General features: G+C 63.0%; 58 protein-coding genes and 2 pseudogenes (2 of these 60 only partly in view). 23 read left to right on the top strand and 37 right to left on the bottom strand.

All coding sequences use genetic code 11. From position 1 onward, the window contains the following. Positions 1 to 1,471: the 3' portion of an EAL domain-containing protein gene (locus tag NKI41_RS02260; RefSeq protein ID WP_352470648.1), read on the top strand. The gene continues 1,418 nt to the left of window position 1, outside the view; only the last 1,471 of its 2,889 coding nucleotides appear in the window; the start codon falls outside the window, past its left edge; it ends in the stop codon at positions 1,469 to 1,471. 23 nt (positions 1,472 to 1,494) lie between these two features. Here NKI41_RS02260 and NKI41_RS02255 read toward each other — a convergent pair whose 3' ends face one another. Continuing rightward, positions 1,495 to 2,103 carry a YqgE/AlgH family protein gene (locus NKI41_RS02255; protein WP_031211061.1) on the bottom strand — a complete coding sequence of 203 codons (609 nt, stop codon included), beginning with the start codon at positions 2,101 to 2,103 and terminating at the stop codon, positions 1,495 to 1,497. Between the two features lie 147 nt (positions 2,104 to 2,250). Between NKI41_RS02255 and NKI41_RS02250 the strand changes: the two genes are divergently transcribed. The 3 genes from NKI41_RS02250 (at position 2,251) to NKI41_RS02240 (ending at position 4,268) form a co-directional block, all read left to right on the top strand. Next, on the top strand, positions 2,251 to 3,057 hold the full coding sequence (locus NKI41_RS02250) for a protein-disulfide reductase DsbD domain-containing protein (protein ID WP_352456894.1): 807 nt from the start codon (positions 2,251 to 2,253) through the stop codon (positions 3,055 to 3,057). An 82-nt stretch (positions 3,058 to 3,139) separates the two neighbouring features. Beyond that, positions 3,140 to 3,640, top strand: a complete 501-nt coding sequence (locus tag NKI41_RS02245) for a peroxiredoxin (RefSeq protein ID WP_352470649.1) — start codon at positions 3,140 to 3,142, stop codon at positions 3,638 to 3,640. 148 nt (positions 3,641 to 3,788) lie between these two features. Further along, positions 3,789 to 4,268 (top strand): DUF2938 domain-containing protein, encoded by a 480-nt coding sequence (locus NKI41_RS02240; protein ID WP_352470650.1) that lies wholly within the window; start codon positions 3,789 to 3,791, stop codon positions 4,266 to 4,268. Between the two features lie 18 nt (positions 4,269 to 4,286). Here the strand turns inward: NKI41_RS02240 and rnhA are convergent, their stop codons facing one another. From rnhA to coxB, 11 genes are all read right to left on the bottom strand, one after another. Beyond that, positions 4,287 to 4,826 (bottom strand): ribonuclease HI, encoded by a 540-nt coding sequence (rnhA, locus tag NKI41_RS02235; protein WP_352470651.1) that lies wholly within the window; start codon positions 4,824 to 4,826, stop codon positions 4,287 to 4,289. Continuing rightward, on the bottom strand, positions 4,823 to 5,785 hold the full coding sequence (locus tag NKI41_RS02230; RefSeq protein ID WP_352456890.1) for a homoserine kinase: 963 nt from the start codon (positions 5,783 to 5,785) through the stop codon (positions 4,823 to 4,825). Before NKI41_RS02230 ends, rnhA begins: the two co-directional genes overlap by 4 nt. A gap of 5 nt (positions 5,786 to 5,790) precedes the next feature. Then, the gene (ispH, locus tag NKI41_RS02225; protein ID WP_254818458.1) at positions 5,791 to 6,795 is read right to left on the bottom strand and encodes a 4-hydroxy-3-methylbut-2-enyl diphosphate reductase; all 1,005 of its coding nucleotides are present in this window, start codon (positions 6,793 to 6,795) and stop codon (positions 5,791 to 5,793) included. A 107-nt stretch (positions 6,796 to 6,902) separates the two neighbouring features. Then, positions 6,903 to 7,658: an SURF1 family protein gene (locus NKI41_RS02220; protein WP_352540099.1), complete on the bottom strand. Its 756-nt coding sequence runs from the start codon at positions 7,656 to 7,658 to the stop codon at positions 6,903 to 6,905. Beyond that, on the bottom strand, positions 7,655 to 8,041 hold the full coding sequence (locus NKI41_RS02215) for a DUF983 domain-containing protein (protein ID WP_352470653.1): 387 nt from the start codon (positions 8,039 to 8,041) through the stop codon (positions 7,655 to 7,657). Before NKI41_RS02215 ends, NKI41_RS02220 begins: the two co-directional genes overlap by 4 nt. A gap of 82 nt (positions 8,042 to 8,123) precedes the next feature. Next, entirely contained in the window at positions 8,124 to 9,005 is an 882-nt protein-coding gene (locus NKI41_RS02210; RefSeq protein ID WP_352449883.1) for a cytochrome c oxidase subunit 3, read from the bottom strand. Between the two features lies 1 nt (position 9,006). Next, positions 9,007 to 9,639: a cytochrome c oxidase assembly protein gene (locus tag NKI41_RS02205; RefSeq protein ID WP_352449884.1), complete on the bottom strand. Its 633-nt coding sequence runs from the start codon at positions 9,637 to 9,639 to the stop codon at positions 9,007 to 9,009. Positions 9,640 to 9,646: 7 nt separating this feature from the next. Continuing rightward, positions 9,647 to 9,814, bottom strand: a complete 168-nt coding sequence (locus NKI41_RS02200; protein WP_023674135.1) for a cytochrome c oxidase system small membrane protein — start codon at positions 9,812 to 9,814, stop codon at positions 9,647 to 9,649. Then, positions 9,811 to 10,755 carry a heme o synthase gene (locus NKI41_RS02195; RefSeq protein ID WP_352681163.1) on the bottom strand — a complete coding sequence of 315 codons (945 nt, stop codon included), beginning with the start codon at positions 10,753 to 10,755 and terminating at the stop codon, positions 9,811 to 9,813. Before NKI41_RS02195 ends, NKI41_RS02200 begins: the two co-directional genes overlap by 4 nt. Before the next feature lie 76 nt (positions 10,756 to 10,831). Continuing rightward, the gene (ctaD, locus tag NKI41_RS02190) at positions 10,832 to 12,484 is read right to left on the bottom strand and encodes a cytochrome c oxidase subunit I (protein ID WP_352470655.1); all 1,653 of its coding nucleotides are present in this window, start codon (positions 12,482 to 12,484) and stop codon (positions 10,832 to 10,834) included. 38 nt (positions 12,485 to 12,522) lie between these two features. Next, positions 12,523 to 13,401, bottom strand: coding sequence for a cytochrome c oxidase subunit II (coxB, locus tag NKI41_RS02185; RefSeq protein WP_352470656.1), 879 nt, complete (start codon positions 13,399 to 13,401; stop codon positions 12,523 to 12,525). A 372-nt stretch (positions 13,402 to 13,773) separates the two neighbouring features. Between coxB and NKI41_RS02180 the strand changes: the two genes are divergently transcribed. From NKI41_RS02180 to NKI41_RS02165, 4 genes are all read left to right on the top strand, one after another. Further along, positions 13,774 to 14,298: an invasion associated locus B family protein gene (locus tag NKI41_RS02180; RefSeq protein ID WP_352449887.1), complete on the top strand. Its 525-nt coding sequence runs from the start codon at positions 13,774 to 13,776 to the stop codon at positions 14,296 to 14,298. Positions 14,299 to 14,426: 128 nt separating this feature from the next. Next, entirely contained in the window at positions 14,427 to 15,839 is a 1,413-nt protein-coding gene (gene tldD / locus NKI41_RS02175) for a metalloprotease TldD (RefSeq protein WP_352501957.1), read from the top strand. Positions 15,840 to 15,990: 151 nt separating this feature from the next. Continuing rightward, positions 15,991 to 16,266, top strand: coding sequence for an AbrB/MazE/SpoVT family DNA-binding domain-containing protein (locus NKI41_RS02170; protein WP_352449889.1), 276 nt, complete (start codon positions 15,991 to 15,993; stop codon positions 16,264 to 16,266). Next, entirely contained in the window at positions 16,253 to 16,642 is a 390-nt protein-coding gene (locus NKI41_RS02165; RefSeq protein ID WP_023674128.1) for a type II toxin-antitoxin system VapC family toxin, read from the top strand. Before NKI41_RS02170 ends, NKI41_RS02165 begins: the two co-directional genes overlap by 14 nt. 54 nt (positions 16,643 to 16,696) lie before the next feature. Here the strand turns inward: NKI41_RS02165 and NKI41_RS02160 are convergent, their stop codons facing one another. The 3 genes from NKI41_RS02160 to NKI41_RS02150 all read right to left on the bottom strand — a co-directional run bounded on the left by NKI41_RS02160 (position 16,697) and on the right by NKI41_RS02150 (position 19,161). Then, complete coding sequence (locus tag NKI41_RS02160; RefSeq protein WP_502898868.1) at positions 16,697 to 17,047, bottom strand: antitoxin Xre/MbcA/ParS toxin-binding domain-containing protein; 351 nt, start codon at positions 17,045 to 17,047, stop codon at positions 16,697 to 16,699. A gap of 96 nt (positions 17,048 to 17,143) precedes the next feature. Further along, positions 17,144 to 18,385, bottom strand: coding sequence for a class I SAM-dependent RNA methyltransferase (locus tag NKI41_RS02155; RefSeq protein ID WP_352681161.1), 1,242 nt, complete (start codon positions 18,383 to 18,385; stop codon positions 17,144 to 17,146). After that, positions 18,382 to 19,161, bottom strand: a complete 780-nt coding sequence (locus NKI41_RS02150) for a TlyA family RNA methyltransferase (protein WP_352470660.1) — start codon at positions 19,159 to 19,161, stop codon at positions 18,382 to 18,384. Before NKI41_RS02150 ends, NKI41_RS02155 begins: the two co-directional genes overlap by 4 nt. A 175-nt stretch (positions 19,162 to 19,336) precedes the next feature. Here NKI41_RS02150 and NKI41_RS02145 point away from each other — a divergent pair, with 175 nt between their 5' ends. Next, a complete protein-coding gene (locus NKI41_RS02145; RefSeq protein ID WP_352449893.1) occupies positions 19,337 to 19,738 on the top strand; it encodes a GFA family protein in 402 nt (133 codons plus the stop codon). 27 nt (positions 19,739 to 19,765) lie between these two features. On the opposite strand, the gene NKI41_RS02140 is transcribed toward NKI41_RS02145, so the two are convergent. The 7 genes from NKI41_RS02140 to NKI41_RS02110 form a co-directional block, all read right to left on the bottom strand. Then, on the bottom strand, positions 19,766 to 20,059 hold the full coding sequence (locus NKI41_RS02140; protein ID WP_352681159.1) for a hypothetical protein: 294 nt from the start codon (positions 20,057 to 20,059) through the stop codon (positions 19,766 to 19,768). 211 nt (positions 20,060 to 20,270) lie between these two features. Next, the gene (gene dxs, locus NKI41_RS02135) at positions 20,271 to 22,184 is read right to left on the bottom strand and encodes a 1-deoxy-D-xylulose-5-phosphate synthase (RefSeq protein ID WP_352470661.1); all 1,914 of its coding nucleotides are present in this window, start codon (positions 22,182 to 22,184) and stop codon (positions 20,271 to 20,273) included. Positions 22,185 to 22,265: 81 nt separating this feature from the next. Beyond that, complete coding sequence (locus tag NKI41_RS02130) at positions 22,266 to 23,186, bottom strand: pirin family protein (RefSeq protein ID WP_352540104.1); 921 nt, start codon at positions 23,184 to 23,186, stop codon at positions 22,266 to 22,268. 9 nt (positions 23,187 to 23,195) lie between these two features. After that, positions 23,196 to 23,462: a DUF2277 domain-containing protein gene (locus NKI41_RS02125; RefSeq protein WP_352681157.1), complete on the bottom strand. Its 267-nt coding sequence runs from the start codon at positions 23,460 to 23,462 to the stop codon at positions 23,196 to 23,198. Positions 23,463 to 23,571: 109 nt separating this feature from the next. After that, complete coding sequence (locus NKI41_RS02120; RefSeq protein ID WP_352681154.1) at positions 23,572 to 23,823, bottom strand: exodeoxyribonuclease VII small subunit; 252 nt, start codon at positions 23,821 to 23,823, stop codon at positions 23,572 to 23,574. A 3-nt stretch (positions 23,824 to 23,826) separates the two neighbouring features. Then, positions 23,827 to 24,753, bottom strand: a complete 927-nt coding sequence (locus tag NKI41_RS02115; protein ID WP_352470663.1) for a histone deacetylase family protein — start codon at positions 24,751 to 24,753, stop codon at positions 23,827 to 23,829. 133 nt (positions 24,754 to 24,886) lie between these two features. Continuing rightward, a complete protein-coding gene (locus tag NKI41_RS02110) occupies positions 24,887 to 25,540 on the bottom strand; it encodes a TetR/AcrR family transcriptional regulator (RefSeq protein WP_352470664.1) in 654 nt (217 codons plus the stop codon). 118 nt (positions 25,541 to 25,658) lie between these two features. Between NKI41_RS02110 and NKI41_RS02105 the strand changes: the two genes are divergently transcribed. Continuing rightward, entirely contained in the window at positions 25,659 to 26,882 is a 1,224-nt protein-coding gene (locus NKI41_RS02105; protein ID WP_352470665.1) for an MFS transporter, read from the top strand. 58 nt (positions 26,883 to 26,940) lie between these two features. Here NKI41_RS02105 and ribB read toward each other — a convergent pair whose 3' ends face one another. After that, entirely contained in the window at positions 26,941 to 28,041 is a 1,101-nt protein-coding gene (gene ribB / locus NKI41_RS02100) for a 3,4-dihydroxy-2-butanone-4-phosphate synthase (RefSeq protein ID WP_352449900.1), read from the bottom strand. A gap of 120 nt (positions 28,042 to 28,161) precedes the next feature. Next, positions 28,162 to 29,262, bottom strand: a complete 1,101-nt coding sequence (gene aroC, locus NKI41_RS02095) for a chorismate synthase (RefSeq protein ID WP_352470666.1) — start codon at positions 29,260 to 29,262, stop codon at positions 28,162 to 28,164. Between the two features lie 276 nt (positions 29,263 to 29,538). Here aroC and NKI41_RS02090 point away from each other — a divergent pair, with 276 nt between their 5' ends. Further along, on the top strand, positions 29,539 to 29,802 hold the full coding sequence (locus NKI41_RS02090) for a DUF1344 domain-containing protein (RefSeq protein WP_023716902.1): 264 nt from the start codon (positions 29,539 to 29,541) through the stop codon (positions 29,800 to 29,802). Between the two features lie 63 nt (positions 29,803 to 29,865). On the opposite strand, the gene NKI41_RS02085 is transcribed toward NKI41_RS02090, so the two are convergent. Beyond that, positions 29,866 to 30,453, bottom strand: coding sequence for a histidine phosphatase family protein (locus NKI41_RS02085; protein WP_352501966.1), 588 nt, complete (start codon positions 30,451 to 30,453; stop codon positions 29,866 to 29,868). A 31-nt stretch (positions 30,454 to 30,484) separates the two neighbouring features. Then, complete coding sequence (gene fabI, locus NKI41_RS02080) at positions 30,485 to 31,306, bottom strand: enoyl-ACP reductase FabI (protein WP_352449903.1); 822 nt, start codon at positions 31,304 to 31,306, stop codon at positions 30,485 to 30,487. Between the two features lie 571 nt (positions 31,307 to 31,877). On the opposite strand from fabI, the gene NKI41_RS02075 reads away from it, so the two are divergent. The 4 genes from NKI41_RS02075 to NKI41_RS02060 all read left to right on the top strand — a co-directional run bounded on the left by NKI41_RS02075 (position 31,878) and on the right by NKI41_RS02060 (position 36,991). Then, positions 31,878 to 33,458 (top strand): hypothetical protein, encoded by a 1,581-nt coding sequence (locus NKI41_RS02075; protein ID WP_352681151.1) that lies wholly within the window; start codon positions 31,878 to 31,880, stop codon positions 33,456 to 33,458. 84 nt (positions 33,459 to 33,542) lie between these two features. Beyond that, on the top strand, positions 33,543 to 34,565 hold the full coding sequence (locus NKI41_RS02070; RefSeq protein WP_352681149.1) for a phosphatase PAP2 family protein: 1,023 nt from the start codon (positions 33,543 to 33,545) through the stop codon (positions 34,563 to 34,565). A 9-nt stretch (positions 34,566 to 34,574) separates the two neighbouring features. Next, positions 34,575 to 36,122: a S8 family serine peptidase gene (locus NKI41_RS02065; RefSeq protein ID WP_352612392.1), complete on the top strand. Its 1,548-nt coding sequence runs from the start codon at positions 34,575 to 34,577 to the stop codon at positions 36,120 to 36,122. A 167-nt stretch (positions 36,123 to 36,289) separates the two neighbouring features. Beyond that, positions 36,290 to 36,991 (top strand): adenylate/guanylate cyclase domain-containing protein, encoded by a 702-nt coding sequence (locus tag NKI41_RS02060; protein ID WP_352501968.1) that lies wholly within the window; start codon positions 36,290 to 36,292, stop codon positions 36,989 to 36,991. A 135-nt stretch (positions 36,992 to 37,126) separates the two neighbouring features. Here the strand turns inward: NKI41_RS02060 and NKI41_RS02055 are convergent, their stop codons facing one another. Further along, positions 37,127 to 38,053, bottom strand: a complete 927-nt coding sequence (locus tag NKI41_RS02055; RefSeq protein ID WP_352501969.1) for a DnaJ C-terminal domain-containing protein — start codon at positions 38,051 to 38,053, stop codon at positions 37,127 to 37,129. 100 nt (positions 38,054 to 38,153) lie between these two features. After that, on the bottom strand, positions 38,154 to 38,615 hold the full coding sequence (locus NKI41_RS02050; RefSeq protein ID WP_352470671.1) for an RT0821/Lpp0805 family surface protein: 462 nt from the start codon (positions 38,613 to 38,615) through the stop codon (positions 38,154 to 38,156). 39 nt (positions 38,616 to 38,654) lie between these two features. On the opposite strand from NKI41_RS02050, the gene pdxH reads away from it, so the two are divergent. After that, positions 38,655 to 39,272, top strand: coding sequence for a pyridoxamine 5'-phosphate oxidase (gene pdxH / locus NKI41_RS02045; RefSeq protein ID WP_352470672.1), 618 nt, complete (start codon positions 38,655 to 38,657; stop codon positions 39,270 to 39,272). A gap of 182 nt (positions 39,273 to 39,454) precedes the next feature. Next, positions 39,455 to 39,814: a hypothetical protein gene (locus NKI41_RS02040; RefSeq protein WP_352681146.1), complete on the top strand. Its 360-nt coding sequence runs from the start codon at positions 39,455 to 39,457 to the stop codon at positions 39,812 to 39,814. 72 nt (positions 39,815 to 39,886) lie between these two features. On the opposite strand, the gene NKI41_RS02035 is transcribed toward NKI41_RS02040, so the two are convergent. Then, positions 39,887 to 40,639 carry a crotonase/enoyl-CoA hydratase family protein gene (locus NKI41_RS02035; protein ID WP_352681144.1) on the bottom strand — a complete coding sequence of 251 codons (753 nt, stop codon included), beginning with the start codon at positions 40,637 to 40,639 and terminating at the stop codon, positions 39,887 to 39,889. 53 nt (positions 40,640 to 40,692) lie between these two features. Continuing rightward, positions 40,693 to 42,456, bottom strand: coding sequence for an acyl-CoA dehydrogenase family protein (locus NKI41_RS02030; protein WP_352501974.1), 1,764 nt, complete (start codon positions 42,454 to 42,456; stop codon positions 40,693 to 40,695). A 122-nt stretch (positions 42,457 to 42,578) separates the two neighbouring features. Between NKI41_RS02030 and NKI41_RS02025 the strand changes: the two genes are divergently transcribed. From NKI41_RS02025 to NKI41_RS02015, 3 genes are all read left to right on the top strand, one after another. Then, complete coding sequence (locus NKI41_RS02025) at positions 42,579 to 42,959, top strand: type II toxin-antitoxin system TacA family antitoxin (RefSeq protein ID WP_352501975.1); 381 nt, start codon at positions 42,579 to 42,581, stop codon at positions 42,957 to 42,959. Then, a complete protein-coding gene (locus tag NKI41_RS02020; RefSeq protein WP_352501976.1) occupies positions 42,956 to 43,459 on the top strand; it encodes a GNAT family N-acetyltransferase in 504 nt (167 codons plus the stop codon). Before NKI41_RS02025 ends, NKI41_RS02020 begins: the two co-directional genes overlap by 4 nt. A gap of 195 nt (positions 43,460 to 43,654) precedes the next feature. Further along, positions 43,655 to 44,755, top strand: a complete 1,101-nt coding sequence (locus tag NKI41_RS02015) for a glycoside hydrolase family 25 protein (RefSeq protein WP_352681141.1) — start codon at positions 43,655 to 43,657, stop codon at positions 44,753 to 44,755. 21 nt (positions 44,756 to 44,776) lie between these two features. Here NKI41_RS02015 and purD read toward each other — a convergent pair whose 3' ends face one another. Then, the gene (gene purD, locus NKI41_RS02010) at positions 44,777 to 46,054 is read right to left on the bottom strand and encodes a phosphoribosylamine--glycine ligase (protein WP_352681139.1); all 1,278 of its coding nucleotides are present in this window, start codon (positions 46,052 to 46,054) and stop codon (positions 44,777 to 44,779) included. Between the two features lie 156 nt (positions 46,055 to 46,210). Between purD and ubiA the strand changes: the two genes are divergently transcribed. Next, positions 46,211 to 47,194, top strand: coding sequence for a 4-hydroxybenzoate octaprenyltransferase (gene ubiA / locus NKI41_RS02005; RefSeq protein ID WP_352681219.1), 984 nt, complete (start codon positions 46,211 to 46,213; stop codon positions 47,192 to 47,194). Here the strand turns inward: ubiA and NKI41_RS02000 are convergent, their stop codons facing one another. The 3 genes from NKI41_RS02000 to NKI41_RS01990 form a co-directional block, all read right to left on the bottom strand. Further along, positions 47,195 to 47,761 carry a DUF6101 family protein gene (locus NKI41_RS02000; RefSeq protein ID WP_023674094.1) on the bottom strand — a complete coding sequence of 189 codons (567 nt, stop codon included), beginning with the start codon at positions 47,759 to 47,761 and terminating at the stop codon, positions 47,195 to 47,197. It abuts the gene before it with no gap. A gap of 186 nt (positions 47,762 to 47,947) precedes the next feature. Next, positions 47,948 to 49,378 carry an FAD-binding oxidoreductase gene (locus tag NKI41_RS01995; protein ID WP_352681138.1) on the bottom strand — a complete coding sequence of 477 codons (1,431 nt, stop codon included), beginning with the start codon at positions 49,376 to 49,378 and terminating at the stop codon, positions 47,948 to 47,950. Positions 49,379 to 49,396: 18 nt separating this feature from the next. Then, complete coding sequence (locus NKI41_RS01990; RefSeq protein ID WP_352681136.1) at positions 49,397 to 50,359, bottom strand: L-threonylcarbamoyladenylate synthase; 963 nt, start codon at positions 50,357 to 50,359, stop codon at positions 49,397 to 49,399. A gap of 159 nt (positions 50,360 to 50,518) precedes the next feature. Here NKI41_RS01990 and NKI41_RS01985 point away from each other — a divergent pair, with 159 nt between their 5' ends. Next, the gene (locus tag NKI41_RS01985; protein ID WP_352681134.1) at positions 50,519 to 50,950 is read left to right on the top strand and encodes a hypothetical protein; all 432 of its coding nucleotides are present in this window, start codon (positions 50,519 to 50,521) and stop codon (positions 50,948 to 50,950) included. 28 nt (positions 50,951 to 50,978) lie between these two features. Here NKI41_RS01985 and NKI41_RS01980 read toward each other — a convergent pair whose 3' ends face one another. Continuing rightward, positions 50,979 to 53,732: a glycine--tRNA ligase subunit beta gene (locus NKI41_RS01980; protein WP_352681133.1), complete on the bottom strand. Its 2,754-nt coding sequence runs from the start codon at positions 53,730 to 53,732 to the stop codon at positions 50,979 to 50,981. 261 nt (positions 53,733 to 53,993) lie between these two features. On the opposite strand from NKI41_RS01980, the gene NKI41_RS01975 reads away from it, so the two are divergent. Beyond that, on the top strand, positions 53,994 to 54,167 hold the full coding sequence (locus tag NKI41_RS01975; protein ID WP_352681131.1) for a hypothetical protein: 174 nt from the start codon (positions 53,994 to 53,996) through the stop codon (positions 54,165 to 54,167). On the opposite strand, the pseudogene NKI41_RS01970 reads toward NKI41_RS01975, so the two are convergent. Then, a pseudogene (locus NKI41_RS01970) lies at positions 54,164 to 54,346 on the bottom strand (glycine--tRNA ligase subunit alpha); the annotation flags it as partial. The gene NKI41_RS01975 and the pseudogene NKI41_RS01970 sit on opposite strands and share 4 nt — an antisense overlap. Positions 54,347 to 54,487: 141 nt before the next feature. Next, a pseudogene (locus NKI41_RS01965) lies at positions 54,488 to 54,934 on the bottom strand (glycine--tRNA ligase subunit alpha) (its annotated part continues 267 nt past the right edge of the window); the annotation flags it as partial.

The raw sequence follows: 54,934 nt of genomic DNA, 5'->3' as shown, positions 1-54,934 counted from the left end.
GCGCGGCCGGGTGTCGCAAAACTTCCGCCTGCGCGGCGCCGACGGGCACTATCACTGGTTTTCGCTGCGCGCCCGGCCGGTGATCGGCTCGGACGGCGAGGTCATCCGCTGCGTCGGCACCATGGTCGACGTGACGGAGCAGAAGAAGTCCGAGGAACGGCTGCTGCATGACGCCGTACATGACAATCTCACCGGCCTGCCCAACCGCGAGTTGTTCATGAACCGGCTGGAGGCGATCATTTCGATCGCCCGCACCGAAGAGAAGGTGCGCCCGACCGTCTTCGTCATCGACATCGACCGCTTCAAGCAGGTCAATGACGGGCTCGGCATCTCGGCCGGCGATACCATCCTTTTGACCATCGCGCGGCGGCTGCACCGGCTGCTCAAGCCGAAGGATTCGCTGTCGCGCTTTGCCGGCGACCAGTTCGCGCTGATGCTTTTGTCGGAGCAGGATCCGGCTCGCATCGCGGGCATTGCCGATGCCATCAAGCACGCCATCAACAACCCGATCACCTTCGCCAAGCGCGAGATCGTGCTGACCGCCTCGATCGGGCTGATCACCTGGACCGCCACGCAGACCTCAGCCGAGGACATGGTCAAGGATGCCGAGCTTGCCATGCATCAGGCCAAGCGCTTCGGCGGCGACCGGATCGAGCCATTCCGTCCCGCCTTCCGCACCGTCGGCACCGACCGGCTGCAGTTCGAGTCCGATCTGCGCCGCGCCATCGAACGACGCGAATTCACGCTTGCCTACCAGCCGATCGTGCGGCTGGAGGACGGCAGCGTCGCAGGCTTCGAAGCGCTGCTGCGCTGGGACCATCCGCGTCGCGGCATGATCCCGCCGGCTGATTTCATTCCGGTCGCCGAAAACTGCGGCCTGATCGTGCAGCTTGGGCTGTTCGCCATGCAACAGGCTGCCGAAGACCTGGCGGGATGGCAAAAGCAGATCGGCGATGCGCCGCTGTCGGTCTCGGTCAATCTGTCCAGCCGTCAGCTCATCCGCCGCGACCTGGTCAGCGACGTCCGCTCGGTGATCGCGCGAGCCAACCTGAAACCGCGCTGCTTCCGGCTCGAACTCACCGAATCGCTGGTGATGGACAATCCCGAGCAGACCGCCCATGTGCTGACCAAGCTGAAGCAGCTTGGCATCGGCCTGTCGCTGGATGATTTCGGCACCGGCTATTCATCGCTGGCCTATCTGACGCGCTTTCCATTCGACACCATCAAGATCGACAAGAGCTTCGTCGACGACGCGACGCCGAAACGTGCGGTGCTGCTCAAATCCATGGTCAATATGGCGCATGAACTCGGCCTGTCGGTTGTCGCCGAAGGCATTTCGGACGAGAGCGATGCGCTGGAGTTGCGGCAGATGGGCTGCGAGTACGTGCAGAGCTTCATGTTCGGCGCGCCGATGCCGGGCGACCAGGTGCTGAAGACGCTGAAGGAACAGTATCCGTTGACCCAAGCGTGACAAGTTTCAGGACGTAATGAGGTTCAGGCGTGACCGGCAGCCAGGCTGAGATGCGCGAGATCAATGCCGATCGAGGCGAGGATCCGGTCATATTTGCGATCGATGTCGGCGTCGAACAGAAGCTCGGCACTTGCCGGGCAAGTCAGCCAGCCATTCTCGACGATCTCGTTTTCAAGCTGGCCCGCACCCCAGCCGGCATAGCCAAGCGCCATCAGAGCCCGCCGGGGTCCGCGGCCGGAGGAGATGGCGCGCAATATGTCGACGGTCGCGGTCAGACAGACATCGTCGGACACGGCGAGCGAGGATTCCACCCGGTAGTCGCCCGAATGCAGAACGAAGCCGCGGCTACGATCCACCGGTCCGCCATTGCGCACGACGAAGTCGCGCGCCGGTGGCGGCAGGCGAATTGCCTCCAGCTCGTTCATGATGCCGAGTTGCACGAGCAGGTCCGGAAACAGCATCTGCTGCGTCTGGTTGATGATCAGCCCCATCGCGCCTTCGTCGCTGTGCGCGCAAATGTAGATGACAGAGCGCGTGAAGCGGTCATCCTTCATGCCGGGCATGGCAATCAGGAACTGATCGTCGAGAAAGCCGGGTCCTGCGGCCGTCCTTTTATGGCGCAACAAATCCATGGCCACAGCGTAACGCGTTTCCGGGGCGTCGAAAAGATGGGCGGCGCCCGATTTGATCAGGCTCGTAAATCGAAGGTCACGCAAATATGATGCCGGCGGCGTCATGAAATCATTGTGCGGCCATCAACAGACGATCAAATCATTGCCATGCAAAGCTTGAAAATCCTGCTGCTTGGCGTAGCCATTGGATCGGCGACCGGCCTCCCCGCCTCAGCCTCCTCATCGGCCTGGTACAACAGCGAAGGCGGCAGGGTGCGGCTGGTGACGAGCGGCAAGGCCGATGAGGCCGGGCGTCTCCAGGGCGTCCTCGACATTGCGCTGAAGCCCGGCTGGAAGACCTATTGGCGCGATCCGGGCGATGCGGGCGTGCCGCCACAGATCGACGTCTCGGCCAGCACCAACATTGCCGACGCGACGCTTTCGTTTCCGCCGCCGCAGCGCCACGACGACGGCTACGGCAAATGGGCCGGCTACGACCACCCCGTTTCGTTGCCGGTGACGTTCACGCTTGCCGCGCCCGGCCAGCCGGCCGTCATCGATGCGGACATTTTCCTCGGCATCTGCGAAACCATCTGCATCCCGGTGCAGACAAGGCTGACCGTCGATCCCGGCGCCGATCCGGACAACGCCGAGGACGCGGCACTGGTCAAGGCAGGCCTTGCCACCCTGCCCGCCACGGCAACGCCCGATTTCGGCATAAACGTACTGCCGGGCGACCACGAAACGCTGATTGTCGAAGCGAGCTTTCCGGGCAGCCCCGAGGGCGCCGACTTCTTCGTTGCCGGCGAACGCGACTACATGTTCGGTGCCCCGGCACGCAGCGAAAAGGATGGCAAGCTGATCTTTACTGTGCCGATCCTCGACAGGCCGTCGACAACGCCAACCGATGGCGGCCTGCACTACACACTGACAAGTGCCGCAGGCGCGGTCGAAGGCCTGTTGCCATTCCCGTGATGCCAACGTCTGGACGGTTGCCGGGCGCGCCTTAATTCGCTATCGCAAGGACACTCCCTTCCATTTCCAAGCGAGGACCATCATGACGATCTCCGTTGGCGACAAACTGCCCGATGCGACCTTCAAGACAATGACCGCCGACGGTGCAAAGCCGATAACGACGGGCGAGCTATTCTCAGGAAAGAAGGTCGTGCTGTTTGGCGTTCCAGGCGCCTTCACGCCGACCTGCAGCAACAATCATCTGCCCGGCTACCTGGACAATTACGACGCCATCCTGGCGCGCGGCGTCGACACTATCGCCGTTGTCTCGGTCAACGATGTTCACGTTATGGGGGCCTGGGCCCGCTTCAGCGGCGGTGAAGGCAAAATCCTTTATCTTGCCGATGGCAATGGCGATTTCGCCAAATCCGTCGGCCTCGACGCCGACCTCTCCAGCGGCGGCATGGGGCTACGCTCGAAGCGTTTTTCGATGATCGTCGATGACGGCAAGGTCACCGCACTCAATGTCGAGACAAAGCCCGGCGTCGACGAATCCGGTGCGGCTCACATTCTCGGACAGCTTTCCGTCCTGGCGACAGCCTAGGCCAGGCACGGCAAAGGGCGCCTTCGAGCGCTCAACGTCCAAAGGACGCTGACTTTTGCATCGGCGCATGATCCTTCCGAAAGCCGACCCGGTTTTTCGGGACCATGCGTCGGCCCTTCGGGACTGCTTGCTTCTGGGGACCTCGATTATGTCTGACATCGTCTGGCGCAGCGTCGCGATCGGCATCGGCGCAACCGCGCTTATGGATGTCTGGGCGATTTTCCTGAACAAGGCGTTTGCTCAGCCGCGGCCGAACTGGGGGCTGGTCGGCCGCTGGGTCTGGCATCTCAGGGAAGGCAAGGTCTTCCATGACGACATTGGCGAGGCCTCGCCCTACCCGCATGAATCAGTACTTGGCTGGGCCTTTCATTATGCTGTCGGCATCGTCTACGGCGTCATACTGGTCGTGCTGGCCGGAACGGCCTGGCTCACCGCGCCGACCTTCCTGCCGGCTTTTATGCTCGGCATCGTCACCGTCGGCGCCGGGTGGTTTCTGCTGGCGCCCGGCATGGGCGCCGGCTGGGCCGCTTCGAAGCGGCCCAATCCGATGCAGGTCCGCGCCCTCAATCTTGTGTCGCATACGGTGTTTGCCATCGGACTGTTCGGCACCGCCCTTCTGATCCGCTGACACGCCAGTTCAACCGGATCAATAACTCTGGGTCGAGCGCCGAACCTTCTTGGCCGCCGATTGCCTGGAGTGGGTGCCTTCCTCCGGCGGCACGGACGCGAGCACGGGTTTCGCCGACTTCGTCTTGAATGGCGCCATGCCGAGCCGCGCCAATTCGTCGGCGCGCTCGTTCTCGGGATGGCCGGCGTGGCCCTTGACCCAATGCCAGGTGACCTGGTGGCGGTTGCGCGCAGCGTCGAGCTGCTGCCACAGCTCGGCATTCTTCACCGGCTGCCTGGCGGCCGTCTTCCAGCCGTTGCGCTTCCAGCCGTCGATCCAGCCGAAAATGCCGTCCTTGACGTAGTTGCTGTCGGTATAAAGATCGACGACGCAAGGCTCCTTGAGCGCATTGAGCGCCGAGATGGCCGCCAACAACTCCATGCGGTTGTTGGTGGTCAGAGCCTCGCCACCATGGAGCTCCTTGATTGCGCCGTTGAAGCGCAGGATTGCGCCCCAGCCGCCAGGCCCGGGATTGCCCGAACAGGCACCATCGGTGAAGATTTCAACGCGCTTGGTCATGTCAGTCCATATTCGGAAGGAGAGTTGATCGCCCGGTGGAAGCGCATCCGGCGGATATACTCGGTCGGGTCGCGTTTCATCACCAGGCCGCCGTCCGGGACCGTCAGCCAGTCGTAGAGCCGGGTCAGCATGAAGCGCAGCGCCGAACCGCGCGCCAGCATCGGCAGCGCAGCTTTCTCGTCACTGCTCAACGGCCGCACGCTTTGGTAGCCGGCAAGCAGCGCCGTGCCCTTGGTCAGATTGAAGGAAAAATCCTTCTCGAAGCACCAGGCGTTCAGGCACGTGGCAACGTCATAGGCATAGAGGTCGTTGCAGGCGAAATAGAAGTCGATCAGCCCGGACAGTTTCTCGCCGAGGAAAAACACATTGTCCGGGAAAAGATCAGCATGGATGATGCCTTGCGGCAGACCGTTCGGCCAGTTCCGCTCGAAATCGGCGAAATCGGCATCGACCTCGGCCGCCAGTCCCGGCTCGACCTCGTCGGCGCGGGCGCGGGCGGCATTCCACAGCTTGCGCCAGCCATCGATGGCAAGGGCGTTGGGGCGGGTCATCGGAAAATCCGCGCCGGCGAGATGCAGTGCCGCCAGCGCCTTGCCGACCTCGCCGCAATGTGCAGCCGTCGGCCGCCGCAGCGACAGGCCTTCGAGAAAGGTGATGATGACCGCCGGCCGGCCGGCAAGTGTTCCGATCACGCCGCCATCATGTGCGGTGACCGGGAGCGGACACGAGATGCCCTTTCTGGCGAGGTGGGCCATGAGGCCGAGAAAGAACGGCAGGTCAGCCTTGTCGACGCGCTTCTCGTAAAGCGTCAGGATGTAGGAGCCGCTGCTGGTGTGCAGCAGAAAATTCGAGTTTTCGGTGCCTTCGGCGATGCCCTTGTAGGACAAGAGGTCGCCGACCGGATAGTTCCTGAGGAATGCGCCGAGCTCGCCCTCGTTGACGTCGGTGTAAACCGCCATCGTTGCTACGCGGCCCCGTTGACGAAGGCCATGTCGGCAGCCGTCAGTTCGACATCGCGCAACACCCGCATCACCGGAAAGTCCTCCGTCTCCGTCGCCGTCACGGCCAGCTCGATGGTCACGTCGAAGCGCTGCCTGAACGCATCGACGATCTCGTCGACGATGATCTCCGGCGCCGAGGCGCCCGCCGACAGGCCGAGCGTCGAAATGCCGGCAATCTCATTCCACGGAATTTCGGAGGCGCGCTGCACGAGAAGCGACATCGAGGCGCCGGCGCGCTCGGCCACTTCGACCAGGCGCCGCGAGTTGGACGAGTTAGGTGCGCCGACAACCAGGAAGAGATCGGCGCCGGCCGCTGTTTCCTTGACCGCTTCCTGGCGATTGGTGGTGGCATAACAGATCGATTCCGCCGCCGGCGCGTGCAGCTCGGGAAAACGCTGCTGCAGGGCGCGGATGATACCGGCGGTATCCTCGACCGACAGCGTCGTCTGGGTGACGAAGCCGAGCGCTTGTGGGTCTGCGGGCACGAAGCTTGCGGCGTCGGCCTCGGTCTCGATCAGAGTTACCGCGCCGTCCGGCAACTGGCCCATTGTGCCGATCACCTCCGGATGCCCGGCATGGCCGATCAAGAGCACGTGGCGGCCAAGCCGCTGATGGCGCATCGCCTGCTTGTGGACTTTCGAGACCAGCGGGCAAGTCGCATCGAGATAGAACAGGTTGCGGGACTGGGCGTCGGCCGGCACCGATTTCGGCACGCCATGCGCCGAAAAGACGACCGGGCTCTGGCGATGCTCGGGCGGGATCTCGGAGAGCTCCTCGATGAACACCGCGCCGAGGCTTTGCAGCCCTTCGACGACGTAGCGGTTGTGCACGATCTCGTGGCGGACATAGACCGGCGCGCCGTATTTCTTCAGCGCCAGCACGACGATCTGGATGGCACGGTCAACGCCCGCACAGAAACCGCGGGGCTGGCAGAGCCGGATGGTCAGCGGCGGCTTTGTGTGAAGCATGATTGCATCTTACGCTGATTGTGGGCCGGTTGATCGGACTATGACTTCTGAGCTCAAGGCGCGAAATGAGGTGCGCGGCCCTGCCCTGTCAAGGGTAGTGGCGGCGATCATTGGTCTTTCGCCGGGCGGCGGAGCCAGGAGATCAGGACGCCGGCAAGGGCGGCGGCAAGGCCGTACCAGGTTATCGCATATTGCAGATGGCTGTTCGGCAGGTCGATGACGGTGACACCGCCAACCGGCAGCCCGCCGGGGTTGGGCGTGGCGTTCGCATCGATGAAGATCGGCACCAGCGCCGCACCTGTCGGCAGGCCGGCGCTCGAGGCCATCGCGTCACGGTCCTTCCAGTAGAAGATGTTCTTCTGCGGGTCATTGTCGGGAAGCATCATCGAGGGCTTGGCCGGCAGCGGGTTGCGGGCGAGCCCCGTCACCGTCACTTTGCCCGTTACCTGCCCCTGCGGCCGCTTGGCTGGATCCTTGAAATCGTAGGGCACGAAGCCGCGGTTGATCAGCACGAAACGGCCATCGTCGAGCTGCAGCGGCGTGAAAACGTCGAAACCGGACTGGCCTTCCCAGGTGGCGAGGAAATGCCGCTCGTCTTGATGCAGGAAAGTGCCGGTCACCATCACCGGCGTGTAGTCCACGTCGCCGGTGGCAGCAAACCGCTTTTCGACCTCGGCCAATGGTACAGGCGCCGAATGCGTACGCTGGTCGATCGTCTGGAGAAGGCCCTCTTTCCAGTGCAGGCGCTGAACCTGCCAGGTGCCGAGCGCCAGCAGGATCAAAAACACGACGATACCCAGGCCGAGCGCCAATGCGCGCTTGGGCCGCGACCGGCCGGCCACCGAACCTGATGCCTCGCTCATTCGCCGCGGTCCAGCCGGCCCTCGGCCGCCTTGTTGCGGTATTGCAGCGTCAGCAGCACGCCCTTGATCAGCCGGAGCGCCGCCAGGCAAAGCACCAGCGTCAGCGGAATCCACAGCAGCAGATGCAGCCAAAGCGGTGGATTGAGCGTCACCTCCATCCACAACGCCAGGCCGACGACGATGAAGCCGATGATCAGGATAACGAACACCGCCGGCCCGTCACCAGCATCGGCGAAAGAATAATCGAGGCCGCAATTGGTGCAGCGATTGCCGACCGTGAGGAACCCGGAGAACAGCTTGCCCTCGCCACAGCGGGGGCAGCGGCCATGCAAGCCGGCCGAGATCGGATCGATTGGTGGCCAGATCGCCTTGTCGTCGCTCATGGGATCATCCTAGGAGCATTTGCCGCAAAAGATAAGGCGGCCACGTCGCCGCAGCCGCCTTGTCGATTTCCTCAGTTCGATCTCAGTGCGGTTCGATCATCGCGCCGTTCGATGCCCAGACGTAGATCGAGGCAAACAGGAACAGCCACACCACGTCCACGAAGTGCCAGTACCAGGCGGCGGCCTCGAAGCCGAAATGCTGCTTGGGCGTGAAGTCGCCCTTTATGGCGCGGATCAGGCAGACCAACAGGAAGATCGTGCCGATGATGACGTGGAAACCATGGAAGCCGGTCGCCATGAAGAAGGTGGCGCCGTAGATCGAATCCCTGAAGCCGAACGGCGCGTGCATGTACTCGTAGGCCTGCACCATGGTGAACAGCATGCCGAGGCCGACGGTCAGCACCAACCCATTGATCAGGCCCTTGCGGTCGCCGTGGATGAGCGAGTGGTGCGCCCAGGTCACCGTGGTACCCGACAGAAGCAGGATGACGGTGTTGTAGAGCGGCAGATGGAAGGGGTCGAGAACTTCGAGGCCCTTGGGCGGCCAGACGCCGCCGGTGAAGGCGGTACGGGCGTATTGATGGACCTCGCCCGGAAACAGGCTGGCGTCGAAGAAGGCCCAGAACCAGGCGACGAAGAACATCACCTCGGAGGCGATGAACATGATCATGCCGTAGCGCAGATGCAGCGACACGACACGGGTGTGGTGTCCCTCATGCGCCTCCTTGATCGTATCCGACCACCAGGCGAACATCGTGTAGATGACGATCAGCAGGCCGATGAAGAACAGCCATGGATTGGCGACATTGAAACCGAAGATCGGGAAATCGCCGCCCTTGAGGTATTGCATGTAACAGACGCCGCCGAACGCGGTCACCAGCGCCCCGACGGAGCCCAGGAACGGCCACGGGCTCGGGTCGACGAGGTGGTAGTCATGTTGTGGTTTTGCGTGTGCGTCTGCCATATCAACCCCCGAGGCTTGCTTCGGTATCTGAAATCTTGTTGCGGCGGCCGTCGGCCGGCACCGATGATGCGACCGGCTTGGTCTTGTCGACCGGGAACATCGTGTAGGACAGGGTAATCGTCGTCAGATCCTTCAATTCCGGCGCGTTGACGATGTCGGGATCGACATAGAAGACGACCGGCATGTCCAGTGTCTCGCCCGGCTTCAGCGTCGTGTCGGTGAAGCAGAAACACTCGACCTTGTTGAAGTAAGGTCCGGCCAGTTCCGGCTGCACGTTGAAGGTGGCGCGTCCAGTGATGGGACGGTTGAATTTGTTGGTCGCGCTGAAATGCGCCTCGGCGGTTTCGCCGATCTTGATGGTGATCGAGCGGGCGACCGGCTGGAATTGCCAGGGAACGCCGGCGGTGTTGGCGTCGAAGCGGATGGTGATGTCGCGATCGAGCACCCGATCGGCATATTGCTGGGTCGCCCGTTTGACGGTGCCGCCGTAGCCTGTCGCCTGGCAGAACATCGCGTAGAGCGGCACCGCGGCGTAGGCCATGCCGATCATGCCGCCGAAGAACGCGATGCAGACGCCGGCGACGACACGGTTCGTATTCTTCTTCTTAGGATCGGTGACTGTTTGCCTGGTCATTGTGAGCTCACATCGAGCCGGGGAAACTGTGACCAAATTTCACGATGGTCGCGACGTAGAATATGACGACCAGCGCCGCCAGCGCGAAACCGATTGCGGCCGAGCGATTGCGGCGGGCCTTCTGCTGACGTTCGGTCAACGTGACCAGTTCAAGCTTCTTTTCGGCCATGCTCATGCTCCACCAATGGTCAGCGCGCGCGCGACGACACAATCGCCAAGGTAGGCGGCGAAGATGGCGAAGAGATAGAGCAGCGAATAGCCGAACAAGGCCTTGGCCGGCTTCATCGCCCGGTCGTCATCGGCCATTTGCAGCACCCTCCACGCATACCAGACGAAGCCGGCGCCGAGCAGCAATGCAACGATGCCATAGACCGGCGTGGTGAACCCGAGAACCCAGGGCAGCACGCCAACCGGCGCGAGGACCAGCGCATAGGCAAAGATCTGGCGTCTGGTCGAGGCCTGGCCGGCGACATTCGGCATCATCGGAATGCCTGCCTTGGCGTAGTCCTCCGACTTGAACAGCGCGAGCGCCCAGAAATGTGGCGGCGTCCACAGGAAGATGACCAGGAACAGCACCAAGCTTTCGAGGCTGACCGATCCGGTTACCGCCGCCCAGCCTATGACCGGCGGAATGGCACCGGCAGCCCCGCCGATGACGATGTTCTGCGGCGTCCAGCGCTTCAGCCACATCGTATAGATGACGGCATAGAAAAAGATGGTGAAGGCCAGAAGCGATGCTGCCAACCAGTTGACCAGCACGCCGAGCGTCATCACCGACAGAACCGACAGCACCAGCCCGAAACTCAATGCCTCGCCTGGCCGGATACGGCCGGCCGGCACGGGACGGCCGGCGGTGCGCGTCATCACCGCATCGATGTCTGCGTCATACCACATGTTGAGCGCACCGGAGGCGCCGGCGCCGATGGCAATAGCTAGGATCGCGATCACCGCCAGCAGCGGATTGATGGTCACCGGAGCGGCGACCATGCCGACAAACGCAGTGAACACCACCAGCGACATGACGCGCGGCTTCAGCAGGGCGAAGAAATCGCCCGCCGTCGCTTCCGACATGCGGAAGGCCGGCTCGTCAATCAGTCTGTCTTCGGCAAGGGCCATGCGTACTTAAAGTCCATCATTCCGTTGGCCAAAACCGCCGGTCGGCCGGCGGCTCCGTATTAAAGGAGGCAACCGCCTACTTGATCTTCGGCAACTGTTCCCACTGGTGGAACGGCGGCGGCGAAGGCAGTTGCCATTCCAGCGTGGTCGCACCCTCGCCCCAAGGATTGGCGCCGGCGACCCGCTTCTTCTGGAACGCCTCGAAGACGCCGAACAGGAAGATGACGACGCCGATAGCCGAGATGTACGAGCCGTAGGACGACACCATGTTCCAGCCGGCGAAGGCATCCGGATAGTCGATATAGCGACGCGGCATACCGGAAAGGCCGAGGAAGTGCTGCGGGAAAAAGACCAGGTTGACGCCGACAAAAGTGACCCAGAAGTGGGTGTTCGCGATCACCGGCGAATACATGTAGCCGGTCATTTTCGGGAACCAGTAGTACCAGCCGGCGAAGATCGCGAAGACCGCGCCCAGCGACAGCACGTAGTGGAAGTGCGCGACCACGAAATAGGTGTCGTGCAGCGGGCGGTCGAGGCCGGCATTGGCCAGCTGCACGCCGGTGACGCCGCCAACAGTGAACAGGAAGATGAAGCCGATCGCCCACAGCATCGGGGTCTTGAGCGAAATCGACCCGCCCCACATAGTGGCGATCCACGAGAAGATCTTCACACCCGTCGGCACCGCGATGACCATGGTGGCGAAGACGAAATAGCGCTGGGTGTCGAGCGATAGGCCCGTCGTGTACATGTGGTGGGCCCAGACGATGAAGCCCACCGCGCCGATGGCTACCATCGCATAGGCCATGCCGAGATAGCCGAACACCGGCTTCCTCGAAAAGGTCGAGATGATATGGCTGATGATACCGAAACCCGGCAGGATCAGAATGTAGACCTCCGGATGGCCGAAGAACCAGAACAGGTGCTGGAACAGGATCGGATCGCCGCCACCGTCCGGGGCGAAGAAGGTGGTGCCGAAATTGCGGTCGGTCAACAGCATGGTGATGCCGCCGGCCAGCACCGGAAGCGACAGAAGCAGCAGGAAGGCGGTAATCAGCACAGACCAGGCGAAAAGCGGCATCTTGTGCATGGTCATGCCGGGCGCGCGCATGTTGAAGATGGTGGTGATGAAGTTGATGGCGCCAAGAATCGAGGAGGCGCCGGCGATGTGGATTGACAGGATCGCCAGGTCCATGGCCGGTCCGGGCTGGCCCGATGTCGATAATGGCGGATAAAGCGTCCAGCCGCCGCCGACGCCGTAGGCGCCGGGCGCACTCGGGACGAAGGCCGAGAAAATCAGCAGGATGAAAGCCGGCGGCAGCAGCCAGAACGAGACGTTGTTCATGCGCGGGAAGGCCATATCCGGCGCGCCGATCATGATCGGCACCATCCAGTTGGCAAAGCCGCCGATCAGCGCCGGCATCACCATGAAGAAGATCATGATCAGCGCATGCGCGGTGGTGAAAGCATTGTACATGCTCTTGCCCCCGTCGATGGCGGCGTCGCCATTCATGCCGTAGACCATCTGCGCCAGGCCAGTGAATATCTGGATGCCCGGCTCCTGCAATTCCATGCGCATGACGACCGACAAGGCGCCACCGATGCAGCCCGCCATGATCGCGAAGATCAGATAAAGCGTACCGATGTCCTTGTGGTTGGTCGAATACACCCACCGGACCCAGCCATGATACGGCTTGTGGTCGTGGTCGTCGTGAGCTGCAGCGTGCGCCATGGTCGGCTCCGTTCCCTGAATCTTTTCTGGTCGCGGCATCAATTGCCGGCGGCCGCTACCTTGTTCGTGCCATCGACCTCGGCCATCAGCGCCTTGTTGGCGCCGGGAAGGTCGGTTTTGGCTGCCGCCAGCCAGGTCTTGTATTGTGCATCGGAGACGACGCGAATGGCGATCGGCATGAAGGCGTGGTCCTTGCCGCAGAGTTCCGAGCACTGGCCGTAATAGAGGCCTTCCTTGTCGGCCTTGAACCAGACCTCGTTGATGCGGCCCGGCACCGCGTCGGTCTTGATGCCGAAGGACGGCATGGCAAAGGCGTGAATGACGTCGGTCGCCGTCACCAGCACGCGGGTCATGGTGCTGACCGGCACCACCATCTCATTGTCGACGGCGAGCAGGCGCGGATACGCGGCGCGATCTTCCTTGCCGGCAGCAGCCCTGTCAGCATCCTGAAGGATCGCGGAATTAAAGGAAAGCGTGTTGTCGACCTGGTATTCGTAGTCCCAGTTCCACTGATTGCCGGTCGCCTTGACGGTCAGCTTGGCTTCTTCCGGCGGCGTGTATTGCGCGGTCAGCAGCTGGAACGAGGGAATGGCGAGACAGAGCAGGATGACGACGGGACCGACAGTCCAGATGACCTCGATCAGCGTGTTGTGGCTGGTGCGCGACGGCGTCGGGTTGACGCTCGCCCGGAACCGCAAAATGCAGTAGGCAATCAGGAAAAGCACCAAGGCGGTGATCACAATGATGAACGCGAACGAGTAGTTCCCGAACCACTCGATCTGCCGCATAATGTCGGTCGCCGGAGGCTGAAAACTGGTTTCCCAAGGTTGGGGCTGGGCTGCATGAGCGGATGCAGCGGCAAACAACGCGGCGGCGGCACTAGCTACGATTTTGGCGGTTGCCAGGAATTTTTTCATCGCCCTCGTCATCTCCCAGTTCCTCGCGATCGGACCGCAAGAATGTCGAACAATGGCCGGGACGGGAATCCCGGACAATTCAAGGCTGGTTCAAACCATACTCTATTTGCCTCCGCAAGAAAGGAGCGCCGGAACCCGTGCGGCATTTTTGCGCGCAAGCGCGGCGCTGGCTTCGTGCGGTGACGGCTCGCCGCGAATCACCAGAGCGGCATCCGGGTAGAATGAGCCGCGCGGCGTGCGGAGCCGTCGCAATTAGGGCGAAATTGGCACTGAAAAGCGCATTGTCGCCTGTGTCGGGGCAGATCGCCGGGGTCTCGTCCTTTACTTGGGTTTAGTGCGGCTTAAAGTGCCGTGATTCGCAATGGAGCCGTCATGAACCCTTGGCTTTCGAGAACCTTGGCGAAGGTCATCTTTGTTGCCGCCGCAATAGGCTTGTCCGGTGCCGGCCTGGCCAATGCCGCGCAGCCAAGCGGCACGGTGAAGTCAACGCATGGGGCGTGGTCGATCATCTGCGATACGCCCGCCGGTGCTACATCCGAACAATGCGTGATGATGCAGAACGTCGTCGCCGAGGACCGTCCGGAAATGGGTCTTTCCGTCGTCGTGCTGCGCACAGCGGACAACAAGGCCGAAATCCTGCGTGTGCTGGCGCCGCTCGGCGTGCTGTTGCCCAACGGCCTCGGCCTCAATGTCGACGGCAAGGATATCGGCCGCGCCTATTTCGTGCGCTGTTTCCAGGACGGCTGCTATGCCGAGGTCATCCTGGAAAAGCCGCTGCTCGACACGCTGAAGACTGGTACGTCCGCCACCTTCATCGTCTTCCAGACGCCGGAAGAGGGCATCGGCATTCCCGTCGACCTCAAGGGTTTCGCCGACGGCTTCGCCGCCCTGCCTTGAGCCTGGGTCTTGTAGCACGATCCAGTGATGTTGACCGGCCGAGGTCACGGCAAATCTCATTTCAGATTGTCTGTGCGGGCCTTCGCGCCTACATCGTGGGAAACAATCCTCCTGCGAATGGACCTGCCATGAACAGCCTGATCGGCCAATTTGACATTTCCGACGATCGCATCAAGCAAATCGTTGCCGAGACTATTAACGGCGCCGACGACGGCGAACTGTTTCTCGAATATAGCGAAAGCGAATCGCTGATGTTCGACAATGGCAAGCTGAAGACCGCGAATTTCAACACCGACCAGGGTTTCGGCCTGCGCGCCGTCGCCGGCGAAGCCAGCGGCTACGCCCATTCCAGCGATCTCTCCGAAGCCTCGCTGCTGCGCGCCGCCGATGCCGTTTCGACGGTGAAGAGCGGCTATTCCGGCACGCTTGCCGCAGCGCCTGCCCGCACCAACCGCCACCTCTACGGCGACGGAAACCCTATCCCCTCGCCTTCCTTCGAGGCCAAGGCCAAGCTGCTTCAGGAAATCGATGCATGGCTGCGGGCCGAGGATCCGCGCGTCAGGCAGGTGACGGCGTCGCTCGCCGCCTCCTGGCAGCATGTCGAGATCATGCGCGCCGACGGCCAGATGGTGCGCGACATCCGTCCGCTGGTCAGGATCAACGTGTCGGTGGTGGTCGGCGACGGCGACCGCCAGGAGAGCGGCTCCTACGGCATGGGAGGCCGCAAGGATTTCGGTGAATTCCTGATCGAGGACAGCTGGCGGCACGCGGCCAAGGAGGCATTGCGGCAAGCGCTGGTCAATCTCGAAGCGGTTCCAGCACCTGCCGGCACTTTCGACATCGTGCTGTCGAGCGGCTGGCCGGGCGTCATGTTGCACGAGGCCGTCGGCCACGGGCTGGAGGGCGATTTCAACCGCAAGAAGACGTCGGCCTTTGCCGGCCTGCTTGGCCAGCAGGTGGCGGCGAAAGGCGTCACCGTCGTTGACGACGGCACCCTGCCCGAGCGGCGTGGCTCGCTTACCGTCGACGATGAGGGCACGCCATCGGCCCATAACGTGCTGATCGACGATGGCAAGCTGGTCGGCTACATGCAGGACCGCCAGAACGCCCGGCTGATGGGCATGAAAGCCACCGGCAACGGGCGACGCCAAGGTTACGCGCACGAGCCTATGCCGCGCATGACCAACACCTACATGACAGCGGGCGACATGGAGCCGGACGAGATCATCGCCTCGGTCAAGAACGGCATCTATGCCGTGTCGTTCGGTGGCGGCCAGGTTGACATCACTTCGGGCAAGTTCGTGTTCGGCTGCACCGAAGCCTACATGATCGAGAACGGCAAGGTGACGCAACCGATCAAGGGCGCCATGCTGATCGGCAACGGGCCGGATGCCATGCATCGTGTGGCGATGATCGGCAACGACATGAAGCTCGACACCGGCATCGGCATGTGTGGCAAGGCCGGACAGGGCGTGCCGGTCGGCGTCGGCCAGCCGCATCTCAGGATGAACCAGATGACAGTCGGCGGCACCAGGGTTTGATGGAGTTGACGCCGAATTATCGCCGCTCCGGAACAACCAATCCCCGTCGCCCACTGCCTTGTCATCGCTTTAAGTAGGAGTAGCTTGCGCCTTGAATTTGCGGAGAGCTTCGACTATCTTACATTCGTCTTACACCTAAGGACGTGCGCAGATGGCTGCCGCAAAGAAGCTCGTAACTACGGTCTCGACCAAGGGACAGGTCATCCTGCCCAGCGCGATCCGGAAACGGAGGGAGTGGCATGCCGGCACACGCCTTCTGGTCGAGGATACCCCGGAGGGCGTGCTACTGAAGCCTGCGCCAGTCTTCGCCGAGACACGGCCAGAGGACGTGTTTGGATCGCTGCGCTATAGTGGCAGGCCGAAGACGTTGGAGGAAATGGACGCGGGCGTGCTCGCCGAAGCGCGGCGGCGCCATGCTCGCAATTGATACCAACCTGATCGTCCGCTACCTGACGGGCGATCACCCGTCGCAGTCTTCCCGCGCCCGGGCGCTGATCGATAGCCAGCCGGTCTTTGTCGCCGTCACGGTGATGCTGGAAGTCGAATGGGTGTTGCGCAGCGCCTACGGTTTTGCGCCGCTTGAAATCGCCCGTACGCTACGGGTGTTTAGCGGGCTTCCCACGGTAGAGGTGGAAGACGGGGCGGTCGTGTCGTCCGCGCTCGACCTCTCGGAACAGGGGTTGGATTTCGCTGATGCGCTGCATCTGGGCAAGTCCGCTCACTGCGCTGGCTTCGCGACTTTTGACCGCAAGTTCGTCAGGGCCGCGAAGGCGGCCGGATACGAACGCGTGCAAGAAGCATAGCAGCTCACAGCGGCCCAGCGCGGCACAAAAGCGCGCCACAGGGTCAGCCTGGTTTCAGGCATAGATGCCGGAGCGGACTGCCTCCAGATAGGCAAGCACCTTGTCCGTCTTGCCTTCGCGAACCAGATCGTAGGCGGTCTTTCCGGCCCAACCGGGGATCGGCTGATGCTTGAACCAGATCGCCGCACGATGTTCATCACCGGCCATCTCGCCGGCCATCGCCAGGATACGGACGATGGGACTCAATGCGGCGTCGACCTTGCGCGCACCGGACTCGGCGGCAAGCGTGTTGCGCGCGAGACCGGTCAGCCCCGCCAGTTCTGTCGTATTGACCCCTAGCAGTTCAGCGACCCGCCTTGGCGAGAGAAACGGCGCCCGCTCCTCGCCGAAGCACGATGGCGAAATTTCGAAGGCTGCGGTGCTCGTGGCAATTCCCTAGCACGGTCTGAACGACGTGCGCTAAAAATGTGCTTTTTTGGTGCGCGTTTCAGGCCCTGGCTGCTAGCGTCTTCGTCTCGGCTTCTCCAACAGCGCCACGGCCTCGACATGCGGCGACCACAGGAACTGGTCGATCGGCGTCACGCTCTTCAGGGTATAGCCGCCGTCCATGAGGATGCGTAGGTCCCGCGCCAGCGTTACCGGATTGCAAGACACCGCAGCGACGAGCGGCACGTAGGAGCGCGCGATCTGCTTCGACTGGTCCTCGGCGCCGGCGCGAGGCGGGTCGAAGACAACGCCGTCAAAGGCATTCAACTCCTTGAATGTGAGCGGCCTCCGGAACAGGTCGCGACGTTCGCCGGTCACCCGCTTCAGGCCGCTGGCGAAACGGAATGCCCGGTCGAGCGCCGCGAGTGCTGCCGCATCGCCTTCCACCGCATGAACCTCCGATCTTGCGGCCAGGCGCAGCGCGAAGCTGCCGCAGCCGGCGAACAGATCGGCGACCTTTTTGGCGCGCGCGAAATGCTGGCCGACAATGTTGGCCATCGCCTGTTCGGCAGCCTCGGTCGCCTGCAGGAAAGCGCCCGGAGGCACTGCGACGGCGACGCCACCAAACAGGACGACCGGTTTGTTTGGTTCGATAATGATCTCGCCGTCGACCGACAGCCTGGCCAGCCCCTCGGCGATGACGAAGTTGGAAGCGACGCGGCGCTGGTTCTCGCCGAGTTTGCCGGAATCGTGAACCGCGACATCGAGGCCGGAACCGGTCACCGTCACCGCCATGTGGAACGATTTGGTCGTGGTGCAGATCAGTCCGGCAAGCATCCTCAAACGGTCGAGCGCAGCGACGATCTGCGGCGCCGAGATCGGGCATTCCTCGATCGAGATGATCTCGGATGACAGCGCGCGAACGAAGCCGAACTGCATTCGCGCCTCGCTCCGCCGGGCGGTGAAGACGACGCGGCGGCGCGTGTGCGGCGCGCACGGCACCAGCGCCCCGACATCGCAAGCGATGCCCTTGCTCTTCAGCGCATGCACGACCTTTTCGCGCTTCCACCGGTGATAGGCTTCAGTCTCGAGATGCTGGACGGCGCAGCCGCCGCATGCGCCGAAATGCCGGCACGGCGGATCGACCCGCAACGCCGAAGCCTCAACGACCGACATCAAGGTGGCGCGATCTTTCTCCCGCGCGGCGGTGACCACCTCTCCCGGCAGCGCGAACGGAATGAAAACCTCGCCGGTTTCCGTCTCGGCGATGCCGTCGCCCTGCGAACCCAACCTTGCGATCGTGAAACGGGTGCTCATCGCTTCTGGGTCTCGACGTCCTTGATGCCGCCGAGCAGGAACTCGCGGTTGCCGTCGCCGCCCTCTATCGGTGACAGATGAAGCCCCAGCGAGCGCCAGCCGGGAATGGCATCGAGCCAGTCCTGCATCAGGCCGGCAATGCGCGCCGCATCATAGGGGTCCTTAAGCAGGCCGCCCTTGCCGATCGCCTCGCGGCCGGCCTCGAATTGCGGCTTGACCAGAAACACAGCTTTTGCGCCATTCCTGGCCAAGGCAAGCGCCGGCGGCAGCGCCAGTTTCAGCGATATGAAGCTGACATCCGAGACGATGAAATCCGGCACACGGCCGCCGAGATCGGCGGCCGATAGTTGGCGCGCATTCAGGCCTTCAATTACCGTCACGCGCGGATCGCCGGCAATGTCGGAGTGCATCTGGCCGTGCCCGACATCGATCGCGGTGACATGCGCCGCGCCGCGTTCGAGCAGCACCTGCGTAAAGCCCCCGGTCGAGGCGCCGACATCGAGCGCTTCGCTGCCGGTGGGGTCGAGGGCGAAATGCTCGAGACCAGCCTTCAGCTTCAGTGCGGCGCGCGACACGTAACCCTGCGCCGGATCGTCAACGACAATGTTGCACTCAGGCAGAACGGCCTGGCCCGGCTTGAGGGCGACGATGCCATCGACCGTCACGGTGCCGCGCTCGACCGCGTCGCGGGCACGCGAGCGGCTGGCAAACAGACCGCGCTGGACGAGCAATTCGTCGAGCCGCTGGCGTATGCTGGCTGGCGGAAGGGAAGTCATCGGCCTTCATGGCGAATGCCAACGATGATGGCAAGGATATTGGCGATGAGACAATGCATAGTTGGCAACGGGTGAACGCATCAAGCCACTCCGCTGTTTGTCGAACCTCGCACGAGATCCGACGCAATGCTAAGAAAGAGATGCCGTTTAGCCGTCGAAACGTGGAGGAGGAAACATGCTGACGGGAACCTGCCACTGCGGCGCAGCCCACTGGACCCTGGAGGGCGATCCCGGTTCGATCACTGCCTGCAATTGCACACTTTGCCGTCGCTACGGCACGCTCTGGGCTTATGACCATGTCGACGAACGCATCCGCCTTGCCGGGCCCGTAAGCGCCTATCGGCGCGTCGGAAAGGCTCATCCTTCGCTTGAGATTCTCTTCTGCCCAACCTGCGCTTGCGTCCTGGCCTGGCGCGGTTTGCATCCCGATGCGGCTGGGCGCTACCGCATCGCCGTCAATGTGAGGCTTGCGCCGCCCGAGGCCGTCGCCGATCTCCCGATCGACCATTTCGATGGTCTCGATGCATTCGAGGATTTGCCGAGAGATGGTCGCTGTGTGCGGGATATGTGGTTCTAGTTTCTAGAGTCTCTTCGGGATCATGCTTTAGAATATGGTCCGCGAAACCCGCCGTTCGACGGCCGGCGTCAGACCGTCGCTGCTGTCGCCGAACACCTGCGGGCGCGGCCGGTCAACGGAAATTGACGCCTTCGGTGAGGTATCTGGCATGACGACAAATTGCGGCGCCTGCTTGTAGGAAAAGCCGCCACGGATCTCGCCGATCTTGCCGGCGAGGATGCCCATCACCGCCTCTTCGAGTTTGCGGTCGTAGCGCGTTTCGGCCCCGGCCGACGCGGCGAAGATGGCCGCAAGCGCGATGCCGCCCAAAAGCGATCTCATTGGTCTTCTTTCCCCTGCCTGGTTGCCTTCTAGCAGGGCAGCGTTGAAGAACGGCCAAAGGACACGGTAAGCAAATCGCCAAACGGCAGCGTAAACAGCAGGTTACGACTGTTCGCCGGCAATTTGATTCAGGCAGTTGAGATATTGATTCAGGCTAGCATCTTGCAGCCAAGTTGAATCGCTTCGGCGTCGCCGGAAATGCGTCTAAAAACTAGGCGCGCTGGGCCTGCGCGGTATGCCCCAGCGCCACGAACACGGTGCGCACGATGCCGGCGCTGTCCAGCCCGGCATCGGCATACATCTTTTCCGGCTTGGCATGGTCGACAAATGTGTCGGGCAGCACCAGCGGGCGCACCTTCAAGCCGCTCTCCAGCAGCCCTTCATGGGCCAGGAACTGCAGCACATGGCTGGCGAAGCCGCCGACCGCGCCCTCTTCCACCGTCACCAGCACCTCGTGTGAACGGGCCAGCCGCCGGATCAGGTCCTCGTCGAGCGGCTTGGCAAAACGGGCATCGGCGACCGTGGTCGAAAGCCCGGCCGCGCCAAGCTCCTCGGCCGCGGCCAGGCAATCCTGCAGCCTGGTGCCGAAGGAAAGCAGCGCAACCTTGGTGCCCTCCCTGACGATCCGGCCCTTGCCGATCTCCAATACCGAGCCGCGTTGCGGCATCTCGACACCAACGCCGTTGCCGCGCGGGTAGCGGAAGGCGATCGGGCCGTCATCGTAGCTTGCAGCGGTGCGTACCATATGGCGCAGCTCGGCCTCATCGGCCGCGGCCATGACGACGAAACCGGGCAGCGTCGCCAGGAAGGTCGTGTCGAAGGCGCCGCAATGGGTGGCACCATCGGCGCCGACGAAGCCGGCGCGATCGATCGGAAAGCGCACCGGCAACTTCTGGATCGCCACGTCGTGGACGACCTGGTCGTAGGCGCGCTGCAGAAAGGTCGAGTAGATCGCCGCGAAAGGCTTGAAGCCTTCCGTGGCAAGACCGGCGGCGAAGGTCACCGCATGTTGCTCGGCGATGCCGACATCGAAGGTCCTCGCCGGAAACGCTTCGCCGAACAGGTCAAGCCCGGTGCCGTTCGGCATGGCGGCGGTGATGGCGACGATGCGGTCGTCCTCTCGGGCCTCCTGGATCAGGCTTTCGGCAAACACCTTGGTGTAGCTCGGCGCATTGGCGGGCGCCTTGGTCTGGGCGCCGGTGATGACGTCGAATTTGTTGACGCCATGATATTTGTCGGCCGCTGCCTCGGCCGGGGCGTAGCCCTTGCCTTTCTGGGTCACGACGTGGATCAGCACCGGGCCGTCGGCATTGTCGCGGACGTTCTTCAGCACCGGGATCAGGTGCTCGAGGTTGTGACCGTCGATCGGGCCGATGTGGTAGAACCCCATTTCCTCGAACAACGTGCCGCCGGTGACGTAACCGCGCGCATGCTCGACCGCTCGCTTGATGGCGCGATCGGCGCGCTCGCCGAGATACGACGTCAGCTTCTTGCCGAAATCGCGCAAGCCCAGATAGGTCTTGCCCGACGCCAGACGGGCCAGATAGGCGCTCATTGCGCCGGTCGGCGGAGCGATCGACATATCGTTGTCGTTCAAGATGACGATCAGCCGGGCATCGAGTGCGCCGGCATTGTTCATCGCCTCATAGGCCATGCCGGCCGACATGGCGCCGTCGCCGATGACGGCAATGACATTGTTGCGGCCATCGGACAGATCGCGCGCCATCGCCATGCCGAGGCCGGCTGAAATCGAGGTCGAGGAGTGGGCTGCGCCGAACGGATCGTATTCGCTCTCGACGCGACGGGTGAAGCCGGACAGGCCGCCCTCCTGGCGCAGCGTGCGGATGCGGTCGCGGCGGCCGGTCAGGATCTTGTGCGGATAGGCCTGGTGGCCGACGTCCCAGATCAGCCGGTCGTCCGGCGTGTTGAAGACGTAGTGCAGCGCGACGGTCAACTCGACCACGCCAAGGCCGGCGCCGAGATGGCCGCCGGTGTGGGAAACGACGTCGATCAGTTCGGCGCGAAGCTCTGACGCAAGCTGCGGCAGGTCGCCTTCGGCAAGCGTGCGCAAATCGGCTGGGACGCGGACCTTGTCGAGAAGCGGCGTATCGGGCTTTGCGTTCACTGTTTGCGAGCCTGGTCAGATTTTCTGTTCATCGTGAAATATGCCGCTGGCCGGCGAATGTAAATGTGGCGGTAACGCGCATCAGCTTTCGGGCAGCGGGATGAACTCTTGCTCGTCTCCAGGAACGATATCGAAGCGGCCTGTCTTCCATTCTTCTTTCGCCTGCTCGATGCGTTCCTTTGAGGACGATACGAAATTCCACCAGATATAGCGTTTCGAACCGAGCGAGGCGCCGCCAAACAGCATGAAATGGGCGCCGCGTTCCGATGAGACAACGATTTCGTCGCCGGGCCGGAAGACCAGCAGCCGCTCGGCCGGAAAGCGGTCACCGGATATCGAAACCTCGCCTTCCAGCGTATAGATGGCGCGCTCCTCGGCATCGGCCGGGATTTTCACGCTGGCACCCGGCGCCAGCCTGAGATCGGCATAAAGCGTGTCCGAAGCGGTGGCGACCGGGGAGCGCAGTCCGGAAAACGCACCGATGATCACACGGCCGCTGACCCCCTCGGCCTCGACTTCGGGCAGGCGCAGGGCTGCGGTGTTCTCGAAGACCGGCGCGACCTCCTCCTTGCCGTCCGGCAGCGCCAGCCATGTCTGCAGGCCGGAAACCGACATCGGCGCGCCGCGCAGTTCTTCCGGCGTGCGCTCCGAATGGACGATGCCACGGCCGGCGGTCATCAAATTCACGTCCCCGGGCTGGATTACCATCTCGGTGCCGAGCGAATCGCGGTGCCTGATCTTGCCGTCGAACAGGTAAGTCACCGTAGACAGGCCGATATGTGGGTGCGGACGCACGTCGAGCGCCTGGCCCGCTCGCAGAACGGCTGGACCCATGCGGTCGAAGAAGATGAAGGGTCCGACCAGCCGGCGCCTGGCCGTCGGCAAGGCGCGGCGAACCTGAAATCCGCCAATATCCTTGGCATTCGGAATGACCATCAGCTCGATCTGATCGCTGGCGAAGGCATCGCCCATCTGCGGATCGTTTCCGGGAAAGAAGCTCACGCGGTCCCCTCAGGCGAAGCGAAGTGCGGATTTGGCCTTCGCCTTGGCCGCCACCTCTTCGCGATCGCGCGGATGCTGCGTCGTCTCGAGGCTGTCGAGCAATTCGCGCGCCGAGGCGGCAATGGCCTCGACGGCATGGTCGAACGCATGCTGGTTCTGTTTCGACGGCCGCGTCGTTCCGCTCAGCTTGCGGACAAACTGAAGTGCGGCATCGCGGACCTCGTCATTGGTTGCCGGCGGATCGAAATTGAACAGGGTCTTGATGTTTCTGCACATCCTTCGCAATCTCCTCTCGTCCTGGAGCCGTTTCAAACGGGATGAGTTTTACCCTCAATCGTGATGATATCCAAAGCCGGTAAGCAAAATTGTCGTTCGACGCCGCGCCTCAATCCGCGTCCAACGGCTCTGTCCCCACCGGCTTGCCGTCACGCGACAGCCTGATTTTCTCGACCTTGTCCTCGGCCGCCTTCAGCAGCCGGTCGCAATGCGCCTTCAGCGCCTCGCCGCGCTCGTAGATGCGGATCGACTGGTCGAGCGGAACGTCGCCGCGCTCCAGATCGTCGACGATCCTCTCCAGCGCCTCGAGCGCCTGCTCGAAGCTCATCGCCTGGACGTCCTCGTTGGTCTCACCAGCCATCATCTATCCCTTCATCAGCCGCCCAACATGGGCGGCGACTGAAAATGCCAATCCCTGCAGATCGTAGCCGCCCTCGAGCACGCTGACGAGCCGGTTGCGGCTATGGCGCCCGGCTCGTTCGAGCAACTGGCCGGTCGCCCAGTCGAAATCATCCTCAGTCAGGTTGATCTCGGCCAGCGGATCGCGGTGGTGGGCATCGAAACCGGCGGAGATGATGATGAGATCGGGCGCAAAATTGTCGAGCGCCGGCAGGATGCGTGACAGAAAGGCGTCGCGAAAACTATCGCTGCCGCTCTGCGGCGCCAGCGGCGCGTTGACGATGTTGCCGGCGCCGGTTTCGCTCACAGCCCCGGTTCCCGGGTAAAGCGGCATCTGGTGTGTCGAGCAATAGAGCACCGATGGATCGTCCCAGAAAATGTCCTGCGTGCCGTTGCCGTGATGTACATCCCAGTCGACGACGGCGACACGGTCGGCGCCATGGTTCTTCTGCGCGTAGCGTGCCGCGATCGCGGCGGTGTTGAACAGGCAAAAACCCATGGAGGTGGTCTTTTCGGCATGATGGCCGGGCGGCCGTGCGGCGACGAAGACGTTTTCGGCACGGCCGGTGAAGACGTCGTCGACCGCGGCGTTGGCTGCGCCGATCGCGGTCACGGCCGCCTGCCAGCTCTTCGGGCTGGCGGTGGTGTCGGCATCGATACGGGCGATGCCGGTGTCCGGTATCGCTGCACGGACCCGTTTGACGAATTCGGGCGGATGTGCGTAGAGGATGGTTGCCTCGTTGCCTTCCGGCGCCTGGACGCGATCGAGCGCCGCGAACGCCTCGTCGTCAAGCACACGCTCTATGGCGCGCAAACGGTCCGGCCGCTCCGGATGACCGGGCGGTGTTATGTGCTCGAGGAAAATCGGGTGGGTATAAAGTCGCGTGACCATGCCCCGATATAGGCGCGCCTCGCCGCTTTGGCCATGTTTTCGCGCGCTGGTGAGGCGATGTTCAACAGGGTTTAGGCAACCGGCGTCGGCTGAGCCCACCGCGAGCCGCCTGGGATCGGCGAAAAGAATGACCTCAGGCCGGTGATCGGTCAATCTGGGGCTGCTTCGCTGACGATCGATCAGGCTTAGGCAGCTTGCCGGTGCGATTGAGCAGCCCTTCCAGAAGAACCTTGAACGCCTTCACTGCCTTCTTCGACGTCGCTTCGGGATCGTTCGAATTTGCGATCCACTGCGCCCCATGCAACGAAGCGCCGCTGACCAGCCTTGCCGCGGCTTCGGGATCGACGGCGAGAATTGTCCCCTCGTCGCTCAGTCTTTGCAGGCTCTCCGTCATCGAGCGGATGCATGTGCTCTGGCTTGGCCATTGCGATGGATCGCCGAGCACCGCCGGCCCGTCACGAAGCACGATACGCTGGATCTCCGGCTCCAGCGCCATCTCGATATAGGCGGTGCATTCGTCGACAAAGCCCTGCCAGAGATTGCCCGGCTTGGCCGAAACGACCTTCAGCCGGGCTGCCATTTCGGCGTCGATCTCGGCGATAACCGCCTGGAGTAGGCCCTTCTTGTCGCCGAAGTGATGATAGAGCGCACCGCGCGTCAGCCCGGCCGATGCCGTGAAGTCATCCATCGAGGCTTCGGCATAGCCGAGCGTGCCGAAGGCCTGGCGCGCCGCTCCGATCAGCTTGGCGCGGGTTTCGGCAATCATCTCCTTGCGTGGTCTATGCATGCTCTGGCCCTATTACCATACGTCTCGTATGCCAATTGACATACGCCGCGTATGATCTATTTAAACTCATACGCTACGTATGTAATCGCCGAACCGGCCGTTGTCGAGGAGCCAGACCATGCAAAATCCCTATTCCCAGATCTTTCGCGCGTCGGGCGCCAAGGGCTTTGCCGCCGCCGGCTTCGTTGCCCGGCTGCCGATGGCCATGGCTCCGATCGGGATCGTCGCGATGCTGTCGCAGACCGATGGCGAATACTGGCTGGCCGGTGCCGTCTCCGCGACATATGCGCTGGCCAACGCTTTTGTCGCCCCGCAGGTATCGCGACTGGTGGACCGCCTCGGCCAGACGCGGATTGTGGTGCCGACCACCATGATTTCCACGCTCGCTTTTGCGATCCTGATTGCAGCGGCCAATCAGCATTGGCCGATATGGACGCTATTCGTCTCGGCGCTGCTCGCCGCCATCATGCCCAGCATACCGGCAATGGTGCGCGCACGCTGGACCGAGATTTTTCGCAACCGCCCCGAGTTGAACACGGCGTTCGCCTTCGAGTCGGCGGCGGACGAACTGGTGTACATCGCCGGCGCATCGCTGTCGGTAGGGCTGAGCGTCGCGCTTTTCCCGGAAGCGGGAGTGCTCGCGAGCACATTGTTCCTCGCCTTCGGTTCGACGGCCTTCATCCTGCAGCGTTCGACCGAACCGCGAGCCCGACCGGTGGAACACGGTTCGGGCGGCTCGGCAATCCGGCTGCGGCCGGTCCAGATCATCACCTTGGCCCTGATCTTCATCGGCGCGACCTTCGCCACCACGGAGGTGAGCACCGTGGCGATCACGAAGGAGCTTGCCCAGCCGGGCGCCGCCAGCTTCGTCATCGGCGTCTACGCGCTCGGATCGTTCGTCGTCGGCATCATCATCGGCGCCCTGAACCTGAAAGTGCCGCTGCAGATTCAGCTTGCCATCGCAATCGCCATCATTGCGCTTACCTCGCTGCCGCTGCTCGTCGCCGACACCGTGCCGCTGCTGGCACTGGCCGTCTTCGTCAGCGGCGTGGCAATCTCGCCGACCTTCATCACGGCATTTGGCCTGATCGAACGGCGCGTGCCCGAGGCGGTGCTGACCGAGGGCGTGACCTGGGTGATGACCGGCATCGGCATCGGCATGGCGCTCGGCTCGTTCGCCGCCGGCTGGGTAGTGGACGCTTTCGGCGCGCAGAACGGGTTCTGGGTATCGGTGGCATCGGGCACAATCGCGCTGGTCATCGTGCTCGCCGGCCAGCGCAGCCTTGCCGCGCCGAACTGCGACATGCCTGCATGCGACGCAGCCGCGGTCGCTGCGGAATAGTTTCCGGTGCGTTCGGCCCGAGCCGGGGCCGGACGCATACCAGCACCGTGAGAATGGCCTAAAGAATCTCGGTCTTGGCGATGTGGATGCCAAAACCTTCGAGGCCGACATAATGGCGCTCGCGCGAGGCGATCAGATTGATCGAGGAAATGCCGAGATCCTTGAGGATTTGCGCGCCGAGGCCGATCTCGCGCCATTCGTTTTCGCGGCGACGAGCCTCTTCATGGTCCTCGCGGTCGCCGGCAGCCGGCCGCTTGCGCTCCTGATGGGCGACGCCGACCGAGCCTTCGCGCAGATAGACGATGACGCCGCGTTGGCGCTCGCCCATTGCCTTCATGATGGCGTCCAGCCTGTGGCTGGTGCCGAAGACGTCGCTGACCACGTCCTCGGAATGAAGGCGCACCGGCACCTCGACGCCGTCGCGGATATCGCCGAAGACGACCGCCACGTGATGCATGGAGTCCCAGGGCAGCGTGTAGGTGAAGACCTGCGCCTTGCCGCCCGGCGTCTCGATGTCGGAACAGGCGACGCGCTCGACCAGCGTTTCCTTGCGTTGCCGGTAGCCGATAAGGTCGGCAACCGAGATCTGCTTCAACCCGTGCTTTTCGGCGAAGGCCTGCACCTGCGGGCCACGCATAACGGTGCCGTCATCATTGACCAGCTCGGAAATGACGCCGACCGGCGGCAGGCCGGCGAGCTTGCAGAGGTCGACAGCGGCTTCGGTATGGCCCGAACGCATCAGCACGCCGCCTTCGCGCGCGATCAGCGGAAAGATGTGGCCGGGGCGCACGAAATCGGACGCGCCGACATTGCCGTTGGCGAGATTGCGCACCGTCAGCGTCCGGTCGTCCGCCGAAATGCCGGTCGTGGTGCCGTGCTTGAAGTCGACGCTGACGGTAAAGGCGGTGGTGTGGGCGGAATCATTGTCAGCCACCATCGGCGACAGGTTGAGCCGCTTTGCTTCCTCGCGCGGCATCGGCGTGCAGACGATGCCCGACGTGTTGCGGACGATGAACGCCATCTTTTCCGGCGTGCAATGGACGGCGGCGACGATCAGGTCACCCTCGTTCTCGCGGCCGTCATCGTCCATAACGACGACGATCTCGCCGCGCTCGAAGGCGCGCAGGGCTTCGACGATTTTCTTCTGGTCGTAAGGCATGGGTGCTCGCTTCGCTCGCGGGAACAGGGGAGTAAGGGAGTAGGGCAGTACGGGAGTAGGGAAAAGGAAAAAATGCTGTCGTGGGAGCTGCGTAACCTACTCCCCTACTCCCCTACTCCCCTACTCCCTTCCCGTTTGTCCCCGATGACGCAGATAATGATCGGCAATGGCGCAGGCAACCATCGCCTCGCCGATCGGTACGGCGCGGATGCCGACGCATGGATCGTGCCGGCCCTTGGTCATGATCTCGACGTCGTTACCGTCCTTGTCGATCGACTTTCGCGGCGTCAGGATCGACGAGGTCGGCTTGACGGCGAAACGCGCGACGATCGCCTGGCCGGTCGAGATGCCGCCGAGGATGCCGCCGGCATTGTTGGACAGGAAGACCGGCTTGCCGTCATTGCCCATGCGCATCTCATCGGCATTCTCCTCGCCGGTGATGCGGGCGGCCTCGAAACCGTTGCCGATCTCGACGCCCTTGACGGCGTTGATCGACATCAGGCCGGCGGCGATGTCCTGGTCGAGCTTGGCATAGATCGGCGCGCCAAGCCCCGCCGGAACGCCGTCGGCGACGATCTCGATGACCGCACCGACCGAGGAGCCCGCCTTGCGGATGCCGTCCAGATATTTCGTGAAGACGGCGACGGACGCCGGATCAGGCGTGAAGAACGGGTTTTCGGCGTCGCCGACGAAATTCCAGTTCCAATTGGCGCGATCAATCGATTTATCGCCCATCGACACCAGCGCGCCGCGCACCACCATGCCGGGCACGACCTTGCGGGCAAGCGCCCCGGCCGCCACCCGCGCCGCCGTCTCACGCGCCGAGGAGCGACCGCCGCCGCGGTAATCGCGCAGGCCGTATTTGACCTCGTAAGTGTAATCGGCATGGCCCGGCCGGAACTGGCGGGCGATGTCGCCATAGTCCTTGGAGCGCTGGTCGACGTTCTCGATCAGCATCGACACCGGCGTGCCGGTGGTGACCATCGTCTCACCGTCCTCATCGAGGATGAAGCCGGACAGGACCTTGACCTCGTCAGGTTCGCGACGCTGCGTTACAAAACGTGACTGGCCGGGGCGGCGCTTGTCGAGTTCGGCCTGGATCTCGTCGCGAGTGAAGCGGATGCCTGGCGGACAGCCGTCGACGACGCAGCCCAGCGCCGGCCCATGGCTTTCGCCCCAGGTGGTGACGCGGAAAAGATGGCCGAACGTGTTGTGCGACATGGAACCAGCCCTGCCGGCGTCGGAGCCGGCCTAGCGCATGACCCCGAAAATCGGAGCGATTTTCGGAAAGGATCATGCACAAAATCAAAAGTGCTACAGCGTCCCCTTGCGCGTCCAGGAGGACGCGCGGCGCTGTCGCCTGCCTTCTATTGGCGTTTTCCACAGTGGTCAAACTGTGATCCCGCGGATTTAGTTTTGACACATTCGATTGGTTTCTGCTCAGTTCCGTTCCGTTGGACGGAGCCGCTGTACCGGCAATGATTAAAGAGGACGATGATGCGTATCCTGATTGGCGCTGTTGCCGCCACGCTGTTGATTTCCACCGCCGCCTTCGCCGGCCAGACCGAGGGCCTGATCAAGAAGGTCGACAAGGATGCGCTGACGCTGACGCTGGACGACGGCAAGTCCTACAAGCTGAACGCCGAAACCGACCTCGATGCGCTGAAGCCAGGCATGGACATCGTCCTCGCCTACGACGTGACGAATGGCGAGAACGTCGTCACCGACATGGAACTGCCGGACACCGGATCGACCGAGTAGGACGCGTCGATATTCAGCTGATGCCGGCCCGACCTGATCTCAACATACGCTAGGTCATCGGTCTCAGAGCCACTCCAGGCGCCGGCCGTCCAGTCTGAGCACGCGATCCTGCGGCACTTCCATGCTGACCGCATCTTGTTCGGACATCCCCAGTACCAAGCGGAACATTACGCGCATGATGCCACCATGGGTCACGCAGACCGTCTGGCGATCGAGCGCGTCGAACCACGGCTTCACCCGTTCGAGCAGCATCTGGTAGCTTTCGGCGCCCTCGCCGGGCGGCTGGAAATTCCATTTATCGAGGCGGCGGCGCCTGGTCGAACCGGGATTGTTCGCCTCGAGTTCGGCAAAGGTGAAACCCTGCCAGTCGCCAAAGCTCAATTCCACGAGCAGCGGCTCGGTACGATAGGCGTACGGATCGAGCTTCATCGCCGCGCGCAGGCGCTCCATCGTCTCGCGCGTGCGCCGCATCGGGCTGGCGACAAAATCGAAATCTTCGGGCTTGTCGATGAGTTCGGCCAGCCTGCGCCCGTTGCGGCTAGCCTGCTCGCGGCCGAGCTCGTTGAGGTCGGTATCGGCCTGCCCCTGCAGCCGGGCCTCGGCGTTCCACGCCGTCTGGCCGTGGCGCACGATATAGACGAGCGGGTACATCAGGTCTTCCGGAAGAGGTCAGGCGGTGGCGTCAGTCCTTGACCGTCGAAATATCCGGCGCGTCGACCGCCTTCATGCCGACGACATGATAGCCGGAATCGACATGATGGATCTCGCCGGTGACGCCGCGCGAAAGGTCGGACAGGAAATAGACGCCGGAATCGCCGACCTCCTCCTGCGTGACCGTCTGCTTCAACGGCGAATTGTATTCGTTCCATTTCAGGATATAGCGGAAATCGCCGATGCCGGATGCGGCAAGCGTCTTGATTGGGCCGGCGGAGATCGCGTTGACACGGATCTTCTTGGCGCCGAGGTCGACGGCCAGATAGCGCACGCTGGCTTCGAGTGCCGCCTTGGCGACACCCATGACGTTATAGTGCGGCATCACCTTTTCCGCACCGTAATAGGTCAGCGTGAGCAGCGAGCCGCCGTCGGTCATCAGCGCCTCGGCACGTTTGGCGATGGTGGTGAAGGAATAGACCGAAATATCCATGGTGCGCAGGAAATTGTCGCGCGTCGTCTCGACATAGCGGCCGGTCAGTTCGTCCTTGTCGGAAAAGGCGATGGCGTGGACGAGGAAATCGAGCTTGCCACCCCAGTGCTTGCTGACATTTTCGAACACCGCATCGAGGCTGGCCGGGTCGGTCACGTCGCAATGGCCGGCGACATGCGCGCCCAGTTCCGCCGCGAGCGGCTCGACGCGTTTCTTGAACGCCTCGCCCTGATAGGTCAGCGCGATCTCGGCGCCATGGTCGACACAGGCCTTGGCGATGCCGTAAGCGATCGAGCGATTGTTGGCGATGCCAAGGATAAGGCCGCGCTTGCCGGCCATAAGGCCCCGTCCACCCGCCATGTCAGCGCTCTCCGAAAGGTTCTCTGCTTTGTGGAGTGCCTATCGCACAGCCACAGTGCCCCTTCAAGCGTTCAAAGCGGACAGTTCGGGGGACAAAAGCGTTTGCTCAACAGCGCCGCGCGTCCTTTGGACGTGCAAAGGACGCTGTAGCGCTTTGACCTTGCAGTCATGGGCCGGTGGGAAAATCCGACACCTAGTGTCCGTGTGGCACGGCGGAAGAGGACCCTTTGGCGGAAGTTCGTTGGCCCGTGGCCGAAGCACGCTCATGACCCCAAGCCGACAATGGGACCGCTTACATCGAACGACCGCTTGATGTCGCTACCGAGTCCTTCCGTCACAGCAGAAATCCCGTCTCGAATCCTTTGCCACGTGTAGGTTTGACCTCACGGAAGCCGAGAATTACAGATAGACTTATATTAGCAGATGCTATATTAGGGTGCGGGGACGCGAGGGGCCGCTAGTGTACTCGGATTGCCGTCCTTTCCTTAGATTGATTGGGCCATTCGCGATTGAGAGCGCGGATGGCGCGGACGTCACGCCGCATGGCAGACGGTCTAAAGCGCTCTTGGCCATGCTCGCCCTGGCACCCAACGGTACGCGGAGCCGAAAATGGCTGCAAAGCAAGCTCTGGAGCACTCGCGGCGAGGAGCAGGGTGCAGCGAGCTTGCGGCAGGAGCTGTCCGAGGTTCGGAAGTCGCTCCGCCGCGCCGGCATTGATCTAATCTCGACCGATCGTGATGTGGTTCGACTCGACGTCGCTTCGATCGGCATCGATTTGAACGATCCACCCGAAGGCTCTGCCACGCGTGATCTGCTTGAGGGCCTCGATATTCGCGATCCAGAGTTCGAGGATTGGCTTCGTGAGCAAAGAAGCCAATGGCCCCGGCCTCGCACAGTGCCAGCAAACGTCTTTCCTGTTGCCGCGGCAGATCAGTTGTCCGGACAGCGAAGCGCCTCACTTCTGAATTCGTCGCGGCTATGCTTGGGCCTGGTTCGCGATGCCAGGTGGACGGAGGGCTCCGCTAACAGGGCCGTCAGCGACCTTGTCCTGGATCTGGTGGTTCGATCGATCCTGAATTTCGAAGTGGTCGACGTCGTGGATTTTCAAGCGCAGGGACCGCTGACCCAAGCGCCTGACACTGCGCTACCAGACTGGCTGTTGCAAACCAGGGCAACGGTGGTGGGCGACAGAGTGGGCCTGACATTTGCATTAATTGCGCCCGGTGACAGCCGGCTCTTGTGGTCGCATACGGATTTTCTCGAGCCGGCCGACCTGACTGGCCCGGCGAGCCTGAAGCTGATGTCGTTGGTCAATCAGATCGTGTTTTCGATCCTCGAATTCGTTCTCGATCCTAAGTCCATCCGCGACGAGCCCCGACACCGGGCGTCTCGGCTTGCATTGACAGCGCTGCGACAGGTATTCCGCATGCGCGATACGGACCTGGATTCGGCGGAGCGCATGCTCGCCGAAGCATATGAGCTCGACCCGCGTAGCACGTATCTGGCGTGGCAGCTGTTTGTGTTTGTCACCCGCTTTGGCGAGAGACGGGTCGGCCGCTCGGGCACCTTTCACGATCAGGTTCGGGAATGCGCCAGTCGCGCCGTCGAAGTGGCCCCCTTCAATCCTATCACCCTGGCGTTGGCCGCTCATGCCCATTCGTTCGTCTTTCGTGAATACGCACAGGCACTGGAACTCGCCGATCGAGCGATAGCCGCTAACCCGCTGCAAGCCATTTGCTGGGACATGCGTGCCTTGACGCTCGGCTATCTCGGCGAAGTGAAGCGTGGCTATGAGGATGCGATGCGCGCACGTGCACTGGGCGGGCCTCCCCTGTATCGTTACTGCATCGATACCACGTGCTGCATCTTGGCAACTCTGAACGGGCGCTTCGAGGAGGGGATACGTCACGGCGAGCGTGTCCTTGCGCAGCAACCCACATACCTACCCGCTTTGAGATACTCGGCTGCCTGCCACGGGCATTTGGGGCATACTGTGGAGGCAGTTCGAACTATCGAACGCTTGCGCGCCTGGGAGCCGGATTTCTCGCTCGAGCTGCTTTCGGAGGAGAATTATCCAATTGCAGGCGTACTCGGAGTTTCGGTTATCAAGAGCGGGTTGTCGCGGATAACGCTGCCAAGGTACGTACCCTAGCGCTGCGCACCGCAGGCGTTACGTCGAGGCTCCGACCACCAGTTGGCGCGGATCAAATTTAGAAGCTTTAGTTGAGGGGTGGACATGATGTCGACAATTGATCTCAATAACAAGTTGTTTAGCGCCCGATTCTTAGTAAGTGGATCGGCCATAAGGCAATATCCGCTGATATTGGGTGACGCAAGTCCTGAAAAATCTCTTGAGGAATACATCAAAAATAGAGGCGGCGAAAAACTGCATCCTTTCGCGTCTATGATGACCAAGAGCAGCGTTCTGTCGATTCAAGAAGAGCAGATCGTGATAACGATTTCTGATGACCCTGTGGAGGGTGCCATGCGCCTTTCGCCAGCCTTCCTGGCGGGGCCGAGCGCAGGTCGAGGTCGAGGCAGGGGCAGAGGGCGCGGACGAGGACGGGGACGCGGCAGGGGGCAAACGGCTTTCGAAACTGGCGAGGAGGCTTTGCCGGCGTGGCACGACAAGCGTGCCTTGCACAGGATCGGACTAAGCGTCGCCAACAAATATCTCGGTGCGATCTGGGAGGACATTCTTATCGATCCCCCGCCCGGACCTTCAGAGAGCCTCAGGGAGACAGAAGCGCTTATCGATCTGCAGAAGAGGAGGGAAGGTGACCCGCTGCGGCGCGAGGAGATCGTCCGCCAAGCATCGTTCGGGATTTTGGACTACACGGCACCGCTCGGAATAGACACTCTCGCGGGCTTCGAGGGGACATGCGCATTGATCGTTGCGATCCTCGAACTCACGGAGGAGATCGGGCTCAACTACAAAGATCGATTCAATCGGCCACGGCCCAACATCATTGAGCCGAGGCTGCGGCCGGCGCTTCCGGTTCCTTCGCACGCTTCCTACCCGTCCAACCATTCATTTCAGTCATTTGCAGTGGCGAACGTTCTGCAACGGATGCTGCCCGAGCACGCCGGCGTAACCGCGGTTTATGAGCGCGCCCGCCGGGTGGCCGAGAACAGGGAATGGGCCGGGCTGCACTACGCCAGCGACACCGATGCCGGCGAGGGACTGGCTGCGCGCATTTCTCCGTACTTGGTGGACGCGATGGATGAAACGATCAGACGCGCCCAGAGCGAATGGTAGGTGGGTGCCATGATGGACGACATCAAGAAGGGCGAAGGCCATCTTTGTTATGACTGGTATCACTACCTGTGGCACCTGATCGCAATCGGCGCCTTACGCGATCGTCCGCGCATCCCTGAAGCGCGGTTGCCGCACGAGGCCGCATACCTGCTGGAGGCCGACGCCTGGGATTTGTTGGGTACTGACAAGCCCGGTTACGGCGAGGTCATTGCCCAGATCGATACGGGAGTGAACTCAAGCCATCCCAATCTCGAGCCTCGTATCCTTTCTGCGGTCAGCTTCGCCGCTCACCCTTTCGGGTTGAGTTACGTCACACCCAAGCAGCAACCGCTCGTCTTGCGAGGGCCGGAAAAAAAGCAGAGCAAGAGCTTTGTGGGCGACGATACCTGGGCGTGGGCGGCAAGCCTGATCAAATCGAGGAACAATGCGCAGGAAGTCGAGGTTCAGAAATCGCTGCTTCGAGCACTGAAAGATGGGCGCGGCGTAATTCAGGAGACTGCTGAGACCTCGCGTATGCGCTACTCAGCGCACGGGACCGCCTGCGCCGGGCTGATGGTCGGCGCCCCTGCGGCCCCGCCCACGAAGTTGAGGCAATTTAGCAACGGTGAAGGCGCAATACCTTATTGGGGGGTCGCCCCAGGCGCTGAACTCCTGCCGATCGAGATTTCAGCACGGCCCGACGCAGCGCAGCTCATTCTGGCGTTCCTCTATGCCCGCGACCAGAAGGTTTCAGTCATACACTTTCCCCGGGAAGTACCCGATCCATGGCGAGCGCACCGTTCCTATCCTGGATATGGCGACAGCAGATATACTTCGGTCGAACAGGCAAAGCCAATTTGGGATTATTTCGAGACGCTTTTCGAGGCGATCAGCGAGGAAATCCCCATCATCTGCGCAGCCGGCAACGATGGCTACGACCATCTGATTTACCCGGCGAGCAAGGCCGGCGAAAGCAATGGCGTGGTTGCGGTGGCGGCCGCCACTTATCTGGCGAGACGTTCGGCATATTCCAACTACAGCGGCGATCCGACCGACAATTCCGTCACCATTTCCGCGCCGTCCGACGACCAGGAGGTGTGTACACGCTGCCAAATACGACTGGACCGTGAGTCGCTGCGTTCACGTGACCACAATTTCGAGATCTACGAGAAGCTCCCCCAGGTTGAATACGCGCCGCAGGGCGTGCTCACCACGGACATCCCGGGCCACCACGGCTATTCCGGCGGACAGCTGGAAGGAATCCAGCCACCGGGCGTCGAAAGCAGAGACCGCGCCGGGCTCTACACAGTATTTGGCGGAACATCTGCAGCCTCGGCCATCGTCGCGGGAGCAGCCGCTTTGTTGCAGTCGAAACATCGCTCCACCGGTAGGCCGCTCAACGGCATAGAGGTTAAGGCGAAGATGACCCAGTCAGGCGCAAAGGAGGTTTCATGGCCTTGGCTTAAAAAAGCTGACGTTCCGATTCTACCGGACAGCCCTAATTGCGAGAGAAGGGTGCCTTCGTTCGATCAGCAGTTTGGAGCGGGGCTGCTTGACCTCCGGAAGTTGCTGAGCTGAGGGTCCCGCCGAATTTTGACTAAAAGGTCGGCTGCAAGCCGCCAAAGCCGGGCCCGAATGGATTTCTGACGTAATTCTGACGTGCCCGCCACGGCGGGCTTACGATCCGCCTACGCCGTCCAGTCATATTCGAGCGACATTTGAAACCGCTCGGGGGCCGGACTCCAATGCATCCGATCACTGCCTATACGAATCCACAGACTGACCGCGTGCTCCCGTCATTCGGCATGGGTGAAACGAAATTCCAGCGCGCCATCGCCACGATCATGTTTACCGACGTGGAGGACTCGACCGGCTTGGCGAGCGCACTTGGCCTGATCGAAACCACGCGGTTCATGATCGAGCACTTCACGTTGACCCGCCAGGTCGTGGTGGCCAATGGGGGGATCGTTCAAAACTTTACAGGCGACGGCGTGCTAGCTCTCTGGCTGGGGAGCGAAATGACGCCCAGCGAAACGGCGCTAAAGGCGCTGGCCGCCGTCGCGGAACTGGTACCGGAAATCTCGCTCGGCAACGCTTGGAAGCGTTCAATGGGCTCCCTGTCGCGCCGCATCAGGATCGGCTTACACTCCGGCGAGGTGATGTTCGTCAACGATCGCCAGCGGGATTTCTCTTTTCTGGTCGGCTCGGAGGTAAATTTCGCCCGCCACGTCGAGCAGGCTGGCAAGAGGGAGAATGGCGCAGGCGTCGATGCGCTGGTGATGGTCAGCGGTGCGACCCTCCACCTTGCTGGCCTGGCGACTGCATCGATCGACCCCTACAAGCTTGTGCGGCTAACCCCCGCCGAACTGGCTCATCGCCAGTCGGTCGACTGGCCTCGACCGTGTTCGCGAAGCGGAACTATGGCGCGTGCAAATGTCGGCCTTTGAGGCGTTAGCTGACGTTGAACCTACTTCGGCCAAATGGCGGCTCCTGGCGCTGGTTGCTCGTTTCCTGTCAATAACCGACGCGGCATGAAACCACTCACGCCCGCTTACGACGTCAAGCGCCGGCCTTTTCGACCGTCAGCGCTTTCGCCGGCGCATCAGCGCCTCTAGCTCGGCGTCGCCGCCTTCCGGCAGCATCAGCCGCACGTGCGCGTAGAGGTCGCCGTGACCGCCGGCCTTTTCCGGCAGGCCCCTGCCCTTCAGCCGCAGAACCTTGTCCGAGCTCGACCAAGGGGGGACGTTGACCGCAATCCTGCCGGTCGGGGTTTCGACTGCCACCTTGGCGCCATGCACCGCATCGGCCAGTTCCACCGGCAGGTCGACATGCAGGTCGCGGCCCTCGACGCGGTAGCGCGGGTGCCGGCGGAAACGGATCTTGACCAGCGCATCGCCCGGCTGCCCCGGTCCTTGCTCACCCTGGCCTTTCAACCGGATGGTCTGGCCGTCCTCGACATAGGCCGGCAACTTGACCGCCATCTTGCGGCCGTCGGGGAACATCGCCGTCACTTTCTCGGCGGTGGCGGCTTCCTCGATGGTGACGTCCAGCGTCACGTTGAGATCTGCGGCCGTCGGCGCCTGACGGCGGCCGCCCGTGCCGGCGCCGCGCTGCTGGCTGAAAGCATCGCCGAAGATCTGGCTGAAGATGTCGCTGTTGCCGTCGAACGGGTCACCACCGGGACGGCCCGTGCGGAATTCGAAATGCGCGCCGCCCGGCCCTTGCTGCCGGCGGAAACCGGCGAAAGGATCGGCGCCGCCGGCCGCACTCTCGAAACCCTGAAACCGCGGTTTGCCTTCGGCGTCGATCTCACCGCGATCGAAAGCCGCCCGGTTCTTCTCGTCGCCGACGATCTCGTAAGCCTGATTGGCGGCGGCAAAACGCTCCTTTGCCTTGGGATCCGGATTCTGGTCCGGATGATACTTCTTGGCGAGCTTCCGGTACGCCGATTTTATGTCCTTGGCCGATGCGTTCTTGGCAACGCCCAGCACCTCATAGGGGTCGCGCATGCTTACTGCCCTGGAGAAGGAGTGGTTCCATGATCGCCTCCTATATGCGCTTGCATAGGAAGAAATTCCAGTGGCTTACCGCTATATAGCCGGCGGAAAATCAGAGCGCCTTGAAGTCCTGCATTCGCCAGGCGCTGCCGCCGGCCAGGCATACTTCGCCTTTGAACAGCGCGACGCCGTCGAAGCTCTCGCGCGACGCGGTGAAGCGACGGCATGTCTCACCGTTAGCCCTGAATTCTGCGAGCTCGGTGATGGAGCCGCGCGAGCCGGTGTCGGCATTCGCCCAGGGAATGGCCTGCCCGGCCAGTTGCTCGACGTCGGCGGAGGACACGGCGTTGCGGATCGTAGCCTGGTCGGAAGCGCGGTCCTGATCGAGCGGCGTGACTGAGGCCGGCGTGCTCGAGGTCAGTATCGAGCGGTCCACCTCCGCCTGCTCCAGGCTGAAGCCGCCCCCGCCACAGGCGGCAAGCGGCAGGATGATTGTCACGATCATGGCTTTGGCGCTGGCCGAAGCGATAACGCTCCATTGCCCACTGTCAAAAGCTTGCGCGATACGCGACAATCGGCAATCTCCCCAGCCGGCGACAAATTTGGGAAAACTATGAGCGAAACCGGGTTAACAAGCGGTGACTTTACCGAGGCGGCGGAGCCGTTCCGGCTTTTTGCGGCGTGGCTCGACGACGCTACGAAGAGCGAGATCAACGACCCCAACAGCGTGGCGCTGGCGACGGTCGATGCCGAGGGCATGCCGAATGTGCGAATGGTGCTGCTCAAGGGGTTCGATGAGGGTGGCTTTGTCTTCTACACGAATTTCGAGAGCGCCAAGGGCCGCGAGATCCTTGGCAGCATGAAAGCAGCGATGTGCTTCCACTGGAAATCTCTGCGCCGGCAGGTGCGGGCGCGGGGCCCGGTGGAGATTGTCACCGACGCCGAAGCCGATGCCTATTATGCGACGCGTCCGCGCGGCAGCCGCATCGGCGCCTGGGCCTCCAAGCAGTCGCGGCCGCTGGAAAGCCGCTTCGCGCTGGAAAAGGCGGTTGCCGAATATACCGCGCGCCACGCGATCGGCGAGATCCCGCGGCCAAAACACTGGTCGGGCTTTCGCATCGTGCCGCAGAGCATTGAGTTCTGGCACGACCGTCCGTTCCGGCTGCACGACCGTGTCGTGTTTTCGCGCAACGCCGAGGGCGGCTGGGACAAAATGAGGCTTTATCCGTAGGGCACGACGGTGGAGCGCCGATCTCCCCCTTGTGGGCCCTTGTGGGGCAGATCGGCAGCTTCCGCACCGGCGCCCATTTTTTCAGCCCTTCTTCCTGGTCATGAAGGCGGCCAAGGCCGGGCCGCTTCTGGCGGATTTCCAATTCCCACGATCACGATCTCGTGTGCGTGAAACGTTCCAGCTTGCCGGAACGAACCAGGAAAGGGCTCAACGCGCCGCTGGCGCAAATTCAGGAGGAAACAATGCATTCACTCAGGTTGGTCACGATGGCCGGTCTTGCCTGTCTCTTCGCTTCGCAGGCCTTTGCGGAGGATGCGATGGGGACAATGACGGTGATGAAGGGTGGGGAGGTCATGGCGATCATGCCCGATGGGCATATGGGCACCATGATGCCCGACGCGAAGATGAGCGCCGAAATGATGAAAATGGCGAAACCGATCAAGCATTGCATGATGTTGATGACCGACGCCAAAGGCAAGACATTCATGATCGACACGTCTTCGGCAAAGGCCCAGGCCGAATGTAAAAAAATGGCGATGTGACAAAGAGATCATGGCAAGAAAACCCGCCGGTTGCTGCCGGCGGGTCCACGATGCGAGACAAGGCCAGAAGGTCTAGGCCTTCTTCCTGGTCATGAAGGCCGTCAAGGCTGCGCGGGCCTCGTCGGATTTGAGCCGCTCGCGGAAATGCTGGCTTTCTTGGCCGATGCGCTCGACAAGGGCGTCGCGCGAGCCGCGCATCAGGTCGCGCGCGATCTTCAGCGCTTGCGGCGGTTTGGCAGCGATCTGGCCCGCCGCCGCCAATACCGATGCTTCGAGTGCCTCTTCCTCGACCACCTCATAGATCAGCCCGGCGGCCTTCGCGCGCTCGGCCGAAAAGCCCTCGCCGAGGCCAAGCAGCGCGAAGGCGCCTTGGCGGCCGAGGATCTGCGGCGCGAGCAGGCTCGATCCTGCCTCCGGCACAAGGCCGAGATCGACGAAGGGCGTTCGGAATAGTGTGCGCCGCGTGGCGAACGTCAGGTCGCAATGTAGGTTGAGCGTGGTGCCGATACCGACGGCAATGCCGTCGACGCCGGAAACCATCGGCTTTTCCACCTTGGCCAGCGCCATCAGGAAATCCCAGACCTCGGAACCGCCTTCGCCGCCCGAGGCGACGACCATGAAATCGGCAAGGTCGTTGCCGGACGAAAAGGCACCGGGCACGCCGAGAAAGACATGGACGCGGATCGCCGGATCGGCGTCGCCGCCGGCAAGAGCCGCCGACATCGTCGCGTACATGGCGCGGGTCAGGGCGTTCTTCTTGTCCGGACGGTTCATGCGGATGATCTGGATGGCGCCCTGGCGCTCGACGAGGATGTGGTCTGTCACGGATTGGTCCTTTGTGAATTTCGGGCCTTTGTGAATTTCGGCGCGTGCGAACGTCAGGCTGAAATCAGCGCCTTGCCGGCAACGGCAAGGCTGTCGGCGCCGCCGACGACGCGCTCTTTGAGCGCGGCCACTTCGCCAAGCAGGTTCTCGGCGAAGAACCGGCAAAGCGCGATGCGGTTTTGGTCGGCAAGCGCGCCGCGCGCCAGATAGGCCCCGCCCGCGGCAAGCGAGATCAGCGTGAGATAGGGTGTGGCGCCGGCCAGCGCCTCGTCCGAACGGCCTTCGGCCTGCAGGTCTTGCAGCAAACGGGTTACCTGGGAGAGCTCGTCGAGCGCCTGGTCGAGGCGATCGGCGGTGCGGCCGAAGCCTTCAAGGTTCGACGCTCGCACCGCATCGGCGACGGCCTTGAGTTCGGCGATGTAGCCATGCACATGCCGGCCGCCGCCGAGCGGCAGCTTGCGTGTCACCAGATCGATCGCCTGGATGCCATTGGTGCCTTCGTAAATGGGCGCGATGCGCGCGTCGCGATAAAGTGCTGCGGCCCCTGTCTCCTCGATGAACCCCATGCCGCCATGCACCTGCAGCCCAAGCGAGGCGACCTCGACGCCGACGTCGGTCGAAAAGGCCTTGGCCAGCGGCGTCAACAGATTGGCGCGTTCCTGCCAGTGCTTTGCATCTTCGCTCTGCGACGCAAGATCGATGGCGTGGGCGCAGGAATAGCAGATGGCACGGGCAATCTGGGTCAGCGCCTTCATGGTCAGAAGACTGCGCTGGATGTCGGGGTGATGCACGATCGGCGCCATGCCGGCACCGCGATAGCTCGCCGCCTTGCCTTGGCGGCGATCGTTTGCATAGGCGAGCGCCTTCTGCGTCGCCGCCTCGGCGACCGCGACACCCTGAATGCCGACGGCAAGGCGCGCATTGTTCATCATGGTGAACATGCAGGCGAGGCCCTTGTTCTCCCCGCCGACCAGCCAGCCGATCGCGCCGGGCGCGGTGCCTTCGAAGCCATCGCCATAAATCATCGTGCAGGTCGGCGAAGCGTGGATGCCCAGTTTGTGCTCCAGCCCGGAGCAGAAGACGTCGTTGCGTGCGCCCAGCGCGCCATCGTCTCCGACCAGGAATTTCGGCACCAGGAACAATGACAGGCCGCGTGTGCCGGCCGGCGCGTCCGGCAGCCGCGCCAGCACCAGATGGATGATGTTGTCGGTGAAATCGTGCTCGCCATAGGTGATGAAGATCTTTTGCCCGAAGATGCGGTAGGTGCCGTCGCCGGCCGGTTCGGCGCGGGTTCGCAAGGCATTCAGGTCCGACCCTGCCTGCGGCTCGGTCAGGTTCATGGTGCCCATCCATTCGCCGGAGACCAGCTTTTCCAGATATCTGGCCTTGAGTGCCTGCGAGCCATGTTTGTCGAGTGCTTCGACCGCGCCCATGGTCAGCGTCGGGGCGATGCCGAACGCCATCGAGGCGGAGTTCCACATTTCGAGCGCGGCGACGCCGAGCATGGCCGGCAGCGCCTGGCCGCCATACGCTTCAGGCGCGGACAGCGCATTCCAGCCGCCGCCGATCCAGCGGCGATAAAGTTCCTTCCAGCCGGGCGGGGTGGTGACGGCAGCGCCGTCGAGCACCGCGCCTTGCTGGTCGCCGATCTTGTAGAGCGGCGCCACCTCCTCACTGGCGAAGCGGCCGGCCTCGGCCAGAATGGCGTCGACGAGGTCCTCGCCGAGTTCGCCAAAGATGCCGGTATCGAGCGCCGGCTTCAAGCCGGCGACATGCTTCAGGGTGAAGGCGATCTCCTCGACCGGTGCCCGATACATGGCGCTCGCTCCTCCTCTGTCCGGCTCTCCTCAGTCCGGCAGGTCAACTCAAGATCCGTGCCGACGCTCCCCGTCCACCTCGTTTTACGTAAACGTCAAACTTTGTCACGCGGATTTTGCAGTTGCTGGCTCGTCTGCAAAATTATTTAGAGCCGGACGACGCACTTGATTTGTACGGCTATTTCCCGTACAAGGCAGTATCAGGGGTGACGATAATGCCAAACCAACAGACCCGCACCGCCCGTCTCGAAGCCCGTATTTCGCCGGATATGCTGGACGTGGTGAAACGTGCCGCCGAAATCCAGGGCCGCAGCGTCAGCGACTTCGTGGTCGCCGCCGCTCAAGAGGCGGCCCAGCGTACTATCGAGAACACCACCATCATGCGTATCTCCATCGAAGATCAGCGCGCCATGATGGAGGCGATTCTCAATCCGCCCGAGCCTAATGAGGCACTGCGCAAAGCTGCCGACGCCCACAAACGGCTGGTCGTCGAAACCCGGTGACTTTCGCCGTCATTATCGAACCGCTCGGCGGATCGCATGATCGCAAGGCGTTCAGCTGCGGGGTACCGGCGCTCGACCGCTACATTCGGGAGCAAGCCAGCCAGGATGTCAAACGCCGAGTGGGCAATTGCTTCGTTGCCGTGGATCGCGATGGCGGCGCGATCGCCGGATATTACACTTTGGCGGCGTCGAGCATACCAATCGCGTCCTTGCCTGACGAACAGACAAAACATCTGCCACGCTACCCGGTTCTGCCCGCGATATTGGTCGGCAGGCTGGCCGTCGATGCCCGATACCAGCGGCGGCGGGTCGGGTCGGCGCTGATCGTGGATGCGCTACGACGTAGCGTTAGCGCTGCCCCAGCAGCCTTCGCGTTGATTGTCGATGCCAAGGATGACCAGGCGGTCGCGTATTATCGCAGGCATGGCTTCACCTCGTTTCAGAGCCGCCCGCTATCACTGTTCCTGCCCATAGCAACAGCGTTGAAGCTATTTGGCTGACAATCGCAACCATCGCTTTGCTCTTGAGGAGCACCAAGGATCGCTTCTCCAGCGCTCCAACTCGCCCACTCGGCACCCGAAGCATTTCCTTAACCATGGCGGTTCAGGATTTGGCTTTGGCCAGCAAGGATCTGCTGTTTGAAAACGCCGGCGCGCCCCCTTGTCCGCTCAGCGCTTCTCCTTGTCGCGGCCGCGATGACCCTGATGCTGACGCCGGCAAAGGCCTCGGATTTCTCCGAACCGTGGAAGGATGCCGACCGGGCGCTGGTCGTCGACGCCTACGAATACAATTCCATCGACTGGACCAGGCTTGCCACCGACAAGCGTCTTGTCGGCTTCATCAACAAGGCATCCGACGGAATGCCGCCACCCTATTTCTGTTTCGGCGACGAGACCGAGACGCGGCTGTGCAAGACGCTTTGGAAGCGCCATGCGGTGGCGCGTGAGCTGTTCCAGACGCGCAAGGTTGTGGCCAAGGCGCTTGGCTTGAAATGGGGCGCCTATCACCTCGCCCGCCCCGGCAACCCGGTCGGCCAGGCCAATCATTTCATCGAGTTCGCCGAACCCGGGCCGGACGACCTGCTTGCCCTCGACATCGAGGACGACGACCCGACGCAGTGGATGTCGCTGGACGACGCCGAAGAATTCGTCCGCCAGGTGCATCGGCGGCTCGGCCGCTTTCCGGTGCTCTACACCAACGGCACGACCGCCCGGCACATCGCCGACAACAGATACAAATACCAGCTGCTGTCGCGGCTGCCGCTGTGGTATGCGCGCTACAAGCCAGACATCGGCGTGCATTTTCCGATGGGCAACTGGCAGGGTTATGCGCTCTGGCAGTTTTCGGCGCGAGCAAACTGCGGCCGGTTCCGCTGCCCTTACAGGGTCGCGGGCACACCCAACGATATCGACGTCAGCGTCGCGCCGATGAACGCCACGGAATTGCGCGCGCAGTGGCCGTTCGGCGGCCTGATCGACGTGCAGCCGGATTATCTCACCTCGATACCGGTGCCGCTCTCACGCGAGGCGGGGCTCGCCGGCGGCACCATCACTTACGCCAGCGTGACGCCAGCAAGCGTCGAGGAGATGGTCGCGGTATTCAGGGCGCGCCTGGCCAGGTTCAGCAGCGGCTTTCAAATGCCTGCGGCGAAGGCGGCGCCGGGCCTTCTGCGCGGGATTGCCGAATATGTCGCCTGGACGCGAAACGAAAAGCGTGCGGCATCGGTGCCAGGATTTGTCTCCACCGCCGATGCGGTCAGCAGCGTCTCGACCGAATTCGACCACGGCTTGCGCTGAGGCCGAAGGCAGCCCGAAGCATCAGTTCGCCTGCTCGCGCGCCACCGCCAGCCAGCCAATGTCGCGGCGGCAAAAGCCTTGCGGCCAGTCGATCCGGTCGAGCGCGGCGTAAGCCTTCTTCTGCGCCTCGCCGACGGTGCGGCCGGTCGCCGTGATGTTGAGCACGCGACCGCCATTGGCGACGAGTGCGCCGCCGTTGATGGCGGTGCCGGCATGAAATATCTCGACGCCCTCACCTGCCGCCGCCTCGACGCCGCGGATGACCGAGCCCCTTTCCGGCGTGCCGGGATAACCCCTGGCTGCCATCACCACGGTGAGCGCCGCCTCGTCGCGCCAGCGCACCGAGGTGTGCGCCAGCTGGCCGTCGGCGGCTGCGTTGAGCAGGACGAGCAGATCGTCCTTCAGCCGCATCATCAGCACCTGGCATTCCGGGTCGCCGAAACGGGTGTTGTATTCGATCAGCTTCGGCCCCTTGTCAGTAATCATCAGCCCGGCAAACAGCACGCCGGAAAACGGAGCGCCTGTTTCAGCCATGCCGCGCATGGTCGGCTCGACGATCTCGCGCATGGTTCGGTCGATCATTTCCGGCGTCATCACCGGCGCCGGCGAATAGGCGCCCATGCCGCCGGTGTTCGGGCCGGTGTCGCCGTCACTGAGGCGCTTGTGGTCCTGCGCGGTGCCGAAGGGCAGCGCGGTGGTGCCGTCGCACAGGCAGAAGAAACTTGCTTCTTCGCCGACGAGAAACTCCTCGACCACCACTTCCGCGCCGGCCTGGCCGAAGGAGCCGTCAAAACAGGCGTCGAGCGCGGCCAGCGCCTCGTCAAGCGTCATGGCGACGGTGACGCCCTTGCCGGCAGCGAGGCCGTCGGCCTTGATGACGATCGGCGCACCCGTCTTCTCGACATAGGTCCTGGCCGAAGCCAGATCGTCGAAGCGGCCATAGGCGGCGGTCGGGATGCCGTATCTGGCGCAGAGGTCCTTGGTGAAACCTTTCGAGCCTTCCAGCCGTGCCGCTGCCTTTGACGGTCCGAAGACGCGGATGCCCTCGGCGCGCAGGTCGTCGGCAATGCCGGCGACCAGCGGCCCTTCCGGCCCGACCACGACGAGGCCTATTTCATTCTCGCGGCAAAACCGGACCACCGCTGCGTGATCGGCAGTATCGAGCCTCACCAGTTCGGCTTCGTGGCCGATCCCCGGATTGCCGGGCGCCGCGTAGAGTTTGGTCAGCAGCGGCGACGCCGCGATCTTCCAGGCCAGCGCATGCTCTCGTCCGCCAGAGCCGATCAGCAAAACACGCATGCCCAGATTCCTCGTCATTCCAAGACCAGGACTGCGCTATTGCGCCGCGCGCGACGGGTCAAGACATTTGGCTGCCGAAGCGCCGATTGCGCGTGGCGAGCGTGCGGGGGCTGCTTGACGCTTGACGGCATTCGCCTCTGCTGCCACTCCAGCAAAATGGAAACCGTCCAGTCGAAAGCGGCCCAGGGCCGCGTCGCAGATGCGCCGAGCGGCCACTGGGTCTATCGCGTGCTGCCGCGGCGGTTGTGGCCCTATGCGCAGCTTGCCCGGTGGGACCGGCCGATCGGCTGGCAATTGCTGCTGTGGCCATGCTGGTGGTCGGCTGCGCTTGCCGCGAGCGCCTATCCGCGTCCGACGGACCCGCTTTTCTCTCTGCTGCCGTCGCCGTGGTATCTGCTGCTGTTTTTTCTTGGCGCGTTCGCCATGCGCGGCGCCGGCTGCACCTACAATGATTTGGTCGACGAGGACATCGACAACCAGGTGGAACGCACGCGCTCGCGGCCGCTGCCGGCCGGCAAGGTCACGCGCCGGCAGGCCTGGATGTTTGTTGTCGTGCAGGCACTGGTCGGCCTTGCCGTGCTTTTGCAGTTCAACAGCTTCGCCATCTTGCTCGGCATCGGCTCGCTGGTCATCGTCGCCGTCTACCCGTTCATGAAGCGGTACACCAATTGGCCGCAACTCGTTCTCGGCCTTGCCTTTTCCTGGGGAGCGCTGATGGGATGGGCGGTCGAGTTCGGCGATCTCGATGGGCCGGCAATCATGCTCTATATCGGCTCGATCCTGTGGGTGATCGGCTATGACACGATCTATGCGCATCAGGACAAGGAAGACGACGCCATCGTCGGCGTGCGCTCGACGGCGCGCCTGTTCGGCGACAATACCAAGGCGTGGCTGGCCGGGCTTTATGGCGGAGCGCTGGTCTGCTTCGCCATCGCCTTTGCCTCGGCACAGGCACCGGTGCCTGCACTGGCCGGGCTGATCGCCGCCGGCGCGCATCTGGCGCGGCAGATCGGCGTGCTCGACATCGACGACCCGGACCAGTGCCTGAGGCTGTTCAGATCGAACAACCAGGTCGGCTGGCTGATCTTCCTCGGCCTGATCGGCGGCGCGGCCTGGGTGGCGCTGAAGCCGCTGGTTTAGCTACTCCCGCGAAATGAGCTCCTCGCCGCCGATGACCAGCCTGAGGCCGAGGTCGCCGGCGCGGCGGCGGGCGAGGAAGCGCGGGCGGCGCATGGTCGAGACGCGACCCTTGCGGCGGTCCTGCGCCGGCAGCGCCTTGATGGCGGCGCCGAGCGATTCCTCCAGCGTGCGGGCAATGCCGTCGGCCTCGATCAGCAGCATCGGCAGGCGGTAGGCGTCGGCCCAGGCGCGCCAGTCAGCGGCGACGTCGTCGAGATCGTCGGCGACCAGCAGCGGCACCGACAGCATCGGGTCATTGTGCAGAAGCTCAAGCGTCACTGTGACATTGCCATCCGGATCCTCCATCGCGCGGGCGGCGACGCCGCGAAACGCGTTGGCGGGCAGAGCGATGATCGCCGGCACGCCGCTCATCTCCAGCGTGCGGCGGATAACCGCGCCGCGCTGGTCGATGGTGAAGGTAACGTCGCCATAGTCGTCGCGGGTGGCGTAGCTCACCACTTGCGGCAGGCGGAATGGGTCGAGGCGCATATTGCGCCCGGCCCAGACTGGCTTCAGTCCAGTGTTCATATCGTGCCTTTCCTGTTTCTCCTGAGAGCCGGTGTTTCCGGTTCTCCGGGCCGGTTTTCCCAGCCTCGTTTGTGGAGAAACATTAGCGCGGGCTTCTTATCTTCGCGCTTAAGAAAGTCGGTTAAATTTTGCTGATCCGGGGCGGATGGTTATCGGAATGCGAACCGGCGCGGGCCGGCGAAAGGATCAGATAACCTTACCCGGATTCATGATGCCGGCCGGGTCGAACGCGGCCTTCACCCTGCGCATCAGCTCGATCGCCATCGGCGGCGCCGTCGCGATCAATTCGTCCCGCTTCAACTGGCCGATGCCGTGCTCGGCCGAGATCGAGCCATGAAACGAGCGCACGACCTCGTGCACGGCCTTGTTCATGACGTGGTAAAGGCCGAGAAACGCCTCGTCATCGCCGTCGACCGGCCGGGAAATGTTGTAGTGCAGATTGCCGTCGCCCATGTGGCCGAAGCAGACGACGCGCGCGCCGGGACTGACCAATTGCACGGCGCCGGCGGCCTTTTCGATGAAGGGCGGGATTGACGCCACCGGCACCGAGATGTCGTGCTTGATCGAGGCACCTTCCGGCTTCTGCGCCTCGGGCAGCACCTCGCGAAAATTCCAGAACGCATCGCCCTGGGCCATGCTTGCCGCGATCACCGCATCGCCGACGATGCCTTGCTCGAGGCCTGCCTCCAGCACCTCCTCGATCAGCGCCCCGGCATCGTCGGCCGAACGGCCCGACGAGATCTGCATCAGCACATACCACGGCCAATCGCCGGCAAGCGGCCGCACCACGCCTTGTGCGTGGGCAAGCGTGAAGTCGTAGGGCCTCTGGCCGATCAGCTCGAAGGCGGTGAGCGCTGCCCCTGCACGGTCCATCGCAAGACTGAACAGCGACAGTGCCGCCTCCGGCGATGACAGGCCGGCAAACGCCACCTCGCGCCCCTTGGGCTTGGGGAACAGCTTGAGCACGGCGGCGGTGATGATGCCGAGCGTGCCTTCCGCGCCGACGAACAGGTTCTTCAGATCGTAGCCGGTATTGTCTTTTTTCAGCTTGCGCAGATCGTCGAACACTTCGCCGGTCGGCAGCACCACTTCGACGCCGAGGCAGAGCTCGCGCGCATTGCCGTAGGCAAGCACGCCGGTGCCGCCGGCGTTGGACGAGAGATTGCCGCCGATCTGGCAGGAGCCTTGCGCGGCAAGCGACAGCGGAAACAGCCGGTCGGCGGCATCGGCCGCTTCCTGCAACGTCTGCAGGATGACGCCGGTTTCGACCGTCACCGTGTTGGACAGCGTATCGATCTCGCGGATGCGGTTCAGCCGCGACAGCGACAGCACGATCTCGCGGCCAGATGCGTCCGGCACCTGGGCGCCAACCAGCCCGGTGTTGCCGCTTTGCGGCACGATGGGCGTGCCGGTTTCGGTCGCCAGCCGCATGATGCTGCTGACCTCCTCGACGCTCCCCGGCCTCAGCACCAAAGCCGTCCTGCCGTGCCAAAGTCCGCGCCGCTCGGTGAGGAAAGGCGCGATGTCCCGCTGATCGCGCAGCGCATATTTGTCGCCGACGATTGCCGCAAAGCGGGCGACGACGGCGGGGTCGAGATCGGGGGAAATGTCGTTCATGGGTGGAAACTATGGTGCTCAATCCATCTTGTCACGCGGGGCGGCGGCGCGCGAAAGCCGGTCGTTGATCGCCTCGCCCAGCCCTTCGAACGGGATCGGCTCGACGGCGATGGTTTTGGCGCCACTGTCATCGAGATCCTGCAGATGGGCGAAGAGATTGCTTGCCGCCTCGCGCAGGTCGCCGGTCTCCGACAAGTTGCGCAGGGCGGCTGCATCGCGCCAGCCTTCGGCACGGCGGCGGCCGAAGGCCAGCAAGGCTTCGCCCGGTGCGACCTCCGCAGCATTGAGCCGCACCGCCGCACCTGGCGCATAGTGCGAGGCGAGCATGCCGGGCGCCTCGACGACCGAAGCGCCGCGCAGCAACTTTGACCCGGCCACCGCTTCGATCTCTTCGGCGGCAATGCCGCCCGGCCGCAGCAGCCGCAGCTTTCCAGCTTCAACCTTGACAATGGTCGATTCCAGCCCGACCGGCGTCGCGCCGCCATCGACCACAAGCTTGATCCGGGGACCGAGATCGGCGGCCACGGCATCGGCCGTCGTGGCGCTGATCCTGCCCGAGGAATTGGCGCTGGGCGCCGCCAGCGCGCGGCCGAACCTGGCGATCAGCTCGCCGCCAAAGCCTTTCGGCATGCGCAGCGCGATCGTTTCCAGACCGGCGGTGACCAGCGGATGAATGCCGTTGCCGGGCCGTTGCGGCAGCACCAGCGTCAGCGGCCCCGGCCAGAATGCCTGCGCCAATCTTTCCGACAGCGGATCGAACAGCGCGATGCGCTCGGCCATCGCCGGGTCGGCTATATGGGCGATCAGCGGGTTGAAGCGAGGGCGGCCCTTGGCTTCGAAGATACGAGCCACGGCAACGCCATTGGTCGCGTCGCCGGCCAGCCCATAGACGGTCTCGGTCGGGATGGCGACGACATCGCCGCTCTCGAGCAGCGCCAACGCCCTTTCCATCGCCTCGCCGACGGCACGAATTTCAGCCACTGTCGTCACCTCACGGATGCGGGTGCCTAATACGCTGACGCCGACGGAGCAAGTCCGGGCGTAGGCGAATCGCAAATCGCTAAAATGCTCTGTTTCCCCGCAAGCCGGCATCAACTGCCCTCGGCTACGGTGCCGTCTTGTTGGGCAAGGGGAATTATCATGCTTTCGATGCGTATCGTTGGAGCGCTTGGTCTGGCGTTTATGGCCGGCACGGCACAGGCCTCATCGCTCGTTTTTCTCGGGCAAACGACGGCGACGCCTTCGGTTGTAAGTGCCGGCGCGCTCGAACGGGCGAAAACACCGTCGATCGTCGCGCTCGGCGAGAAGTTGCCTGACGTCAATGAAAACGTCGCCGATGAAAAGGTCGCGGCAATCCCGAGCCAGCCGAGTCATGGCTTCGACGGAAGTCCGATGATCATTCGCGGCGGTATCGTCGGCGATGCCTTTGCAACGCCCGCGCCCAAGGCCGCGCCGGCCACCGCTGCCGCGCCCGCCGCGGACAGCAAGGCCGACCCAAAGGTCGCCAGCAAAACCCCTGAACCAGCTGCGCAGCAGCCTGCGCCGCTAGCAGCTCCCGACCAGCCGAAATAGCGCCACAAGCGATGATTTTTCCCGGACGTCAGCCGGCTATCTTGGAGAAATCCGCGACCCGGTCGGTCGCCGCGCGGATGCGGACGAGCAATGCCAGGCGATTGGCACGCACGGCCTGGTCCTCATCGTTTACCAGGACTTTCTCAAAGAATGAATCAACCGGCTCGCGCAACACGCTAAGCGCCAGCATGGCGGCGGAAAAGTCTTCGTTTTGAATTGCTTCGCGGGCTTGCCTCTCGGCCTGATTGACCGCGGCGTACAAGGCTTTCTCCGCGTCCTCCCGGAACAGCGCCGGCGAAACGCTGCTTGCGATCGCCGTCGCCTTCTTCTCTTCGGCAGCCACGATGTTGGCAGCGCGCTTGGTGCCGGCAAGCAGGTTCCTGCCGTCCTCGCTGTCGAGGAAGGAGCCAAGCGCTTCGACGCGGCGGACGATTTGCAGGAGGTCGTCGTTGGACGATTGGCCGATCTCCCCCCTAGAGGGGGAGATGCCCGGCAGGGCAGAGGGGGGCGCGACAGAATGAGAGGCCGGCGGGACAGCGCCCCCCTCTGTCGGCTTCGCCGACATCTCCCCCTCCAGGGGGGAGATTGGGCGCGAACCCGCCGCCAGAACCGCGTCGATCAGATCATGCCGCGCGCCCTGGTCGCGGAGATAGACCTTGAGGCGATCGTGGAAAAAGGACAGGAGGTCGGCTTCTGCAGCATTAAATCTGTTTGCCCATTCTATCAGGAATGCCTTGTCTTCAGCTAAGATGGCTGCGACCTGATCAAACTTCCAATCTCCTGCGGAGGACATCGGAAGCATGCGACCGAGTTCGATAAATTTCTCAAATATTGGCCGGTACTTCTGATCAACGATCTGCCAGAAAACTCGAAGCCATGCTTTGTGCCAATCCTGCTCAAGGCGCAATCGAACCCCGTTCTCGACCAACATCCTGATCACCCCCAGCGCCGCCCGTCTCAGCGCATAGGGGTCCTTCGATCCGGTCGGCTTTTCATCAATCGCCCAGAAGCCGACCAGCGTATCGAGCTTGTCGGCAAGCGCCACGGCCACCGACACCGGATCGGTCGGCACGCGGTCGGACGGGCCCTGCGGCTTGTAGTGTTCCTCGATCGCCGCGGCGACGGAAGGATGCTCGCCCTGCAGCAGCGCGTATTTGCGGCCCATGGCGCCTTGCAGTTCCGGGAACTCGCCAACCACTTCGGTGGTGAGGTCGGCCTTGGCGAGGACGGCAGCGCGGCGCGCCAGCGCGGTAATCTCCCCCCTCGAGGGGGAGATGTCACCGAAGGCGACAGAGGGGGTCGGCACGTCCTGACGCGACGCCCTATCGCGAACAGAGGATGCCGGCGCTTCACGCGAGGCGACCCCCTCTGGCCTGCCGGCCATCTCCCCCTCAAGGGGGGAGATCGACTGCGCCACGAGCGGCGCCAATTCCTCAGCCAATCGCTTGATCCGCTCCACCCGCTCGCCTTGCGTGCCGAGCTTGGCATGAAACGTTACATTGAGGTGGTCGAGGCGGGCCATGCGCTGGTCGAGCGGTTTTTCTAGATCAAGCCCGAACTTTTCCGCCGATGCCTGCAGCTGGTCGAGATCCGGCAGGTCGCCCTGGTCGGTCTTCCAGAAATAGAGCGCGTCGGACAGGCGCGCGCGCACCACCTTGCCATTGCCATGGGCGATCTCCTTGCCGCCATCCTTGGCCTCGATATTGGCGGTCAGGATGAAGCGGTTGGAGAGCGGCGATTGGCTGATCTCCCCCCTTGAGGGGGAGATGGCCGGCAGGCCAGAGGGGGTCGGCACGACCTGACGCGACTCCCTATCGCGGACAGGGGATGCCGCCGATCCACGCGAGGCGACCCCCTCTGTCGCCTTCGGCGACATCTCCCCCTCGAGGGGGGAGATTTGGCGCGTCGTCACAAAACACTTCTGGTTGGCGCGGATGGTGAGCCTGATTACCTCGGCCGGAATGGCGAGAAAATCCTGCTCGAATTCGCCCATCAGCACGACAGGCCATTCGACCAGGCCCGACACTTCCTCCAGCAGCCCCTCGTCCTCGACGAGGTCGAGCCCGCTGGCGAAGGCGAGGTTCCTGGCATCGGCAAGGATGATCTCCTTGCGCCTGTCGGCATCGAGCACGACCTTGGCCGCCTCAAGCCTGGCGACATAATCGTCGAAGCGGCGCACCGTGATGGCGCCAGGCGCATGGAAACGGTGGCCGTAGGTGATATTGCCTGAGCGGATGCCGTCGATCTCGAAATCGACGACCACCGGCTCCTCGGTTTCGGGGCCGAAGGTGCACAGGATCGATTGCAGCGGCCGCACCCAGCGCAGCGAGCCGGGCTTGGCCGAAGCCGGGCCCCAGCGCATCGATTTCGGCCAGGGGAAGTTGCGGATGATGCCCGGCACCAGCTCGGCGATGATCTGCTCCGCCGGCCTGCCCGGCCTGGAAATATGGGCGACGTAGAAGTCGCCCTTCTTCGGATCGGAATGAACATGCGCCTCGGCAATCGAGGCGAGGCCGGCCTTGCGCAGAAAACCCTGCACCGCCGGCTCGGGCGCCTTGGTCGAGGGCCCCTTGATCTCCTCGCTGATGTCCTTCGAGCGGGCGGTCAGGCCGCGAATGTCGAGCGTCAACCGGCGCGGCGTCCAATATTCGCGCGCCGCCTCGTAGGTCAGCCCGGCGTCGACCAGCCCGTCGGTCAAAAGCTTCCTGAGATCGCCGGCAGCCTTGCGCTGCATGCGGGCGGGAATCTCTTCCGAACGGAGTTCTAAAAGCAGGTCGGGCATCGAAGGAACTCATGGACAAAAATAGCCGCCGCTTCGCGGCGACCTCCCCCATCGAGGGGGAGGTAAGCGGGGGCATAGCAACTCGGCTGGCCGCTGTCACCCTTCCCCGCTCGATCGGGACATCTAACGGCGATTTCCGAAAAATTCAGCCGCCTGTCGGACACGCGCCGGTCCGCCCGTCCTTGGATCAAAGATTTCCCTGAACCGAACGCAGCGCTGAAGCGACCAACGCTCAGGCAGAGAGCTATTGGCTGACCGACCATGAGAACGGCATCGACATTCCTGCAGATCCTCGCGCTCAGCGCCTGTTTTACAGCGCAGGTGCACGGCACGTTCTCGATGCCCGGCGTCAGGCAAGCGCTGCGGACAATAGCCGGTGCAAGCGGCCAAGGCACGTTGCCAATCAGCACTCCTGCCGAATTCGCCTTGAGCTAGGCCGCCAGCCCGCCCGCCTGCGTCAGCAGAAACGCCTCGCCGCAGGCTTTGGCCAGATTGCGCACCCGCAAAATATAACTCTGGCGCTCGGTGACCGAAATCACGCCGCGTGCGTCGAGCAGATTGAAGACGTGGCTGGCCTTGATGCACTGGTCGTAGGCTGGGAAGACCATGCGGTGGTATCCCTCCGCCTTGAGGGGACCAGACAAAGTCTGGCCGGGAGGGGTCGCCCGCGCAGTGCTCGACGCCTGACCTGCAGTGCCTTCCGAGGCGACCCTCTCTGCCCGCTTCGCGGGCATCTCCCCCTCAAGGGGGGAGACAGGCGCGCCGGCTTGTAGCAGCGCCTTGCACTCGGCTTCGGCGTCCTCGAAATGCCTGAGCAGCATTGCGGTGTTGGCAAATTCGAAATTATGGCGCGAATATTCCTGCTCGGCCTGCAGGAAGACGTCGCCATAGGTCACCTTGTCGGCGCCTTCGCGGCCGTTGAAGTTGAGGTCGTAGACATTGTCGACGCCCTGCACATACATGGCCAGCCGTTCCAGCCCGTAAGTGAGCTCGCCCGCCACCGGGGCGCATTCGATGCCGCAGACCTGCTGGAAATAGGTGAACTGCGAGACCTCCATGCCGTCGCACCAGCACTCCCAGCCCAGCCCCCAGGCGCCCAGCGTCGGGCTTTCCCAGTCGTCCTCGACGAAGCGGATGTCATGCAGCAGCGGATCGATGCCGATCGCGGCCAGCGAGCCGAGGTAAAGCTCCTGCAGATTGGG

It is taken from the genome of Mesorhizobium sp. M0601, from assembly GCF_040320845.1.
Lineage (GTDB): Bacteria > Pseudomonadota > Alphaproteobacteria > Rhizobiales > Rhizobiaceae > Mesorhizobium.
This window is presented reverse-complemented; position numbering and strand designations above follow the sequence as displayed.

Excerpts from the sequence above, each read along its gene's own strand:
- NKI41_RS02255 (WP_031211061.1), bottom strand. The coding sequence starts at position 2,103 with ATGGATTTGTTGCGCCATAAAAGGACGGCCGCAGGACCCGGCTTTCTC.
- NKI41_RS02250 (WP_352456894.1), top strand. The coding sequence starts at position 2,251 with ATGCAAAGCTTGAAAATCCTGCTGCTTGGCGTAGCCATTGGATCGGCG.
- NKI41_RS02245 (WP_352470649.1), top strand. The coding sequence starts at position 3,140 with ATGACGATCTCCGTTGGCGACAAACTGCCCGATGCGACCTTCAAGACA.
- NKI41_RS02240 (WP_352470650.1), top strand. The coding sequence starts at position 3,789 with ATGTCTGACATCGTCTGGCGCAGCGTCGCGATCGGCATCGGCGCAACC.
- rnhA (WP_352470651.1), bottom strand. The coding sequence starts at position 4,826 with ATGACCAAGCGCGTTGAAATCTTCACCGATGGTGCCTGTTCGGGCAAT.
- NKI41_RS02230 (WP_352456890.1), bottom strand. The coding sequence starts at position 5,785 with ATGGCGGTTTACACCGACGTCAACGAGGGCGAGCTCGGCGCATTCCTC.
- ispH (WP_254818458.1), bottom strand. The coding sequence starts at position 6,795 with ATGCTTCACACAAAGCCGCCGCTGACCATCCGGCTCTGCCAGCCCCGC.
- NKI41_RS02220 (WP_352540099.1), bottom strand. The coding sequence starts at position 7,658 with ATGAGCGAGGCATCAGGTTCGGTGGCCGGCCGGTCGCGGCCCAAGCGC.
- NKI41_RS02215 (WP_352470653.1), bottom strand. The coding sequence starts at position 8,041 with ATGAGCGACGACAAGGCGATCTGGCCACCAATCGATCCGATCTCGGCC.
- NKI41_RS02210 (WP_352449883.1), bottom strand. The coding sequence starts at position 9,005 with ATGGCAGACGCACACGCAAAACCACAACATGACTACCACCTCGTCGAC.
- NKI41_RS02205 (WP_352449884.1), bottom strand. The coding sequence starts at position 9,639 with ATGACCAGGCAAACAGTCACCGATCCTAAGAAGAAGAATACGAACCGT.
- NKI41_RS02200 (WP_023674135.1), bottom strand. The coding sequence starts at position 9,814 with ATGAGCATGGCCGAAAAGAAGCTTGAACTGGTCACGTTGACCGAACGT.
- NKI41_RS02195 (WP_352681163.1), bottom strand. The coding sequence starts at position 10,755 with ATGGCCCTTGCCGAAGACAGACTGATTGACGAGCCGGCCTTCCGCATG.
- ctaD (WP_352470655.1), bottom strand. The coding sequence starts at position 12,484 with ATGGCGCACGCTGCAGCTCACGACGACCACGACCACAAGCCGTATCAT.
- coxB (WP_352470656.1), bottom strand. The coding sequence starts at position 13,401 with ATGAAAAAATTCCTGGCAACCGCCAAAATCGTAGCTAGTGCCGCCGCC.
- NKI41_RS02180 (WP_352449887.1), top strand. The coding sequence starts at position 13,774 with ATGAACCCTTGGCTTTCGAGAACCTTGGCGAAGGTCATCTTTGTTGCC.
- tldD (WP_352501957.1), top strand. The coding sequence starts at position 14,427 with ATGAACAGCCTGATCGGCCAATTTGACATTTCCGACGATCGCATCAAG.
- NKI41_RS02170 (WP_352449889.1), top strand. The coding sequence starts at position 15,991 with ATGGCTGCCGCAAAGAAGCTCGTAACTACGGTCTCGACCAAGGGACAG.
- NKI41_RS02165 (WP_023674128.1), top strand. The coding sequence starts at position 16,253 with ATGCTCGCAATTGATACCAACCTGATCGTCCGCTACCTGACGGGCGAT.
- NKI41_RS02155 (WP_352681161.1), bottom strand. The coding sequence starts at position 18,385 with ATGAGCACCCGTTTCACGATCGCAAGGTTGGGTTCGCAGGGCGACGGC.
- NKI41_RS02150 (WP_352470660.1), bottom strand. The coding sequence starts at position 19,161 with ATGACTTCCCTTCCGCCAGCCAGCATACGCCAGCGGCTCGACGAATTG.
- NKI41_RS02145 (WP_352449893.1), top strand. The coding sequence starts at position 19,337 with ATGCTGACGGGAACCTGCCACTGCGGCGCAGCCCACTGGACCCTGGAG.
- NKI41_RS02140 (WP_352681159.1), bottom strand. The coding sequence starts at position 20,059 with ATGAGATCGCTTTTGGGCGGCATCGCGCTTGCGGCCATCTTCGCCGCG.
- NKI41_RS02125 (WP_352681157.1), bottom strand. The coding sequence starts at position 23,462 with ATGTGCAGAAACATCAAGACCCTGTTCAATTTCGATCCGCCGGCAACC.
- NKI41_RS02120 (WP_352681154.1), bottom strand. The coding sequence starts at position 23,823 with ATGGCTGGTGAGACCAACGAGGACGTCCAGGCGATGAGCTTCGAGCAG.
- NKI41_RS02115 (WP_352470663.1), bottom strand. The coding sequence starts at position 24,753 with ATGGTCACGCGACTTTATACCCACCCGATTTTCCTCGAGCACATAACA.
- NKI41_RS02110 (WP_352470664.1), bottom strand. The coding sequence starts at position 25,540 with ATGCATAGACCACGCAAGGAGATGATTGCCGAAACCCGCGCCAAGCTG.
- NKI41_RS02105 (WP_352470665.1), top strand. The coding sequence starts at position 25,659 with ATGCAAAATCCCTATTCCCAGATCTTTCGCGCGTCGGGCGCCAAGGGC.
- ribB (WP_352449900.1), bottom strand. The coding sequence starts at position 28,041 with ATGCCTTACGACCAGAAGAAAATCGTCGAAGCCCTGCGCGCCTTCGAG.
- aroC (WP_352470666.1), bottom strand. The coding sequence starts at position 29,262 with ATGTCGCACAACACGTTCGGCCATCTTTTCCGCGTCACCACCTGGGGC.
- NKI41_RS02090 (WP_023716902.1), top strand. The coding sequence starts at position 29,539 with ATGCGTATCCTGATTGGCGCTGTTGCCGCCACGCTGTTGATTTCCACC.
- NKI41_RS02085 (WP_352501966.1), bottom strand. The coding sequence starts at position 30,453 with ATGTACCCGCTCGTCTATATCGTGCGCCACGGCCAGACGGCGTGGAAC.
- fabI (WP_352449903.1), bottom strand. The coding sequence starts at position 31,306 with ATGGCGGGTGGACGGGGCCTTATGGCCGGCAAGCGCGGCCTTATCCTT.
- NKI41_RS02075 (WP_352681151.1), top strand. The coding sequence starts at position 31,878 with ATGCTCGCCCTGGCACCCAACGGTACGCGGAGCCGAAAATGGCTGCAA.
- NKI41_RS02070 (WP_352681149.1), top strand. The coding sequence starts at position 33,543 with ATGATGTCGACAATTGATCTCAATAACAAGTTGTTTAGCGCCCGATTC.
- NKI41_RS02065 (WP_352612392.1), top strand. The coding sequence starts at position 34,575 with ATGATGGACGACATCAAGAAGGGCGAAGGCCATCTTTGTTATGACTGG.
- NKI41_RS02060 (WP_352501968.1), top strand. The coding sequence starts at position 36,290 with ATGCATCCGATCACTGCCTATACGAATCCACAGACTGACCGCGTGCTC.
- NKI41_RS02055 (WP_352501969.1), bottom strand. The coding sequence starts at position 38,053 with ATGCGCGACCCCTATGAGGTGCTGGGCGTTGCCAAGAACGCATCGGCC.
- pdxH (WP_352470672.1), top strand. The coding sequence starts at position 38,655 with ATGAGCGAAACCGGGTTAACAAGCGGTGACTTTACCGAGGCGGCGGAG.
- NKI41_RS02030 (WP_352501974.1), bottom strand. The coding sequence starts at position 42,456 with ATGTATCGGGCACCGGTCGAGGAGATCGCCTTCACCCTGAAGCATGTC.
- NKI41_RS02015 (WP_352681141.1), top strand. The coding sequence starts at position 43,655 with ATGACCCTGATGCTGACGCCGGCAAAGGCCTCGGATTTCTCCGAACCG.
- purD (WP_352681139.1), bottom strand. The coding sequence starts at position 46,054 with ATGCGTGTTTTGCTGATCGGCTCTGGCGGACGAGAGCATGCGCTGGCC.
- ubiA (WP_352681219.1), top strand. The coding sequence starts at position 46,211 with ATGGAAACCGTCCAGTCGAAAGCGGCCCAGGGCCGCGTCGCAGATGCG.
- NKI41_RS02000 (WP_023674094.1), bottom strand. The coding sequence starts at position 47,761 with ATGAACACTGGACTGAAGCCAGTCTGGGCCGGGCGCAATATGCGCCTC.
- NKI41_RS01995 (WP_352681138.1), bottom strand. The coding sequence starts at position 49,378 with ATGAACGACATTTCCCCCGATCTCGACCCCGCCGTCGTCGCCCGCTTT.
- NKI41_RS01985 (WP_352681134.1), top strand. The coding sequence starts at position 50,519 with ATGCTTTCGATGCGTATCGTTGGAGCGCTTGGTCTGGCGTTTATGGCC.
- NKI41_RS01980 (WP_352681133.1), bottom strand. The coding sequence starts at position 53,732 with ATGCCCGACCTGCTTTTAGAACTCCGTTCGGAAGAGATTCCCGCCCGC.
- NKI41_RS01975 (WP_352681131.1), top strand. The coding sequence starts at position 53,994 with ATGAGAACGGCATCGACATTCCTGCAGATCCTCGCGCTCAGCGCCTGT.